Genomic DNA, 57049 nt, shown 5'->3' with positions numbered 1-57049 from the left:
CGCTGGTACGGGCGCAGCTCGGCGTGCAGCGTGGCGGGGACGGGGGGCGCCCCGACGGCCCCGAGCTCGAGCAGGGAGCGCACGCCCTTCCGCCAGGCCTCGGCCTGCTCCGTGTCCGTGGCGACGTCCTCGAGGTCCTGCCACAGCCCGGCCTGGTGCCGGTGGATCCGCAGGGGCCCTTCGGGGCTCTCCTGCAGCGAGCGCGCCTCGGCGATGAGCTCGCGCAGCCGGTCGAACTCGGGGCGGTCCAGGGAGAACCAGGACCCGTCCGGGGCCAGCATCACGTCCTGGCCGAGGTCGAGGGCGCGGAAGACGTCGGCGAAGGAGATGTAGAACTCGCCCACCTTGACGGTGACCCCGAGGTCGAACCAGTCGCGGCGCTCCGTGGCGGCGGTGCTGACGGTGATGGTGGGCGGCTCGGCGATCTGCTGGTAGGCACGGCGCCCGCCGGTGTGCTCGATCCGCAGGTCCGGGACCTTCTCGAGGGCGGGCAGCCACTCGCGCACGAGCACCAGGGCGTCCTGCGCCACGTAGCTCGAGCGGCGGAAGTCCACGCCGGGCGCCCGGTGCCGGACCGCGGCGGTGACCGCCGTCTCCCAGGAGGACTCCCGGTGCACGGGCTCGTCGGCGAGCGGGTCCTCGGGGCGGAACGGCAGCAGGATCCGCTCGCGGCCCTTCTGGTACTCCCACTCCCAGCGGGCGCGGATCGTGAGCTCCTGGTGCTCCAGGGTGAGCACCAGCTCGGGGTCCGCGACCTGCGGCAGCTCGATGGACCCGTCCCCGGTGTCCACGTCCATGCTGCGGTGCAGCCGCGGGAAGTAGCGGTCGAAGAACTCCTCGACCTCGTCCTCGGGGATCCGCAGCCCGCCCGCCGTGTCCAGGAACCGCCGCTGCTCGCGGGTGAGCCGGGTGGCGAGGGGCACGAGGCGCAGGGGCAGGACGTTGAGGTCCTCGGTGTCGGCGACGGCCTGCGGGTCGCCGTCCGGGGAGAACAGCCCGTGCCCGGGATCGCCGATGATCCGGGCGGTGTCCAGGGCGATCCGGCGGCCGCCGCTGTCCACCGTGGGCCGCAGCTCGAGGTCCTTGCCGGGGCCGCGCAGCACGTCCACGTGGAAGCGTCCCGGCTCCTCGAGCGCCACGGGCAGCCCGTGCTCCCGGCCGACCAGGGAGATCCCGGCGGCCTCCGCCCGGGCGAGAATGCCCCACAGCAGCGGGGAGGCGTAGGAGTCGAGCCGGATCCAGTGCCGGTCGTGCACCGCCCAGGGGGAGCGGGTGGCGCTGAGCGCCCGGAGCTCGTCGAACCAGTCGACCTGCTCGGCGCTCAGCGACCACCGGCCGGCGTCCGCGGTCACGGTCTCCCAGTCCAGTCCGCCCTTGATCCACCCGCCGCGCCGGCCCCGGCGCACCGGGCGGACGTACAGGTGCCACGGCGAGCCCGCGCGGCCCGTGCCGTGCACGTACCGGTACGGCTCCCGGCGCAGGTCGAACTCCAGGGCCACCCCCTCCGGCTCCTCGGGGGGCGGCTCCACGTGGTCCGTCCCGCCCAGGATCTCGGTCAGGGCGTCCTTCCAGTCGGGGGCGTCCCCGCGCCGCGCGGACGCGCGCCCCTCCCGGGGCGCGGCGCCGGCCGGGGACGACGGCGCGGCGGTGCCGCCCTGCTGGTGGGCGCGGACCGCGGTCTCGAAGTTGTGGCGCAGCACCGCGGCGACGGCGTGCTTGCAGAACCCTCCGGCCGGGCAGGTGCACCACGCGGGCCCCGGCGCGCCGCCGGCCCCGACGTGCACGGTCACCGAGTACACCGCCCCGGAGCCCTCCACCTCGGCGGCGAGGACACCGGCCCCCTCGGCGCCCGGGGACCACCGGACGGTGCGCACGCGCCCGGTGCGGAAGTACTCCTGGCCGCGGCGGAAGACGGCGGGCCCGGAGGCGGCGACGAGCCGCCGGGAGTCCACGAGGGGGCCGGGAGGGGAGTGCATCGTCCCACCGTATCGGTCCGGGGCACCGGCAGCCGCGTGTGCGGAGCCCTCCCGCGGGCTATCTATAATCGAGGCGACCCCTCGAACTATCGACAGCGGCCCCACGTGCGGCCGCGGACGGAGGACTCGTGCCCGACACTGCTGGGCTCCGCCTCGGAGACCATGCCATTGCCGACAGTGCCGAGGAGCTCGCCTACCTCCGCTGGAACGACGCCGTCTGCGCGGCCTTCTTCGGCCCGGAGCGGGCGGGGGAGCTGATCTACCTCGACCTCGACGACAAGACGCTCGCCGCGATCGGCGAGGAGCGCGGCCTCGACGGGCCCTCGACCCTGCGGGCGCTCGCGGACTCGGTGACGCCGCTGCTGGTGACCGAGGACGGGCGGCGCTCGGTGTTCGACGTGTTCAACCGGCTCAACGGCCAGTGGTACCGCGCCACCCGCCGCAGCCTGGACTCCATCGCGGAGATCCCGCCGCCGCCCGTCGTCGCCCTGCTGGCGCTGTTCGCCCTCGCCGGACGGCACATGTCGACCCTGGCGGCGCGGACGGGCAACAAGTCCGTCTCCACGTTCTTCCTGCCCCTGACCGTGCTGCTGCAGGCCGGGCCGGAGAACGCCAAGGCCCTCGAGTCGTCCTTCAAGAAGGACACCGAGGCGTACTGGGACGCGCTGCGCTACTGGCTCGAGCTGCGCAACGGCGAGATCGGCCTGCCCACGGCGTACGCGGTGAACCAGCGGCCGGTCGGGCTCGCGCTGTCCCAGACGATGTTCGGCGAGGCCGAGCGGCGCCAGCTGCACCGCATGTTCGAGGACCTGGGGATGACCACCGCCCAGGGCCTGTCCGCCGCGGAGCTGGGCGTCTACCTCGACTTCTGGCTGGACATGGCCGAGACCAAGGCGTCCAAGGCCATGAAGCAGGTCTGGGCGAACCCGCTGACCCGTGAGCCCGGCCTCGAGATCGCCCTCGCGGAGCTCGCGGTCTGGGAGCAGTCCCGGGAGCAGGCCCGCGCCGAGGTCCGCGCCAACGGCCGGGGCCCGGGCCGCAGCGCGGTCAAGTCGTGCTCCCTGTCCCTCACGGACAGCACCGACTACGTGGGCAACCCCGTGTTCGAGCTCGGCTTCGTGGTGCCCAAGCGCTTCCTCTCCGGCCGGGAGGTGGAGCTCGAGACCACGGCGGGACCGCGCACCGTGTTCCTGTCCTTCATCGGGGACGCCTTCGTCGGGGTCTCCGCCTACACCGCGCGGATGGACCCGGGATCGCTGCTGGGCGGGACCCTGCAGCTCAGCGCCGGGGACGTGCGCTTCGAGCGCAACCCGCGCCCCGTGGTGATCTTCGCCAAGGACGGCTTCTCGGACACCTTCATCTCCGTGGACCACATCCCCGCGGCCTGGCCGTGCCGGATCATGGTCCGGGACGAGCCCGAGTGGATCGCCCAGATCAAGCGCATCCTCGACGACTCCGCCTCCCCGGACTACCGCTTCGTCGAGGCCGGCACCCACGGCCTGGCCGAGGGCTGGGTGATGTTCGACGACGTGCAGGTGCTGCGCGCGGGCAACCCGGAGCTCACCGCCAACGACAACTTCTCCGGCCTGGTGCCCCGGCTGGTCCCCGCGATCACCCTCTCGGGGGGCCTGCGGATCCCCGGGAGCGTGGTGCGCTGGTCCGCGCTGCGCCCCCCGCAGGTGACCATCACCTCGGACACGGACGCGCCCCTCACCGTGGAGTGCGAGTGGCGCAACCCGCACTCGTTCAAACTGGAGAAGGCGAAGCTCGTGGAGGGGCGCGTGCCGCCGTTCCAGATCTCGCTGCACGGCACGCCGATGGCACGGGCGGACCGGACCCTCAAGCCCAACGACTACACCCTGGTCCTCAAGGCGGGCCGCACGGTCCGGCAGCGCCGCGAGTTCAAGCTCCGGGACTCCTCCTTCCACCTGACCCAGCGCTCCCTCGGCTACGAGGGCGAGATGGTGCACGTCGAGGAGGAGCCCCTGTGGCCCGTCACGGCCGGCATCGTGGCGGAGCTGCCCGAGCGGTACGTGCAGGGCGCCTTCGACAACCTGCCCGCGCGGGAGGCCGGCGGGGACCACGAGGTCCCCGGCGCCCCGGGCTGGCACTCCTCCGAGGGGCAGCTGCTGCTCGAGCGCAGCAACGCGCTGCCCGAGCCGGAGGGACGCTCCTGCCTGGCCACCGGCCGGCACCGCATCGTGCTGCCCGCGATGGAGCCCAAGGCGAAGGCGCCGTGGATCTTCGGGCAGTGCGCCCAGTGCGGGCTGCAGAAGCGCTATCCGGGCCGGCTCACGAAGCCGTCCGCGCTCACCTCCACCGGCTCCGTGGACGCGCTGCGCTTCATCGGCCCGGACGAGGGGGAGTACCCGACGTCCTGGGCGCCGTTCCGGGACGCCCTCACCTTCCTGGGCGGCGGCAAGCGCTCGAGCCTGTCGATCGTGGCCCGCCAGCTCGAGGACTCCGAACGCTTCGAGGAGTGGTTCGTGGGCCACCTGCAGGCCCTCGGCTTCCTCGAGGTGGTCCGCGACGAGCACTGGATCGTGCGGCGCTGGCAGGTCTGCGGTCCCTCCCTCACCCAGCTGGTGGACGGCTCCGTGCTGCTCACCGGCGGCTGGACCCCGGAGAAGGAGGCCCTGGTCGCGGAGGCGGCGGCGCAGGAGGCGTCCGTGGTGGTGCTCTCCCCCGAGGACCACGGGACCACCCTGCTGCAGGACGTGGACCTCGGCACGCTGCAGGAGGCGCTGCCGGTGGGGCTGTGCGACGTCGTCTTCGACGCCGGGCCCGCGATGCTGGAGACCCTGCCCCCGCTGTCGGAGGTCGAGGAGCGGCTGCGGCGCGCGGAGATGCAGTACAACGGGGTGGCCGAGCGCTTCGCCCCCGAGGACGCCACGTGGGAGCACACCGAGGACCGGAACCGGCCGGGGCTGTACCGGATCAACCACCACCACCGGACCCGGTACGCGTTCCGCACCCCGGCGGACGTCGAGTCCGGCCACGCCCGGTTCGTGGCCTCGGGCATCGGCAAGCACTTCGCGGCCCGGCAGGCCGGGGTGCCGATCGTCTCCTACGATCCCGAGCTGGAGCTGCTGTCCGTGCCCATCGGCGCGGAGCTGGCCGGGCTCTACGCCCGCGCCGCCGTCCTGTGCTCGGGGCTGCTGCCCGCCAAGGTGGACGAGGACTTCTCGCTCAACTACGGGGACGTCACGCCCGAGTTCGCCCAGGTGCTGGTGGACAAGCTCATGAGCTGAGCGGCTCCCGGCCGGGAACGGCGACGGGCCCCGGGTCGTCCGACCCGGGGCCCGCCGCCGTCCTGCTCCGCGGGACGGACGCTCAGGCGCCGGCCTCCGCGACGATCAGCTCCGCGCCGGCGTCCGCGGCGATGAGCTCCGCCGCGCGCTCCCCGATCATGTAGACGGTGATGTTGGGGTTGACCGTGGTCAGCTCCGGCATCACCGAGGCGTCGGCCACGCGCAGTCCCGTCACGCCCTTGACCCGCAGCTGCGGATCGAGCGGGGACATCGCGTCCTCGGCCGGGCCCATCCGGCAGGACCCGGCCGGGTGGTAGACGGTGTTGTGGGTGCGCCGGACGTAGTCGGCGATCTCCTCGTCGGTCTGCACGTCCTTCCCCGGGAACAGCTCCGTGCCCGCCCACTCGGACAGCGCCGACTGCGCGACGATCTCGCGGGCCCTGCGGATGCCGGCGGTCATGATCCGCATGTCGTAGCCCTCGGGGTCGGTGAAGTACCGGGGGTCGACCTTCGGCTTGTCCCGGAAGTCGCGCGAGCGCAGCCGCACGGTGCCGCGGGAGCGGGCGTGGGTGACGTTGGGGGTGAGGCAGAAGACGTTGTCGGCGGTGGGGTAGCCCTGCCGGTAGGTGTGCATGTCGAAGTTGACCGAGCCGTAGTGCATCATCAGGTCCGGCCGGTCGCCGCCGGGGTCGACCCGGGTGAAGATCCCGGCCTCCCACCACTGGGTGGACTCGGTGACCATGGGCTTCTTCGCCTCCCACTGGATCACGCCCTCGGGGTGGTCCTGCAGGTGCTCGCCGACGCCGGGGGAGTCCACGAGCACGTCCACGCCGACCTCGCGCAGGTGCCCGGCGGGGCCGATCCCGGAGAGCATCAGCAGCTTGGGGGTGTCGATCGCCCCGGCGGAGACGACGACCTCGCGGCGGGCGCGCACGGTGCGGGCCGTGCCGAAGGCGTTGTCGACGACCTCCACGCCCACGGCCCGGCCGTCCTCGACGACCACGCGCCTGGCCTGGGTCGAGTGCAGGACCGTGAGGTTGGCCCGGTCGGCGGCCGGGTGCAGGTAGGACACGGACGCGGAGGCCCGGGTGCCGTCCGGCCTGCGGTTGAGCTGGAAGAAGTTCGCGCCGTTGACCACGGTCTCGCCGGTGTTGAACGGGGTGCGCGGGATCCCCGCCTGCTCGCAGGCCTCGAGCAGGGCGACGCCGCAGGGGTCGTCGTCCGGGACCTGCATGAGGTGCACGGGTCCGTCGTGGCCGTGGTGGGCGCCGTCGGCGTCGTTGGTCTCGAGCTTCCGGTAGAGCCGGAAGGCGGTCTCGGCGTTCCAGCCCTCGGCGCCGTGGACCTGCTCCCACTCGTCGAGGTCCTCGGCCGGGGCCCAGAACGCGATGCACGAGTTGTGCGAGGAGCACCCGCCCAGGACCTTGGCGCGGGCCATGCGCATGAAGGAGTTGCCGTTCTCCTGCTCCTCGAGCGCGTAGTCCCAGTCGTAGCCGGACTCGAGCAGCTCCATCCAGCGGCTGAGGGTGAGCACCTCGTCGATGCCCGCGTCGTGCGGGCCGGCCTCGATGAGCCCGACCGTCACGGCCGGGTCCTCGGACAGCCGGGCGGCGACGACGGCTCCGGCGGAGCCGCCGCCGACCACCACGTAGTCGAACTCCTGCGGGGTCTGCGGGGCGGGGGTGGTGCTGGGAACGGTCATGGTCTCTCCTGGCGGGGAATTCGGGGAACGAGTGTCCGTGGGCCCACGCCGTCGTCGTCCCCGCGGATCCGGGGACGACGACGGCGCCGGTGGGCCCGGCTCAGTGCTGGGCGAACCAGCCGGTCACGGCCGGGGCGGTGTTCTGGTAGACGTGCTTGAGCTCCTGGTACTCGCCCAGGCCGGTGGGGCCGAGCTCGCGGCCGGTGCCCGACTGCTTCATCCCGCCCCACTCCGCCTGCGGCAGGTAGGGGTGGAAGTCGTTGATCCAGATCGTGCCGTGGCGCAGCCGCCCGGCCACGCGCTGGGCCCGCCCGGCGTCCTGGGTCCACACGGCGCCGGCGAGGCCGTAGATCGTGTCGTTGCCGATCTCCACGGCCTCGTCCTCGGTGCGGAAGGTCTCGACCGTGACGGTGGGGCCGAAGGCCTCGTCGTGCACGCAGTCCATCTCGCGGGTGCAGCGGTCGATCACGGTGGGCGGGTAGAAGAAGCCCTGCTCGAGGTCGAGCGAGCCGTCGGCGGAGGCGCCGGTGGCGAACTCGCCGCCGCAGCGGACGCGGGCGCCCTGCTCGCGGGCGTGCTGCACGTAGGCGTGCACCTTCTCCCGCTGCGCGGCGGAGATCAGGGCTCCGGTCTCGGCCTGCTCGTCGAACGGGCCGCCGAGGCGGATCTGCTCGGCCCGGCGGACGAGCTCGTCGACGAAGCGCTCGGCGATCGACTCCTCGACCACCAGCCGCGCCCCGGCGGAGCAGACCTGCCCGGAGTGCACGAACGCGCCGTTGAGAGCGTTGTCCACGGCGGCGTCGAAGTCGGCGTCGGCGAAGACCACGTTGGGGTTCTTCCCGCCCAGCTCGAGGGCGACCTTCTTCACGGTCGGCGCGGCCGCGGCGGCGATCGTCCGCCCGGTGACCACTCCGCCGGTGAAGGAGACGAGGTCCACGTCGGGGTGGCTCGCCAGCGGCGCCCCGGCCTCGGCGCCGGCGCCGGTCACGAGGTTGGCCACCCCGTCGGGAAGCCTCACCTCCTGGAGGACGTCCATCATCAGGACCGCCGTGTGCGGGGTCAGCTCGGCGGGCTTGAGCACGAACGTGCAGCCGGCCGCGATGGCCGGGGCGATCTTCCAGGCGGCCTGCAGCAGCGGGTAGTTCCAGGGGGTGATCATCCCGCACACGCCCACGGGCTCGGTGACGACCTTGGAGACCACGGCCGGGTCCCCGGCGTCGACCACGCGCCCGGCCTGCTCGGCGGCGTTCTTGCCGAACCAGTCGAAGCACGCGGCGATGTCGTCCATGTCGATCCCGGACTCGGCCAGGCGCTTGCCGGTGTCCAGGGACTCGGCGCGGGCGAACTCGTCCTTGCGCTCGCGCAGCCGGGCGGCCACCGCCAGGAGCAGGTCGCCGCGCCGCGGGGCGGGCACGGAGGACCAGCGGCCGTCGTCGAAGGCCCGGCGGGCCGCGGCGATCGCGGCCTCGGTGTCCTCGGCGCCGGCCTCGGAAACCACGCCGACCTCGGTGCCGTCGGCCGGGCAGACGATGGTGCGGGTGCCGCCGGCGGCGGCGGGATGCCAGCGGCCGTCGATGAACAGGGTGTCGGTCACGGGTGTGCCTCCTTCGTCACCGCGGGGGTCTGCCCCGTCGGCACGTCGTGGATGTCGGTGGACCAGTCGGGGTGGCCCTCGGCGCCGTCCTGGATCATGGACGGGCCGTCGTGGATGCTCAGGAAGGCCAGGTGGGCCTCCCAGTTGTCGAGGACGTCGTTGATGAGCTGCTCCCGGTTCCAGTCCATGACGTCGGTGCCCTGGGAGCCGGTCTCGTTGAAGACCTCCAGGCGGTAGTAGAGGTCCGAGTCGGGGTTGGTACGGAACCCGCCGAAGGCGGGCACCGGGGTCGCCACCGGGTAGATCTGGTAGCAGAAGCTCCGGTCGTCGCCCATGGGCACGGTCAGCGTGTACTCGGACAGCCCCTGGTAGCCGACCTCCGAGCTGGACAGTTCGGCGGCGTGGCCCTGGGCGCAGAACTCCTCGACGACCTCGGCCAGGGCCGGGGCCAGCACGTGCTCCTCGTAGCGGCGGACCGCCCGCGGGCCCGGGAAGGAGCCGATGCGGGTCAGCCGGCGCCGCCACTGGCTGTCCGGGCCGGGGGTCCGGGAGGCGGTCACGGAGCGGCGGGTGGCGGAGCGGCCCTCGCGCTGGGAGCGCTCGGCGCGCAGGGCCTTCCAGAACCCGATCATCACGAGGTACATCACGACCGAGAACGGCAGGCCGATGATCAGCGTGGCCGCCTGCAGAGTGGCCACGCCGCCGACGAGCAGCATCGCCAGGGTCAGCAGGCCGGTCGCGGCGGCCCAGAACACGCGCAGCCACTTGGGCCCGTCCTGGGTGGGGTCCTGGATGGTCGAGGTGAACGTGGACATCACGAGCGCCCCGGAGTCCGCGCTGGTGACGTAGAACAGCAGCCCGGACAGGGTCGCCAGACCGATGAGCAGCGGGGCGCCCGGGTACTGCTCGAGCAGGGAGTAGAAGGCCCGCTCGGGGGTGTTCATGGCGGCCTGCCCGAAGGCGTCGTCGCCGCCGGTGACGATCTCCAGGGCGCTGTTGCCGAAGACCGAGACGAGGATGAGGATGAACACGAACGGCACGGTGAGGGTCGCGACCACGAACTCGCGCAGGGTGCGGCCGCGGGAGATCCGCGCCAGGAACAGGCCCACGAACGGCGCCCAGGCGATCCACCAGGCCCAGAAGAACAGGGTCCACCCGGCCATCCACTCGGCCGCGCCGGTGTAGGCGAAGGTGTCGAGGGCCATCCCGGGCAGCTCCGCCACGTAGTCGCCCAGGTTCTGCACCGTGGCGTCGAGCAGGAAGGAGGTGCGCCCGGCGATCAGCACCCAGGCCACGAGGGCCACGGCCATCAGGACGTTGAGCTCGGAGAGCCGCCGGATGCCCTTGTCCACGCCCGAGACGCACGAGGCGGTGGCCATGACCACGGCCACCGCGATCAGCGCGGTCTGCGCGGCGACGCCCTCCTCGATGCCGAACAGCAGGAAGAGGCCGTAGTTGAGCTGCACCACGCCGATGCCCAGGGAGGTGGCCACGCCGAAGATCGTGCCCAGCAGCGCCGCGATGTCCACGGCGTCCCCGGCCCGGCCGTGCACCCGCTTGCCGATCAGCGGGTAGAGGGCCGAGCGGATGCTCAGTGGCATGTTCCAGCGGTAGGCGAAGTAGCCGAAGGCCATGCCCATCAGGGCGTACATCGCCCAGCCGATCACGCCGTAGTGGAACAGCGTCCACACCACGGCCATGCGGGTGGCCTCGGCCGTCCCGCCCTCGCCGGTGGGCGGGCCGTAGTACTGGGTGACCGGTTCCGCCACGGAGAAGAACAGCAGGTCGATGCCGATCCCGGCCGCGAAGAGCATCGCGGTCCACGTGAACAGGTTGTACTGCGGCTTCGAGTGGTCCGGGCCCATCTTGATGGTGCCCTCGCGGGAGACCGCGACGATCACCACGAACGCGGTCACCACGGCGGCCGTGAGCACGTAGAACCAGCCCATGTTGGTGGCGATCCAGGCGACCACGGCGCCGATCACCGTGGCGGCCTGCTCGGGGGCCAGGATCGCCCACAGGGAGAACAGGACGATGCTCACACCGGAGCCGGCGAAGACGGCACGGTTGACCTTCGGTCGCGCCGCGGCGCCGGGCGGACCCTCGCTCTCGGGGGCGGAAGTGGACAGGGCAGCGGTCATGTCGGGTCCTCCTGGGAAGGGTGGTCCGGTCTCGTGGGGTCGCCCGCACGCCGGTCCGGGCGGACCGGGCGGGGGCGGGACGTCGTCGTCCCCGCGGGGCCGGCACCGTCACGGGGAGGAGCGGCGGCCCACGTCACATGGTGTCACCAACCTTCCGGTTGGTAAAGTTCTTGGCATGAGTTCCTCCTCCCGCGACCGCATCCTGGACGGCGCTCTCGAGCTGCTGCGGGCCGGCGGCACCGTCTCCCTGGAGTCGACCGCCCGCCGCGTCGGCCTGAGCAAGCCCGGGGTGATGTACCACTTCCGCACCAAGGAGGCGCTGATGCTCGCCCTGGTGGACCGGGTGATGGACGGCTGGGACGCACAGATGGCCCGCCGCCTCTCCGCGCCGCCGGAGCTGGTGCCGGTGGAGGAGCGCCTGCGCGCCTATCTCGACTGGTGCCTGTCCGGGGAGGTCGACGAGACCGACCTCGTGATGCTCACCGACCAGCGGCTGCGCGCCACGCTCAAGAAGCGCTGGGTGGCCCGGATGACCCCGTGGGTGGACCTGCCCGAGGACCTGCCCGCCGAGCGGCGGAGCCGGCTGCTGGCCGTGCGGCTGCTCGCCGACGGCGTGTGGTTCGCCGACGCCGCGGGCGTCTTCGCCCCCGGCCCGCAGGAGCGGGTCCGGGTGCGGGCGGTCGCCGACGAGCTGCTGGCGGGCTGAGCCATGACCCGATGGCTGCTGCTCGTCGGCGCCGTGCTCAGCGAGGTGGCGGCCACGCTGGCGCTGAAGGCGGCCCTGGACGAGCCCGGCTGGTACGTGCTCGTCGGCACCGGATACGTCGCCGCGTTCGCGCTCCTGGCCGCCGTGCTGCGCCGCGGCACCCCCGTGGGGGTCGCCTACGGCGTGTGGGCCGCCCTGGGGGTGCTGCTCACCGCCCTCGCCGCGGCCGTGGTCTTCGGCGAGCGGCTGAGCCCGGCCGTGCTGGCCGGACTCGTGCTGGTGGTGGCGGGCGTGCTCTGCGTGGAGCTCGGTTCCCGCCGCCCCGCCCCGGAGCAGGAGGGGCGCGGCTGATGGCCTGGGTCTTCCTCGCCGCCGCGATCCTCACCGAGGTCGCCGGGACGCTGTCCCTGCGGACGGCCGCCCGGGGCCGCCCCCGCTGGTACGCCGCCGTGGTCGCCGGCTACGTGGTGGCCTTCACCTGTCTGAGTCTCGCCCTGGCCGAGGGCATGGCGCTGGGGGTCGCCTACGGCATCTGGTCGGCGGCCGGGGTGGCGCTGACGGCGCTGGCCGGCCGGCTGCTGTTCCGGGAGCCGTTCACCTGGGTGACGGCGGCCGGGGTGGCCCTCATCGTCGGCGGGGTGCTCCTCATCGAGCTGGGCGCCCCGCCGGGCTGAGCGGCTCCCGGCGGCAGGCCCGGCGGCAGGCCCCGGGGCGGGCCCGGCGCCGCCCCGCTGGTGCGGTGCCGGAACTCGTGTAGAGTGGTCCGCAGTTGTTGAGGTTCGTTTTTGTCTTTCAAGCAGTTCGGCCCACTCGGGTGCAGCAGTTTTTCTGAGAAGACGTTTTCCATGCATCACAACTGTCGTGTTTCTCGAACGTCGGGAAACGTTCATCTCATGAAGGATCAGGTCTCCCATGACTACCGGTATCGTCAAGTGGTTCAACGCTGACAAGGGCTTCGGCTTCATCACCCCCGAGGACGGCTCCAAGGACGTCTTCGCCCACTTCTCCGCGATCAACTCGAACGGCTTCCGCTCGCTGAACGAGAACGACCGCGTCGAGTTCGAGACCCAGGACGGCCCCAAGGGCCCCCAGGCCGCGAACATCAACGTCATCTCCTAAGGATCCTCCGTGGGCCCCGGCCCGTCGATCCTCCAGAACCGCCGTCGGGCTCCGCCCGACGGCGGTTCTGTCGTCGTGGCCGACGTGCATCGTGTCCCGCAGTACGCTGTCCCACAGCGCGGAACGCCACCGTCCCGCGTCCCACGACATCCCCTCGCCGTGCCCAGGGGCAGGGCGAGGCGCGAGAGCACCCGGAGGTCCTGCCATGACCGCACCCGATCCGTTCCCCGCGGCGGAGGAGCCAGAGGACCCCTTCGTGCTGAACCGGATCTCCGACGCCGAGCTGGAGGTCACCGTGCCCTTCGAGGTCGAGGCCTCCGAGTGGGAGTTCGACGGCTCCGCCGACGAGGCCGGAGGCGGCTGGGGCTCCGCGGGGGACTACGGTCTCGAGTGAGCGCTCCCCGGCCCGGCCCGGGGTGCGGCCCGGCCCGGGGTGCGGAGCGGCCCGGGGTGCGGAGCGGCCCGGGGTGCGGAGCGGGCTGCGGGCGGCGCGCACGACGGAGGCCGCAGCCCGATGGGCTGCGGCCTCCGTCGTGTCCTGCCCGCCGGCTACGCCGACAGCGGGAGGGTCGAGGGGTGGAGCTTGAAGAACGGGTGCCGTCCGGTCGTCGCGAGGGCTCCGGGAACGAGGAGCTGGCGGTACTTGGCGCACCATTGCGCGGTTCCCTCCGTGTGCTCCGCCGCGGCGGCGAGGTCGTCGGCCTCAGGGCTCAGGTACTCCTGCACGTCCCCGTCGGTCGACGTGAGCCGGACGAGGTGCAGATCGGGGAGGGCGGTGACGGTCACGTCGATCCACTCCTCGCGCTGGTCGGTGGTGATGGCTGATCTTTCTTCGGACATGGTCATGTTTTCTCCTGACGTTCTTGCAGGCATCCGATGGCGTTGCCCGCCGCTTCGTCATCCGATCCACCCGGGAACATCGGGTTGGCGCGCAGCGGGTCGGAGCCCCTCCGCGGGTTCGCCGGGGATCGTGTGATCTCCGGCCGAGCACGCGGACGCCGCATCTCGAGAAGCAGATCCAGGCTACCCCGGAGCTCCGACACCTCGACAAGCGCGTCGTGAGTCGTGTCACTGAAACGTAATGCTCGAGCTCGTCGCCGGCGCCGTCGCCGGTGTTCCGCGACCATTCCAGCGCAGCGATGTGTCGCCGAGATGTCGGAACGGTGACGTCCCGGGGAAGAACCGCGCACAGGGGGGGGCGACCCTGGCGCCGCCGGGCGATGTGGTTCAATGGACTCAGCTTCAAGAGACCCGGTCGGCAAGCTCCGACTTGACCGGGCACCAACCCCATGTTCACGGGTGGTTCGGATGACGAAGCGGCTCGCGTCGCCGCCACGGCGGCACCCGGTGCGAGCAAGAGCGCACGAAGGATCCCGGTCATGTCCGACCCCCGCACCCCCGTCCCCGCCGTCCGCACGGGCGCGCCGCCCGGCTCCTCCCCGGGTGTCCCGGCCGGACGGGACCCGTCCCCGGGCGAGCCCGCCGGCGTCCCGGCCATCAGCGCCTCCGCCATGAGCGTCGAGGACTACGCCCGTGCGGTGCAGGCCCGCACCGAGTTCGTGGACTTCCTGCTGGCCCCGGCCCGCGGGGAGCTCGCCGCCGCCTGAGGACGGGCGCCGTGGACCTGCTCCTGGACCGTTCCGTGCTGCTCGGGGTGCGCACCCCGGAGCGCTGCCCCGAGCTGGCCGGGGTCCTGCGCCGGCAGGGTCACCGGCGGCTGTTCGTGCCGGCCACGGTGCTCGGCGAGCTGCTCGCCGAGCGGCCCGACGAGACGCTGTGGGCGGAGCAGCTCGAGCTGCGCTTCCCGGGCCGGGTGCTGCCGGTGGACGCCGCCGTGGCCCGGGCGTGGGGCGCGCTGGCGGCACGGGCGACGGCCGACCCGCTCGCCGGCCTCACCGCGGCCACGGCCCTGGTGCACGGGCTGACCGTGCTGACCGCGGAGCCCGGGCGGTACGCCGGCACCGGGACGTCCGTCCTGGACGCGTCCCCCGCCCCGCGGCAGTCCTCGCGGTAGCCCTCAGGCGGCCCGGCGGCGGCGCGGGCCGCGCTCCGGCACCGAGAGCTCCAGGGCGCGCTCGTAGTGCTCGAGCAGCTGCCCGACCAGCACGTCCCACGTCCGGCCCTGGACCGCCGCGTGCGCGGCGGCGCCGAACGCGGCCCGCTTCGCCTCGTCGCCCAGGAGGTCGGCCACGTGCCCCCGCAGCGCTCCGAGGTCGCCCGGGGGATAGAGCCAGCCGGTGCGGGACCGGTCCACGAGGTCGAGGGGCCCGCCCCGGCCGGTCGCGACCACCGGCACCCCGGAGGCCATGGCCTCCTGGATCGTCTGGCAGAACGTCTCGAACTCGCCGGGATGGACGAACACGTCGAAGGACGCCATGATGCGGGCGAGCTCCGCGCCGCTGCGCCGCCCGGTGAAGTGGGCCTGCGGGAGCCGGCGGCGCAGGACGTCCTCCTCCGGGCCCGAGCCCACGACCACGAGACGCGTGCCGGGCAGGTCCGCGACCGCGGCGAGGTCCTCGACCTGCTTCTCCGGGGCGATCCGGCCCACGTAGCCGACGATCCGCCGGCCGCCGCCGACCTCCTCCCGCCACTGCTCGTCCCGGTGCCGGGGGCTGAAGCGGGTGGTGTCCACCCCGCGCCGCCACAGGTGCACGTCCCGGACGCCGTGCTCGGTGAGCTGACGGACGGCCGAGGTGGACGGCGCGAGCGTGAGCGTCGCGAGGTTGTGCATGGAGCGCACGTGCCCCCACAGGAGCTGCTCGAGGAACGGGGCCCCGTACTTGGCCGCGTAGCCGGGCACGTCCGTCTGGTAGACCGCCACGCACGGCACCCCGAGCTGCCGGGCCGCCAGGATCGCCCGGCGGCCCAGCACGAACGGGGAGGCCACGTGGACCACGTCCGGCCGGAAGCGCTCGAGCTGCCGGCGCACCCGCGCCACGGTCCCCCCGGCCACGCGCACCGCCGGATAGCCCGTGAGCGGCACGGCGGGCAGCCGGTGCACCGGCACCCCGTCCAGGTCCTCGACGACGTCCTCGGCGGGGCGCCCGAGCGGAGCGGGGCCGTAGGAGGGCGCCACGACGGCGACGTCGTGCCCTCCGGCGACCAGCTGCTCGACGACCCGCAGCACCGAGTGGGTGACTCCGTTCAAGTGGGGGAGGAACTGCTCGGCGACCACGGCGACTCTCATGGGCCCGAGCCTGCCCGGGCCGGGCGGCCGGACGGGAAGCGGCGCGTGGCCCGCCGGTGAAGGCCTCGTGAAGCCTCTGCCGGGGCGCCGCGCGGGCGTGGGAAGATGGTCGGTGATGAACTCCCATGGCTCCTCTTCCCCCGCCGCACGCCCCGACCGCAGGGGCGTGCCGATGCCGCTGTGGCTGCAGGGCGTGCTGGAACTCGGCTCCGTGGCCGTGGTGTCCTACCTGCTCGTCCTGCTGACCGTCCTCATGGTGTGGCTCGCCGACGGCTTCGACACCCTTGGACTGACCGGGGGGATCGTGCTCTCGGGCCACGTGTGGCTGCTCGCCCACCTCACGCCCCTCCAGGTGGCCCTGGACCCGGGCGCGGGACTGCCCGCGACCACCGGGACGCTCAACCTCGTCCCCCTGGGGCTGACCGTCGTCCCGTTCGCGCTCGCCTGGCACGCCGGGCGGCGGCTGGCGCGGGCCTGCTGGGAGGGCCAGTTCTGGCAGCCGTACCTCAGCGGCCTCGCCGCCTACTCCGCGCTCGGCGCCGCGGCGGCGCTGCTGTTCACCGGGGAGCAGGTCTCGGCGAGCCCGGCCGCGGCGGCCGTCTTCCCGCTCGTGCCCGTGGCCCTGGGCGGGTTCGTGGGCGCGTACCGGGCCTCCCGGTCCCTGCCGGGGCTGATCGGCGTCAACGCCGCCGCGTGGGTGGAGCGCACGAGCCAGTACTCCCGCTGGGCCGGGTCCTACGTCTGGGCGGTGCTGCGCGCCGGCTTCGTCGCGGCCGTCGCCGGGGTCGGCGCCGGGGCGGCCCTGCTCGCCGCCGCCCTGTTCTGGAACTGGAACGACGTGGTGGGCGTCTACCAGCGGCTCGGCACCGGCGTGCCGGGGGACACCGCGCTGACCGGGCTGCAGCTCGGCTACCTGCCCAATCTCGCGGTCTACGCCCTGGCCTGGGCCACGGGCGCGGGCTTCGACCTCGGCTCCGGCACCCACGCCTCCCCGCTGGGCACCGACCCCGGACCCGTGCCGCTGCTCCCGGCGCTCGCCGCGCTGCCACCAGAGGAGCTCCCGGCCGGCGCGCTGGGAGTGGTCGCGCTGCCGATCCTGGCCGGCGTCCTCGCCGGCTGGTGGTTCCTGCGCGAGGGCGAGAACCACCTGGACGACTGGATGGCGCTGCGGCTGCCCGCCCGCTGGATCACGTACCCGGTCTCGACGCTGCTGACCGGGGTGCTCGTGGGCGCGGTCGCGGGCGTGCTGGTGATGCTGCTGAGCTGGCTGGCGCACGGCTCGCTGGGGCTCGGCCGGCTCACGGACGTGGGGCCCGACGGTCCCGCCGTCCTGCTGCTGTTCGGCGCCGAGGTGGCCGTCGGGACGGCGGTCGGCTACGTCCTGGGACCGTGGCTCGAGCACGAGCCGCCGTTCGCCCCGCCCCGCGACGAGGAGGACGGGGAGGACCGGACGCCCGCCGGCCGGCGCGAGGCGCGGCGGCGGCACCGGGAGGAGGCCGCGGCCCGGCGCGCGATGCGCTCGGCGGGCCCGCGGGGCCCGCGGACCGCGCCGGGGGCCGACCGGGACCGGGCCGGGTCGGAGCGCGCCGGCACTGTGCCGTGGGCGGCTCAGGGGCGGGCCGGGGCGGGGTTCGGTCCCGCGGAGGCGTTCGACGTGGACGCGGTCGACGCCGTCGAGGCGCCCGCCGCGTCGTCCGACGCCGGCGCGCCCCGGTCGCCGGAGAGATAGCTCCAGATCCCGTCCTCGAGCTCCTGCTGGCACTGCGCCTCCCCGGAGAGGGTGAGGGTGCCGGCGACGCACTCCTGGTAGGCCTCGGCCACGGGCCACAGCGCCAGGCGCGCCCCGCCGGTGAGCAGGCTCAGCGAGCCCAGCACGATCGCGGCGACCGCGCTCACCACCAGCAGCCGGCGCCGGTCCGTCCCGCGGGAGCGCACGAGGGCCGCGATGCCCAGCCCGATCCCGGCGGCCGCGAGCACGACCCCCGCCACGGTCGGCCACAGCCCGGAGCCGACGAGCACCAGGGCCACCGCCGCGCACACCAGCGCACCTCCTGCCGTGCGGGTCGCGGCGGCGCGTCGTGCGTCCGCAGGGGCTGCCTCGGGACTCGGGCGGGGAGGGGTCATGCCTTTCACTCTAGGGCACCCCGGGCACCGGTCCCCGCCCGCGCCACTAGACTCGACGGCATGCGCATCGTGGTCATGGTCTCCGGCTCCGGCACCAATCTGCAGGCGGTCCTCGACGCCGTCCGGGAGGGCCGGATCGACGTCGAGATCGCCGCCGTGGGCGCGGACCGGCCCTGCACCGGCCTGGAACGGGCCCGGCAGGCCGGGGTGGAGACCTTCCTGGTCCGGCCCGGCGACCACCCGGACCGGACGCGGTGGAACCGCGCCCTGCAGGCGGCGGTGGCCGCCCGGGAGCCCGACCGGGTCCTCTTCGCGGGGTTCATGCGGATCGTGGACGCCGAGTTCGTCGAGGCGTTCGCGGGGCGGATCATCAACACCCACCCGTCCCTGCTGCCGTCCTTCCCGGGCGCGCACGCGGTGCGGGACGCCCTCGCGCACGGGGTGAAGGTCACCGGTGTCACCGTCCACGAGGTCGTCGCCGACGTCGACGCCGGTCCGATCCTGGCGCAGGCGGCGGTGCCCGTGGCGGACGGGGACACCGAGGCGCAGCTGCACGAGCGGATCAAGGCCGCCGAGCGCGAGCTGCTGGTGCGCACGCTCGGCGAGACGGCCCGGCGGGGCGCCCTGCACGACGCCCGGTGAGCGGGCCCGGCACGGGTCCGTAAAATGGTCCCGGCGGATCCCGCCGGCAACCACGACCTCGAACGCTTGGAGAACCTGTGAGCCCCACCCAGCTTGACCGTGTGCCCATCAAGAGGGCGCTGGTGTCCGTCTACGACAAGACCGGGCTGGAGGGCCTCGCCACGGGCCTGCACCGGGCCGGCGTCGCGATCGTCTCCACCGGCTCGACCGCACGGCGGATCGCCGCACTGGGCGTGCCGGTCACGGAGGTCGCGGACGTCACCGGGTTCCAGGAGTGCCTGGAGGGCCGGGTCAAGACCCTGCACCCGCGGGTGCACGCCGGCATCCTCGCGGACCGCCGCAAGCAGGACCACATGGACCAGCTCGCGGAGCTGGAGATCGAGCCGTTCGACCTCGTGGTCGTGAACCTCTACCCGTTCGCGGACACGGTGCGCTCCGGCGCGGGCCAGGACGAGGTCGTCGAGCAGATCGACATCGGCGGTCCCTCCATGGTCCGGGCCGCCGCCAAGAACCACGCGGCGGTGTCCGTGGTGGTCGACCCGTCCTCCTACGACGCGGTCGTCGAGGCCGCGGCCTCGGGCGGCTTCGACCTGCGGGCGCGGCGGCGGCTGGCCGCCGCGGCGTTCGCGCACACCGCCGCCTACGACACCGCGGTGGCGACCTGGACGGCCCAGCAGTTCGAGCAGGACGAGGACGCCAACTTCTGGCCGCCCTACGCCGGCCTGGCCCTGCAGCGCTCCGCCTCGCTGCGCTACGGCGAGAACCCCCACCAGAAGGGGGCGCTCTACGTGGACGAGGCCGCGGCGCCCGGCATCGCCCAGGCCGACCAGCTGCACGGCAAGGAGATGTCCTACAACAACTACGTGGACGCCGACGCCGCGCTGCGCGCCGCCTACGACTTCGACGAGCCGGCCGTGGCCGTCGTCAAGCACAACAACCCGTGCGGGCTCGCCGTGGCCACCCCCGGCGCCGAGGACCCGATCGCCGACGCCCACCGCAAGGCCCACGCGTGCGACCCGCTCTCCGCGTACGGCGGCGTGATCGCCGCCAACCGGACCGTGACCCGGGCCATGGCCGAGACCGTGCGCGACATCTTCACCGAGGTCGTCGTGGCCCCCGGGTTCGAGCCCGCGGCCCTCGAGATCCTGCAGGCCAAGAAGAACATCCGTCTGCTGGAGCTGCCCGAGGGGTTCGAGCGGGACGTCCTCGAGTACCGGCAGGTCTCCGGCGGCGCGCTGCTGCAGGTCGCCGACCGGCTCGACGCCGAGGGCGACGACCCGGCCGGCTGGACGCTGGCCGCGGGGACGCCGGCGGACGAGCGGACGCTCGCCGACCTCGCCTTCGCCTGGAAGGCGCTGCGGGCGGTGAAGTCCAACGCGATCCTGCTCGCCGACCACGGCGCCTCCGTGGGCATCGGCATGGGACAGGTCAACCGGGTGGACTCCTGCAGGCTCTCCGTGGAGCGCGCCAACGCCCTCGGCGAGGACGGCGCCGAGCGCGCCCGCGGGGCCGTGGCGGCCTCGGACGCGTTCTTCCCGTTCGCGGACGGTCTGCAGGTGCTCCTGGACGCCGGGGTGCGCGCCGTGGTCCAGCCCGGCGGGTCCATCCGGGACGAGGAGGTCGTGGCCGCGGCCGAGGCCGCCGGCGTGACGATGTACTTCACGGGAGCGCGGCACTTCTTCCACTGATCCGACGCCCCACCGCCGCAGCCCGGCGCCGTCCGACGGCCGCCCGGCACGGCGGTGGGACGCAGCCGCACGACGACGGCCGCACTCCCCGCGGGGAGTGCGGCCGTCGCCGTGCGTGCTGCCCGCGCCGGTGGGCGCGTTCAGCTCCTGGGGTCAGCTCATGCGCTCAGCGAGGAGAGGACCCGGTTGAAGGTCTCCGAGGGGCGCATCACCGAGAACGTCTTGGCGTCGTCCGGGCGGTAGTAGCCGCCGATGTCGGCGGGCCGGCCCTGCACGGAGAGCAGCTCCTCGTTGATGGCGTCCTCGTTCTCGGCCAGCTGCTCCGCCACGGAGGCGAAGGCCTGGGCCAGCTCGGTGTCCTCGTCCTGGCGCGCCAGCTCCTGGGCCCAGTACAGGGCGAGGTAGAAGTGGCTGCCGCGGTTGTCGATCTCGCCGGCCTTCCGGCTCGGGGACTTGTTCTCCTCCAGGAACGTGCCCGTGGCCCGGTCCAGGGTCTCGCCGAGGATGCGCGCGCGGGCGTTGTCCGCCGTCGACGCCAGGTGGTCGAGGCTCGCGGCCAGGGCGAGGAACTCGCCGAGGCTGTCCCAGCGCAGGTGGTTCTCCTCGACCAGCTGCTGGACGTGCTTCGGCGCGGACCCGCCGGCGCCCGTCTCGAACAGCCCGCCGCCGTTGATGAGGGGGACCACCGAGAGCATCTTCGCGGAGGTGCCCAGCTCCAGGATCGGGAACAGGTCGGTCAGGTAGTCGCGCAGCACGTTGCCGGTGACCGAGATGGTGTCCTCGCCGCGGCGGATCCGCTCGATCGAGAAGGCGGTGGCCTCCTCGGGGGACATGATCTCGATCTGCAGGCCCTCGGTGTCGTGCTCGGCCAGGTACTCCTCGACCTTGGCGATGAGGTTGGTGTCGTGGGCGCGGGTGCGGTCCAGCCAGAACACGGCCGGCGTCGAGGAGGCCCGGGCGCGGGTCACGGCGAGCTTGACCCAGTCCCGGATGGCGACGTCCTTCGTCTGGCACGCGCGCCAGATGTCGCCGGGGGAGACCTCGTGCTCGACGAGCACGGCGCCGGAGGAGTCGACGACCTGGACGGTGCCCTTCGCGGGGATCTCGAAGGTCTTGTCGTGGGAGCCGTACTCCTCCGCCTTCATCGCCATGAGGCCCACGTTCGGCACCGAACCCATCGTGGTGGGGTCGAACGCGCCGTTGGCGCGGCAGTCGTCGATGACCACCTGGTAGACCCCGGCGTAGGAGCTGTCCGGCAGCACCGCGAGGGTGTCGGCCTCCTCGCCCTCGGGGCCCCACATGTGCCCGGAGGTGCGGATCATGGCCGGCATCGACGCGTCGACGATGATGTCGGAGGGCACGTGCAGGTTCGTGATGCCCTTGTCGGAGTTCACCATGGCGAGCTTCGGGCCCTCGGCGAGGCCCTTGTCGATCCCGGCCCGCACGTCGTCGCGCACGTCGGCCGGCAGGGCGTCGAGGCCGTCGAGGATCGCGGCGAGACCGTTGTCGGAGCTCAGGCCGGCCTCCTCGAGGGCGGCGCCGTGGGTGGCGAAGACCTCCGGGAAGAAGGCCTCGATCACGTGGCCGAAGATGATGGGGTCGGAGACCTTCATCATGGTGGCCTTGAGGTGCACCGAGAACAGGACGTCCTCCCGCTTGGCGCGCTCGACCTGCTCCGCGAGGAACGCGTCCAGGGCCTCGGCCCGCATCACGGTGCCGTCGACGACCTCGCCGGCCAGCACGGGGACGGACTCCTTGAGCACCGTGGTGCCGCCGTCCTCGCCGACCAGCCGGATCGTCAGGGTGTCGTCGTCCTCCATGACCACGGACTTCTCGTTGTCCCGGAAGTCGTCGGCGCCCATGGTGGCGACGTTCGTCCTCGACTCCGCCGTCCACTCGCCCATCCGGTGCGGGTTCTTGCGGACGTAGTTCTTCACCGAGGAGGGGGCGCGGCGGTCCGAGTTGCCCTCGCGCAGCACCGGGTTGACGGCCGAGCCCTTGATCTTGTCGTATCGGGCCCGGACCTCCTGCTCCTCCTCGGTGCGCGGCTCGTCCGGGTAGTCCGGGAGGTCCACGCCCTGCTGCTGCAGCTCCTTGACGGCGGCCTTCAGCTGCGGGACGGAGGCGGAGATGTTGGGGAGCTTGATGATGTTGGCCTCGGGCTTCTTGGCCAGCTCGCCGAGCTCGGCGAGGGCGTCGGCCACCCGCTGGTCCTCGGGCAGGCGGTCGTTGAAGGCGGCGAGGATGCGACCGGCCAGGGAGATGTCGCGGGTCTCCACCTCGACGCCGGCGGTCGAGGCGTAGGCCTCGATGATCGGCTTGAACGAGTAGGTGGCGAGCAGGGGCGCCTCGTCGGTGCGGGTGTAGATGATCTTGGCCATGTGCGGGCTGTCTCCCAGGATGTCGTCGGATCGGGGTGGTGCTTCCTGGTGCCAAGATACCCGAGGCGGCGCCCCGCCCGCTGGCCGCCCGGGGAGTGCGGGGGCTCCGGGCACGACGGCGGGCCCGTTCCCCGCGGGGGAACGGGCCCGGGCCGTGGCGTCCCGGCCGGTGCGGGGCGGCTGCCGGCCGGGCCGGGCTCAGCCCTCGGTGGACTGCGTGGAGCGTTCGCCGTTGACGAGCTCGCCCTCGCCGATCACGCGGTCGCCGGAGCCGTCCCGGCTCTCTCCCAGGGCCTGCTGCTCGCCCTGGCCGGAGACCTGCTCGCCCTGGCCGGAGACCACCTGGATCTTGCGCGGCTTGGCCTGCGCGGAGACGGGGATCGTCACCGTGAGCACGCCGTTGTCGTAGTTCGCGGCGATGCCCTGGATGTCGATGCCCTGGCCCAGGTTGAGCTGGCGCACGAACGAGGAGCTCTGCCGCTCCCGGGTGATCCACTGGACGTCCTGGACCTCGGGCAGCTTCCGCTCCGCCCGGATGGTCAGCAGCTGGCCGTCGACGTCGACGTCGACGCTGTCGGGGTCGATCCCCGGCAGGTCAGCCCGCAGGATGTACTGGTCGCCGTCCCGGTACAGGTCCATGGGCATCTCGCGCAGGCCCTGCCGGGCGAACAGCGAGGCGGCGAGCCGGTCGAAATCGTTGAACGGGGTGAACATCGTGGCCACGTCAATCATCTCCTCAACCATGTGAGCAATGTCTTCGACATTTAGTTGAGTCGGATCAACTCAACTGTTGACCATGATAGTGCCGCCCTGGGAGCTCTTCAACAGGTCCGGGCTCGGATCGCCCACGGCGAACCGCCCGTCGGCGGGCGCCGTGCGCGGGTGCGTCGTGTCAGCGGGTGTCGGCTCAGCGGGTGTCGTGGGGGTACCGCACGCCGATCCGCTCCCGCACCCGGTCGAAGAGCTCCACGAGCTCGAGGGAGTCGGCCCACGGCATCACGGGGGACTCGAGCAGGCCCTGCTGCACGCAGCGGGTGGCCTCCCGCATCTCGAAGACGTAGCCCGCGCCCGGCACGGCCACGCGCTCCACCGCGGGGTCGGCGCCGCCGCGGGCGCCGGCGGCGGTCTGCAGCACCAGGGTGGTGGGGCAGTTGATCCGGCCGTCCACGCGCAGCCAGCCCTCCGTGCCGCTGAGCGTCACCTGGTGCGGGACCGTGCTGGACAGGGTGCCGCTCACGTGGGCCCGGCCGTGGCCGTAGTCCAGGGTCAGGGCGGTGTCCACGTCCACGTCGGTGGCGCCGAGCTCCGCGCGGGCGCTCCAGCGCTCCGGGGCGCCGAGCACGGCGGAGGTCCAGGTCAGCGGATAGACCATCATGTCCAGCAGCACGCCTCCGCCGTCGGCCCGGCGGAACAGCCGGTGGGCCGGGTCGAGGGGGCGGTGCATGCCGATGGACCCCTCGACCGAGCGCACCCGGCCGAGCCGGCCCTCCCGGACCCAGCGCATCGCGGTGCGGAAGCCGGGGGTCATGCGGGTCCAGACGGCCTCCATGAGGAAGACGCCGTGCTCGCGGGCCAGGCGGAACAGGTCCCGGACCTCCGCCGCGGTCATGGCGAGGGCCTTCTCGCACACCACGTGCTTGCCGGCCCGCAGCAGCGCCGAGACGTCCCGGTGGTGGTAGCCGTGCGGGGTGGCCACGTAGACGATCTCCACGTCCGGGTCGGCCGCCAGGCGGTCCAGGCCCGTGGCGGGGGCGGTGCTGCCGTAGGCGCGCTCCACCCCGTGCCGGCGGGCGAAGTCCTCCGCGCGGTGCTGGTCCCGCGAGCTCACGGCCACCAGCCGGGCGTCGGGCAGCGCGGCGATGTCCGCGACCACCTTCTCCGCGATGCCGCCGGTGCTGACCACGCCCCATCCGAGCGTGCGGCCCGTCGCGGTGCCGGGGTCGTCGAGGTGGGCGGCGTCGAGGGAGGCGGCGACGAACGGGCTGAGGGTCTGAGCGGGCATGGGCGCATTCTGCCACGCCGTTCCCCGGCGCCACCCGCTGAGCGCTGCCCGCCCGGCGCCGTCGCACCGGGCCGCCCGTTCGAGGCCGCCCGCTCCGGGCCGCGGCCCGCCCTCCCCGGCCGCGCCGATCGAACGACCGTTCGTCGCCTAGACTGGCCCCGTGCCCCGGGTGAGCCAGCAGTACAAGGACGAACGCCGCCGCGAGATCGTGGCCGCCGCCAGCGAGTGCTTCCTCGAGCACGGCTTCGAGGGGGCGTCGATGCACCGCATCATCGCCGCCACGGGGCTGTCCGCGGGAGCACTGTACAACCACTTCCCGAGCAAGCAGGAGCTCGTGGCGGCGGCCGCCCGCGCCGCCCTGGACCGGGTCCTCGCGGCCGCGGAGGACGAGCCCCGCACCGACCCCGCCGCGTGGGTCGTGGGGCTGCTGGAGCGGCTGGCCGCGGACCCGGCCACCACCCGCCTGCTGCTCATCACGTGGGGCGGCGCCGTGACCGACCCGGGTCTGGCCGCGCTGGCCGGGGAGCACCTGGGACGTGTGCGGGACCGCGTCGAGGAGCGCTACGGGCGGTGGGCGGCCGAGGAGCTGGGGCTCGACCCCGGCGCGGCCCGGGAGTGGGCCGGGATGTTCGCCCAGGCCATCCTCTCGGTGCTGCAGGGCTGGGTGGTGCAGTCCTGCCTGCTGCCCGGCTTTGACCACGGCGCGTACCTCGACTACGCGCGCACCCTCGCGGCGCAGTGACCGGGTGCCGTGTCCGGGAACCACGACCCGGTGCGGCGCGGAGCCGGGTCAGGCATGGAGCCGGGTCAGGCCTTGAGCTGGGTCAGGCGTTGAGCCGGCGGTGCTCGGCGGAGAGCTGCACGTAGGTCCGCGCGTTGGCCCGGACCTTCTCCTGCTCCTCCTGCGTGAGCTCGCGCCGGACCTTGGCCGGCACCCCGGCCACCAGCGAGCGCGGCGGCACCACGGTGCCCTCCAGGACGACGGCGCCCGCGGCGACCAGGGAGCCCGTGCCGATCACGGCGCCGTTGAGGACGGTCGCGTTCATCCCGACCAGGACCTCGTCCTCCACGGTGCAGCCGTGCACCACGGCGCCGTGGCCGACGCTCACGTCCGCGCCGATCGTGCAGGCGTGGCCGGGATCGGAGTGGACCACCACGTTGTCCTGCAGGTTCGAGCGCGCCCCCAGCCGGACGGGGGAGCGGTCCCCGCGCACCACGGCGCCGTAGAAGGTCCCGGACCCCGGGCCCAGTTCGACGTCGCCCACGACCGTGGCGGTCGGGGCCACGAAGGCGGACGGGTCGATCCGGGGCTCGTGCCCGCCGTGCGGGAGGACCAGGCCGGGCGTCGTGGAGTGTCCCATGCGCCCAGCCTAGCGGCGGAGCCGCGGCCCGCGGCTCAGGCGTCCTGCCGGGTGACCGCCGGGCGCGCGGAGCGCTGGTGCCCGTGCTGGAGGGCCACCCGGATCTTCTGGCCGCCCTTGAGCACGTACTCCGCGCCGTGCACGTGGATCGTGACGTCGTCCGCGCGGCGGGAGGAGCCCTCGAGCTCCAGGACGTGGTGGTCGATGCAGACCCGGATCACCTGCCCGCGGTACAGCACCGTGAACGTCACCGACTGCAGCTGGCTCGGCAGGGCCGGGTCGAACTCGAGCCACCCGCCCCGCACGCGCAGCCCCGCGTAGGCGCGGGTCACGACGTCGACCGAGCCGGCCATGGCGCCCAGGTGGATGCCCTCGCCCGTGGTCCCGCCCTGGGTGTCGTCGAGGTCCACCAGCAGGGCGTCCTGGAAGGACGACCACGAACGGTCCGGGTGCAGCCACGCGAGCACCGAGGCGTTGACCACCCGGGAGAGCGAGGAGCCGTGGGAGGAGCGCGCGATGTAGAAGTCGACGGTGCGCTCGATCGCGGCGTGGTCCACGTCGTAGCCCATCCGGCCGAGCTCCTCGACCAGGCCGTCGGGACCGAAGAGGTAGACCAGCATGATCGTGTCGGCCTGCTTGGCCAGCTTGTAGTTGTTGGTCATGTCGCCCTCGTTCTCCAGCAGGAGGTCGAGGCGGCCGATGTTGCGGTACTTGGCCCGGTAGTACTCCCAGTCCAGCTCGTCGAGGTCGTCGTAGCCGTGGAACTGGCTGATGGTGCCGTCCGCGTTGAACGGCACGAACATCCGCTCGGCCATCTGCTGCCACGTCCCGACCTCTTCCGGCGAGAGGTCGAAGCGGGCGGAGAGCTCCTCGCGCTGGTGCTCCACCATGTCGTGGAAGATGTGGGCGCTGTGCCGGAACAGCCAGGCCGCCAGCACGTTCGTGTAGGCGTTGTCCTTGAGGCCGCCGCCGTGCTGGCCGCGCGGGCCGTCGTGGTACTCGTCCGGGCCCATGACCCCGGCGATGTGGAAGCGGCCGTCCGCGGGGTCGTAGTCCGTGAGGGACGCGAAGAGCCGGGTGATCCCGATGATCAGCTCCGAGCCCTGGCCGGCCAGCCAGTCCAGGTCGCCGGTGGTCTCGTAGTAGATCCAGGCGTTGTAGGCGATCGCGAGGCCCACGTGGAACTGGCGCCACGAGTTGTCCGGCAGCCACCGGTTGGAGTGGTGGTTGAACAGCTCCGGCGGGGTCTCCTCCCGGCCGTCGGAGCCCGACTGCCACGGGAACGCGGCGCCCTCGAGCCCGAACTCGGTGGCCCGGTGCTTCGCCATGGGCAGCCGGCGCCACCGGTAGGACAGCAGGGCGCGCGTCACCTGCGGCTGGTGCAGGTTGACCACCGGGAGGATGTAGAGCTCGTCCCAGAAGATGTGCCCCCGGTAGCCCTCGCCGTGCAGACCGCGGGCCGGGACGCCGGCGTCGCGCAGGGACATGTGCGGGGCCAGCGTCTGGGCCACGTGGAACAGGTGCACCCGCAGCGCCAGCTGGGTCAGGCACAGCTCCCCGGTGCTGTTCTCCGGGTCCGGGCACACGTCCACGTCGAAGCGGTCCCACAGCAGCGACCACTCGATCTCGTGCGAGGGCAGCAGGCCCCGGACGCCGCTGGGGTTGCGGTCCAGCTCCGCGAGCGCGCCCTCGCGGGGCGAGCCGATCGCCGCGTCGCGGCTCGTGACCACCGCCGTGGTCGAGTCGATGATCACCGGGCGGCCGTCGGCGATGTTGACCTGGTGGCGGCGGAACTCGGTGCCGCCCGGGCGGATCTCGCGGCGCTCCCGGACGTTCTGGCCGCCCTCGATGGTGGTGCGCTGGGCCGTGGTGATCTCGATCTTGGACTGGGTGGTGCGCACGTGGGAGAGCAGGGTCTCGTGGTCGTCGGGCAGGGACGTCGACTCGAGGTCCACGAGGTGGTGGTCGTTGAGGTCCTGGTACTCCGCGACCCCGTTGTTGCGCACGCTGGGGTCGATGCCCGTGCGCAGGTGCAGCCGTCCGGAGAACCCCCGGGCGGTCACCGTGGTCTCCTGCGCCCCCAGGTGCCGGAAGCGCAGCGACACGAGGCGGCGCTGGACGATCTCCAGCCGGGCGCGGGCGCCGTCCTCGCCCCGGTCGCCGTTGAGGTCGGTGAGGGTCAGGGACCGGATGAGCAGGCCGCGGCGCAGGTCGAGCTCGGTCCGCTCGTCGGACGGGACCAGCCCGCCCTCCGACCACCAGTCGCCGCCGGAGACGCGCAGGTCCAGGTGGGTCCAGTTGGGGGCGTTGACCATGGACTCGTGCTCGACGTCGCGGCCGCTCAGGTGGCTCACCACCCGGTTGAAGATGCCGGCCAGGTAGTTGCCGGGGTAGTGCACCCCGTTGTCGGGGAACTCGCAGGCGGACCCGCGCACGCCCATGTAGCCGTTCGCCAGCGTCAGGAGGGTCTCCCGCCGGGCCTCGGTGGTCGGGTCGAAGCCCTCGAAGACCAGCTTCCAGGGGTCGTCGCGGCGGGCGCCGAGGTCGAGCTCCCCGACGTCGTTGAGCACGATCGTGGCCCCGGCCCGGTACAGGTCGTTGCGCTCGCCGTGGCGGCGGATGCCCACGACCATGCCGAAGCCGCCGGCGGCCGCGGCCTGCACCCCGGACACGGCGTCCTCCACCACCACGGACCGGGCCGGGTTCACGCCGAGCATCTTCGCGCAGGTGAGGAACGTGTCGGGGGCCGGCTTGCCGGGCAGGCCGTGCTCGGCGGCGAAGTGGCCGTCCACGATGATGTCGAAGGAGTCCTGCAGCCCGGCCGCCGCGAGCACCGGGACGCTGTTGCGGCTCGCGGTCACGAGGCCCACCGGCACCCCGGCCCCGCGCAGCCGCTCGATGAGCGCCACGGTCCGGTCGAAGACCCGCACGCCCTGGACCTGCAGGGCGTCCTGGAAGTAGGTGTTCTTCAGCACGGCCTGGCCCTGCACGGTCCACGCCCCCGGCGTCTCGTCGCCCTCGGGCAGGCGTGCGCCGCGGGCGGCGAGCAGGGAGCGGATCCCGTCCTCGCGCCGCCTGCCGTCCACGTAGTGGCGGTAGTCCGCGTCGGCGTCGAAGGGCCGCCGGTCCACCGTGGTGCCCTCCTCGGCCGGCTCGAGCCGGTCGTCGGCCAGGATCGCGTCGAAGAGGGTCTTCCAGGCCGCGGCGTGCACGGCGGCGGTGTCGGTGACCACCCCGTCCATGTCGAAGATCACGGCCTCGTGCGGGATGCGCAGCTGGTCGACCGCCTGGGCCGGTGCGTCCGGGCCCTGGATGCGCGGCAGGGACGCGGTGAACGGGGCGGTGGGCAGTGCGTTCACGAGAGTTCCTCCGGAAGTGGGTGTGTTTCCCGTGGCCCCCGGAACCGCACGGAGAGACTCCAGCACACGGCACGCGACGGACCCCGGACGCGGCGTTGCGGTTTGGCACGGGAGCGGTGACGGCCGTCCGTGCCGACGGTTCCTGACCAGTTCATTAAACGGCCCGGGGCCCGCAGGGGCAAGCCGCGTCCGCTCAGTGGTCCGCCCGGGGCAGGCGGACCGTGAACCGGGTGCTGCCCGGGACGCTGCTGACGTCGATCCGCCCGTGGTGCGCGTGCACGATGGCCTCCACGATCGAGAGCCCCAGACCCGTGCCGCGGGAGGTCCCGGCCCGGGCGTGGTCCTCCCGGGCGAAGCGGGCGAAGATGTGCTCGAGGAAGTCCGCGCCGACGCCGGGGCCGTCGTCGGCCACCGCGAGCACGGCCTCGCCGCGGGTCCGGGGCCCGCCGCCGGGCTCCACGGTGCCGTCGGTCTCCACGGTGAGGGACGCGGTGACGGTGGTCCCGGCGGGCGTGTGCTGGTGGGCGTTGGCGAGCAGGTTGATGAGCACCTGGCGCAGCTGGGCCGGGTCGCCCCGCACGAGCACGGGCTCGTCGGGCAGCTCGAGGCGCCAGACGTGGCCGGGCGCCGCCACCCGGAGGTCGCTGACCGTCTCGATCACCAGCTCGAGGAGGTCGACGTCCTCGGTGACCACCGCCCGGCCCTCGTCCAGGCGCGCGAGCAGCAGCAGGTCCTCGACGAGCGCGGTCATCCGCGCCGCCTCGGACTCCACCCGGGACAGGGAGCCGCGGCCCTGCGGGCTCATCGGCTCGGTGAGCCGGATCAGCTCCGCGTAGCCCCGGATGCTGGCCAGCGGGGTGCGCAGCTCGTGGCTGGCGTCGGCCACGAACCGGCGCACGCGCGTCTCGCTGCGCTGGCGGGCGACCAGGGCGTGGCCGACGTTGTCCAGCATCCGCCCGAAGGCGTGGCCGAGCCGGCCCACCTCCGTGTCGGGGTGCGCGGCCGGCGCCACGGCCCCGACGGGCAGGACCACCTCCCCGTGGTCGAGGTCGAGCTCCGAGACGCGGGTCGCCACGTCGGAGAGCCGTTCCACGGGGCGCAGGGTGCGCCGGACGACGACGAGGCCGAGCAGCCCCGTGGCGGCGATGGCGCCGGTCGAGATCGCCGCGGTGCTCACCCCGAAGCTGCGCAGGGTGTGCTCCTTGTCGGCCAGCGGCAGGCCGGTCAGCACGAGCCCCCAGTCCCACGGGTCGTCGACCACCAGCACCCGGTAGCCGCCCACGGCCAGCTGCACGTCCACGGGACCCCACTGCTCGCCCCCGTCCTCGTCCGACTCCGCGCCGAGCGCCGTCACGAGCTCCCCGAGCCGCCGCCGGTCCGAGTCGGTCAGCTCCTGCCGCGTCCCGTCGGCGGCGAAGAGCCCGGCGCGGACCACCTCGCCGTCCACGACCCGGGCATTGAGGGTCCCCGCGCCCTGCGCGGGGACGTCCATCATGGCCTCCAGCTCCTCCGAGGGCCCGGCGGCGGCCCGGACCCCGTACTCGATCGCGCGGAAGGAGGCGTCCCGGACCTGGCGGTCCAGCTGCTCGCCCAGGGACACGTTGAGCGCGGCGAGGCCCAAGGCGCCCACCGCGGCGCAGGCGACGGTCAGCAGCGCCAGGACCGTCAGCAGCAGCTTGGTGCGCAGCTGCAGCGCCCGGCCGGGTCCGCGGAGCCGCGGCCGGGCACCGGCGCCTCCGGTGCTCATCGGAGGGTGCTCACTCGGCCGGTCGGAGGACGTAGCCGGCGCCGCGCACCGTGTGGATCATGGGCGGCCGGCCGGCGTCGACCTTCTTGCGCAGGTACGAGATGTAGAGCTCCACGACGTTGGTCTGGCCGCCGAAGTCATAGCCCCAGACCAGCTCGAGGAGCTGCGGCTTGCTGAGCACCCGGCGCGCGTTCTCCATGAGGCAGCGCAGCAGGTCGAACTGGGTGGCGGTCAGCGCGATCTCGGCGCCGCCCCGGCGGACCTCCCGCGTGTCCGCGTTGAGCACGAGGTCGCCCACGACCAGTTCGGCGGAGTCCGGGTGGGCGATGCCCGCACGCTGCACCAGGCGGTGCAGCCGCAGCAGCAGCTCCTCCATGTCGAACGGCTTCGTCACGTAGTCGTCCCCGCCCGCCGCGAGGCCGGTGATGCGGTCCTCGGTGCTGTCCTTCGCGGTGAGGAACAGGGCCGGGACGGTGGGGGAGAAGGAGCGGATCCGCTCGAGCACCTCCACCCCCGAGCAGCCCGGGAGCATGACGTCCAGCACCAGCACGTCGGGCCGGAAGCGGCGGGCCTCGGCCACCGCGGCGTCGCCGTCGTGGGCGGAGCGCACCTCCCAGCCCAGCATCGACAGGCCCATGGACACCATCTGCGCCAGCAGCGGCTCGTCGTCGACGACGAGCGCGCGCACCGGGGCGCCGTCGGGGTGCCGCAGACGCGGGAGGTCCACGGCGGTGGGCCGCTGCACGGGCTCGGTCACGGCGTGCTCCCTCCTGGTCCCCGCCGGCGGCACCGGCGACCTGGGACCGACCTCAGCGTAGCGCCGCACCCGCCGCCGGGTCCTTCGCGGACGCACTTCACAGCCGTGGCACAGGAAGCCGATAAGGCCGCCACATCCCCGTCTGCTGAGGTGGAACCAGGAAACGGGCCGGGGGCCCGGACCCGGCGGGCAGGAGCCCGCCGGAGCACCACGAGAGGGGAACCGCCGTCATGCTGCACACCCACCACCCGGTCGGGGAGGCCCGGTCCGCGGCGCCGCCCGCCGCGCCGCGCGCCCGCCGGCGCCTGGCCGGGATCGACGCGGCCCGCGGCCTCGCCCTGCTCGGCATGGTCTCCGTGCACATCCTGCCGTCCTGGGACCCGGAGACCTTCGAGGCCACCGCCCAGTGGACGCTGTTCTCCGGCCGGGCCGCGGCCCTGTTCGCCCTGCTCGCCGGTGTGGGGCTGGCGCTCGGCTCGGGCGGGACCCGGGTGCACGAGGGACCCCGGACGACCGCGGACCGGGCAGGGCTGCTGGTGCGCGCGGTGCTCATCACGGTGCTGGGGCTGCTGATCAACCAGCTCTCGCCGGGCGACCCGCCCGCCTACAACATCCTCGTCTACTACGGCGTCTTCTTCCTCCTCGCCCTGCCCTTCCTGCACCTGTCCGCGCGAACCCTGCTCGCCTGGGCGGCAGGGCTCGCGGTGCTCGGCCCCGTCCTGGTGCACGCGCTGGGGCCCGCCCTGCCCGGGTTCGCCGTCCACAACCCCGGCGTCGCCGAGCTGCTCGCCGAGCCGGGCACGACCCTCGCCCAGCTGCTCGTGACCGGCTCCTACCCGGGGGTCACCTATCTCGTCTATCTCCTGGTGGGCCTGGCGCTGGGACGGCTGGACCTCTCGGCCGCGCGCACCCAGCTCGGCCTGCTGCTCGGCGGGGCCGCGCTCGCGGCGGTGGCCGCCGTCACCTCCTGGCTGCTGCTGCACCCCCTGGGCGGCATGGAGCGCCTGCTCGCCGCGAGCCCATTCCTGGGCCGGGAGGACGTCCAGGACGTCATCGTGTACGGGCCGGACCCCGTCCTGCCCTCCTCCAGCTGGTGGTGGCTGGCCGTCACCGGGCCGCACACCAACACCCCGCTCGCCCTGCTGAGCGGGGTGGGCACCGGGGCCCTCGTGCTGGGCCTGTGCCTGCTGGTGGCCCGCCGGGCGGAGCACGTGCTGCTGCCGCTGGTCGCGGCCGGCTCGATGACCCTGACCCTCTACTCGGCGCACCTGCTCGGCCTCTTCCTGGAGCTGCACTACGAGCGGCCGGTGCTGTGGTTCCTGGTGCACGTCCTGACGGGCACCGTCCTCGCCGTCCTCTGGCGCCGGTCCCGGGGGCAGGGACCCCTCGAGCGGGTCGTCGGCCGGTCCGCGCACGCCGGGCGGGACCTGGTCCTGCGGCATCGCCTAAACTCGTAGACGGTCCACCCACGGTCCCCGACTTCAGGAGCGGCATGTCCACGAGCACGTCCCCGTCCGTCACCAACCAGCCCCTCGCCGAGGTCGATCCGGAGATCGCGGCGGCCATCGCCGACGAGCTCGGCCGCCAGCGCGGCACCCTCGAGATGATCGCCTCCGAGAACTTCGCGCCCCGCGCGGTCCTCGAGGCCCAGGGCTCGGTGCTGACGAACAAGTACGCCGAGGGCTATCCCGGGCGCCGCTACTACGGCGGCTGCGAGTTCGTCGACGTCGTCGAGAACCTCGCCCGGGACCGGGCCACGGCCCTGTTCGGCGCCGAGCACGCCAACGTCCAGCCCCACTCCGGGGCCCAGGCCAACACGGCGGTCATGCAGGCGCTGATGACCCCCGGCGACAAGCTGATGGGCCTCTCCCTGGCCCACGGCGGCCACCTCACGCACGGGATGAAGCTCAACGTCTCCGGCAAGCTCTACGAGATCGCCGCCTACGAGGTCGATCCCGAGACCTACACCATCGACATGGACAAGGTGCGGGAGCAGGCCCTCGCCGAGCGCCCGCAGGTCATCGTGGCCGGCTGGTCCGCGTACTCGCGGGAGCTGGACTTCGAGGCGTTCCGCTCGGTCGCCGACGAGGTCGGGGCGAAGCTGTGGGTGGACATGGCCCACTTCGCGGGCCTCGTGGCCGCGGGCCTGCACGCGAACCCCGTGCCGCACGCCCACGTGGTGACCTCCACCGTGCACAAGACCCTCGCGGGTCCCCGCTCCGGCGTGATCCTGACCACGGGCGAGCTGAAGAAGAAGATCGACTCCGCCGTCTTCCCGGGCCAGCAGGGCGGACCGCTCATGCACGCCATCGCGGGCAAGGCCGTGGCCTTCAGGATCGCCGCCACCGAGGAGTTCCGCGCCCGCCAGGAGCGCACCGTCGAGGGCGCGCGCATCCTGGCCGAGCGCCTCGGCGCCGACGACGTGGCCGCGGCCGGGGTCTCCGTGCTGACCGGCGGCACCGACGTGCACCTGGTCCTCGTGGACCTGCGCCACTCCGAGCTGGACGGCAAGCAGGCCGAGGACCTCCTGCACCGGGCCGGGATCACCGTCAACCGCAACGCCGTGCCGTGGGACCCGCGCCCGCCGATGGTCACCTCCGGGCTGCGGATCGGCACCCCCGCCCTGGCCACCCGCGGCTTCGGCGCCCCCGAGTTCGAGGAGGTCGCCGAGATCATCGCGACCGCCCTCAAGCCCGGGGCGGACATCCCCGCCCTGCGGGCCCGCGTGGACCGGCTCGCCGCGGACTTCCCGCTCTACGACGGCCTCGAGGAGTGGTGAGCGTGGGCGCGCAGGTCCTCGACGGACGGGCGGCCTCCGCCGCGATCAAGGCCGAGCTCGCCGAGCGCGTCGCCGCGCTCGCGGAGCGGGGGGTCACCCCCGGTCTCGGCACGGTGCTGGTGGGCGACGACCCCGCCTCGCACTCCTACGTGGGCGGCAAGCACCAGGACTGCGCCGAGGTCGGCATCTCCTCGATCCGCCGCAACCTCCCCGCGGACGTCTCCCAGGAGGAGCTCGAGCGCGTCCTCGACGAGCTCAACGCGGACCCCGCGTGCACCGGCTACATCGTCCAGCTGCCGCTGCCGGAGCACATCGACACGAACGCGATCCTCGAGCGCGTGGACCCGGACAAGGACGCCGACGGGCTGCACCCGACGAACCTCGGCCGCCTGGTGCTCAACGTCTCCGAGCCGATGACCTCCCCGCTGCCGTGCACGCCGAACGGGGTGATCGAGCTGCTGCGCCGCAACGGCGTCGAGCTCGCGGGCCGGCACGTGCTCGTCGTGGGCCGCGGCGTGACGGTCGGACGGCCGATCGGGCTGCTGCTCACCCGCAAGGAGATCAACGCCACGGTCACGCTCGCCCACACCGGCACGCAGAACCTCGACGAGCTGCTGGCGCAGGCCGACGTCGTCGTGGCCGCCGCCGGCCGACCGCACATGATCACGGCCGACCGCCTCAAGGACGGCGTGGTGCTCCTCGACGTCGGGGTCTCCCGGGTGGAGGACCCCGAGACCGGGAAGAAGAAGCTCACCGGGGACATCGACCCGGCCGCCGAGCAGAAGGCCTCCTGGATCTCGCCGAACCCCGGCGGGGTCGGGCCCATGACCCGGGCCATGCTGCTGCTCAACGTCGTGGAGACCGCCGAGCGGCACGCCGGCCTCCGCTGAGCACCGCCCACCGCGCCCCGGGAGCCGCCGCTCCCGGGGCGCGGCCGTTCCCGGCACCGGGCGAGCGGGCGCCCGCGCCGGTTCGTGGCCCGGGCCGGGATTTGCGACAATGGGACCATGCGCTCCCTCGGATCACCGACCCCGTCCTCCTCCCCGGCCGCCGAGCCCGGCGGCCGTGCCGCCCGGTGGGGCACGGCGCTCGGCCTGGCCGTGCTCGTGGTCATCTTCGTGGTCGCCCTGCTGCAGGCCGCGAACGCGAACTCGTGGCTGGGCTGGACGCTGGCCGGCATCGCCCTCGGCTGGCTGATGCTCGCCACCTGGGTGGTGCTCATGGTCCGCAGGGCCGCCCGGTTCGGCCGCCGGCAGGTGGACGAGGCCCGGGAGCAGCTGCGCAGCGGCTCCGGCCGTGCCCCCGCCGCCACCCGCTCCGGTGCCGCGGACTCGATGCGGGACGAGAAGCTCTCGCACAGCTTCCAGATCGTCCTGGTGCAGTCCAAGGTGATCAAGCAGGAGCTCGCCGCGCTGCCGGTCGAGGGCCCCGAGCGCGAGGCCCTGGACCGCGCCCTCGACACGATCGACATCACGGCCGGCAACGGGATGAGCATGCTGCGCCAGGAACCCCTCAGCGGCACCGTGGTCGACTGACCGCCGCCCGCCCCGCAGCACTCCCCGCAGCACGCCCCCCGCTCGTCACCACCCGGAAGCCAGGTGCCCCCGCATGTCCCGCCCCGAGAACCTCCTGCGCGTCGCCACGGTCAACGTCAACGGCATCCGCGCCGCCTACAAGCGCGGCATGGCCGACTGGCTGAGCGGCCGTGACGTCGACATCCTCTGCCTGCAGGAGGTCCGCGCCCCCGACCGGATCGTCCGGGAGCTGCTCGACGAGCAGACCTGGGACGTCCACCACGCCGAGGCGGCCGACAAGGGCCGGGCCGGCGTGGCCGTGGCCACCCGCCGCGACGCGCACGGCGGGTCGCTGCTGCCGGTCGCCCGGCGCGGCTCCATCGGCCCCGAGCACTTCGAGACCTCGGGCCGGTGGGTCGAGACCGACCACGCCCTGGCCGACGGCAGCACCCTGACCGTGGTCTCGGCCTACGTCCACTCCGGGGAGGTCGGCACCCCCCGCCAGGACGACAAGTACCGCTTCCTCGACGCCATGACCGAGCGGCTGCCGGAGCTCGCCCGGAGCAGCGACCACGTGCTCGTCGTCGGCGACCTCAACGTGGGCCACACCGAGCTCGACATCAAGAACTGGAAGGGCAACGTCAAGAACGCCGGCTTCCTGCCCGAGGAGCGCGCCTACTTCGACCGCTTCCTCGGCGAGCACGGGTACCGGGACGTCGCCCGGGACCTGGCCGGACCGGTGCCCGGGCCGTACACCTGGTGGTCCTACCGCGGCAAGGCCTTCGACACCGACGCCGGGTGGCGCATCGACTACCACATGGCCACCCCGGGGCTCGCGGACCGGGCCGCGACCGCCGTGGTGGACCGTGCCCCCAGCTACGACACCCGCTTCTCCGACCACGCGCCCGTGGTGGTCGACTACCAGTTCTGACCCCGTTCCCGTTCCGCGCCGCCCGCGCACGCCCGATCGAAGGACCCCGCACCGTGACCCCTGAGCCCGCCCCGTTCGACGTCCCCACCGCCTCCGGCAAGCCCCGTGTCGTCTCGGGGGTGCAGCCCTCGGCGGACTCCCTGCACCTGGGCAACTACGTGGGCGCGGTGCGCAACTGGGTGGACCTGCAGGACGACAACGAGTGCGTGTTCTTCGTGGCCGACCTGCACGCCGTCACCGCCGAGCAGGACCCCGCCACCCTGGCCCAGCGCACCCGTGTCACGGCGGCCCAGTACATCGCCGCGGGCATCGACCCCGAGCGCTCCACCCTGCTGGTGCAGTCCCACGTGCCCGAGCACGCGCAGCTGGCGTGGGCGCTCAACTGCATCACGGGCTTCGGCGAGGCGTCCCGGATGACCCAGTTCAAGGACAAGTCCGCCAAGCAGGGCGCCGAGAACGCCACGGTGGGCCTGTTCGCCTACCCGGTGCTCATGGCCGCGGACATCCTGATCTACCAGGCCCACCAGGTTCCCGTGGGCGAGGACCAGCGTCAGCACCTCGAGCTGACCCGCAACCTCGCCCAGCGGTTCAACGCCCGGTTCGGGGACACGTTCGTGGTCCCGGACCCGAAGATCCTCGCCGAGTCCGCCAAGATCTACGACCTGCAGCACCCCACCGCGAAGATGTCCAAGTCCGCCGCGTCGGAGAACGGGCTGATCCGGCTGCTGGACCCGGCCAAGAAGAACGCGAAGAAGATCAAATCCGCGGTCACCGACGACGGCACCGAGATCCGCTTCGACCGGGAGGCCAAGCCCGGCATCGCGAACCTGCTCACCATCTACTCGGCGCTCACCGGCCGGGCCGTGGACGACGTCGTGGGGGAGTACGAGGGGAAGCTGTACGGCCACCTCAAGGTCGGCCTGGCCGAGGTGGTCACCGAGACCCTGGAGCCCATCCAGGCGCGCGCCCACGAGCTGCTCGACGATCCCGCGGAGCTGGACCGCCTCCTCGCCCGGGGCGCCGAGAAGGGCCGGGAGATCACCGTGCGGACGCTGGCGGGGGTCTACGACCGGATGGGCTTCCTGCCGCGCCTGGGCGGGTCCGGGGGGCTGGGCTAGGCTGGGTCCCGTCCTGTGAGGAGTTGAGTTGACCCGTACGCAGCAGTCCCCCACCATCCGCCCCGGCCAGGTGTACGCGGGCGTGGTGATCGAGCTGCCCGAGCCCGTGGGCCGGGAGCTGCAGGACTGGCGCGCGTCCTTCGGGGACCCGGCCTCCTACGCGGTGCCGGCGCACATCACCCTGATGATCGCCCCGCAGGCGGAGAGCTGGGACGAGGTTGTGGAGCGGGTGGGCTCCGTGGCCCGGGAGTGGGAGCCGTTCCGGGTGGAGATCAACGGCACCGGCACGTTCCGCCCCGTGAGCCCGGTGGTCTACCTGCGCATCCAGGAGGGCGAGGAGCAGTGCCGGGCGCTGCACGAGGCCCTGCACGAGGAGCAGCTCGTCTCGGCGTCCCCCTTCGAGTTCCACCCGCACGTCACGATCGCCCAGGCCGTGGAGGAGGAGGACCTCGACCGTGCGCAGGACATGCTGCGGACCTACCGCGCCGGGTTCCTCGTGGACCGGATCGGCCTCTACGAGCTCGACGGCCTCGGCGTCTGGCAGATCCGCGAGGAGTTCCCCTTCCGGGGCCGCGACGGCGACCGGCGCTGAGCCGCCCCGGCCATGAGCACCCGCGCCGGTCCCCGCACCGCTCCCGCCCCGGAGCTGCCGCCCCGCGCGATCGACCGGCACGGCATGCGGCGCGAGGCCCTGCGCCGGCGGGCGCTGCTGCGCGAGCAGCGGGCCGCGGGCGCCGGCGCCCGCGCCGTGGCCGGCGCGGCGCTCGGGGCGGCGCTCACCGCGGTGTACCGGCGGATGCCGGTCCGGGTGGTGCTGCACTACCTCTTCCACGGCGGCCCGCTCATGGCGGCGGGCCTGTCCTTCGTGCTGATCTTCGCCTCCACGGCCCTGCTGGTGATGGGCTTCTCCGTGATCGGCGTGTTCCTCGGCAACGACCCCCTGGTGCGGGACGCCGTGGTGGAGGCCGTGACCGAGCGCGTGCCCGGTCTGCTCGACACCGGGGACGGGGGAGTGGTCCCCCTGGAGCTGCTCGAGGACACGCGGCCCTTCACCCTCGCCACGGTGATCGGCGGTGCGGTCCTGTTCTTCGCCGGCTGGCGCTGGGTCTCGGGGGTGCGGCTCGCGTTCCGCCGGCTCTTCGAGCTGCCCCCGGCGCAGGGCCTGCCCATCGCGGCCGTGCCCAGGGACCTGCTGGGCCTGCTGGTGCTGGGCGTGCTGCTCGCGCTGTCGGTCGTGGCCAACGGCGCGGCCTCGGGCTTCCTGGGCTTCCTGCTCGACTTCACCGGGGAGCTCGGCTGGGGCCGCGGACCCGAGTGGCTGCGCACCGGGCTGACCTGGACGCTGAGCACGCTGCTCGTCGTCGTGCTCGACGCGCTGTTCGCCCTCGAGCTCGTGCGGGGCGTCGCCGGGCTGCGGATGACCCGGCGCGCCCTGGTCGTGACCGTGCTCGCCGCGGCGGCCGGCAACTTCGCGCTGCGCTACATCGGAGGGGCGATCGTGGCCGGGGCCACCACCAACCCGTACCTGCTCTCGGTGGCCCTCGTGGTCGGCGTGCTCCTGTGGTTCTACCTGTTCAACCAGATCCTGCTGTTCTCCGCGGCGATCGGGGCGATCGTGCACGCGGACCAGCACGGCGGGCGGGTGCAGCCGGACGGCGAGGCCGTGGCCGTCACCGTGGTGCCCATGGCCGCCCTGTCGGTCCGCCGCTGAGCCGGCGTCCGGGCCGGCGCCCCGCCCCCACGACGGCGGCCCGCCCCCTGCCGTGCAGGGGACGGGCCGCCGCGGCCTCGGGGCACGCTCACATGGAGCGGCTCAGGATGGCGTTCTTGACCTCGGCGATGGCCTTCGTGACCTGGATGCCGCGCGGGCACGCCTCGGTGCAGTTGAAGGTCGTGCGGCACCGCCACACGCCCTCCTTGTCGTTGAGGATCTCCAGGCGCAGGTCCCCGGCGTCGTCGCGGGAGTCGAAGATGAACCGGTGCGCGTTGACGATCGCCGCCGGCCCGAAGTACTGGCCGTCGGTCCAGAACACGGGGCACGACGACGTGCACGCGGCGCACAGGATGCACTTGGTGGTGTCGTCGAAGCGCGCCCGGTCCTCCTGGGACTGGTAGCGCTCCATGGTCGGCTCGTTGCCGCCGGCCACCAGGAACGGCATGATCTCGCGGTAGGACTGGAAGAACGGCTCCATGTCCACGATCAGGTCCTTCTCGCACGGCAGGCCCTTGATGGGCTCCACCGTGACGGGCTTGGACAGGTCGAGGTCCTTGAGCAGCACCTTGCAGGCGAGGCGGTTCTGGCCGTTGATGCGCATCGCGTCCGAGCCGCACACGCCGTGGGCGCAGGAGCGGCGGAAGGACAGCGAGCCGTCGATCTCCCACTTGACCTTGTGCAGGGCGTCCAGCACGCGGTCGGTGCCGTACATGGTGAGCTTGAACTCGTCCCAGTGCACCTCGTCGGAGAGCTCCGGGTTGTAGCGGCGGATCTGCAGGGTGAGGTCGAAGGTGGGGATCTCCTGCTCGCCCTGCTGCTCCTCGGGCAGGTCCACGCGCGCGGCGGGCGCCTCGCCCTCGGCGTTCTCGGCGGCGGGGTCCACGGCCGGGGCGTCGGCGTCGTCGCGCTCGTCGGCGGACCCGGCGTCCGCGTCGGTCTTGTAGCCGGCCCGGTCGTCCTGGTCGTGCCCCGGCTCGTGGCCGTGCTCGGGGGCGCGGTCCTGCGGGTCGTCGTCGCGGCCGTCCTCGGGGCGGTCGGGAGTGTGTGCGGTAGACATCAGTACTTACGCTCCATGGGCTCGTAGCGGGTGAAGATGACGGGCTTCGTCTCCTGCCGGATCCCCGCGGTGGGGGAGGAGGGGTCGAGGTAGACCATCGAGTGCTTCATGAAGTTGGCGTCGTCGCGCTCCGGGAAGTCCTCCCGGAAGTGCCCGCCGCGGGACTCGGTGCGGTGCAGGGCGGCCACGGTCATGACCTTCGCGAGCTGCAGGAGGAAGCCGAGCTCCACGGCCTCCAGCAGGTCCAGGTTGAAGCGCTTGCCCTTGTCCTGGATGGAGATGTTCGCGTACCGGGCCTCGAGGGCGGCGATGTCGTCCAGCGCCGCCTGCAGGGTCTCCTCGGTGCGGAACACCTGGACGTTGAGGTCCATGGTGTCCTGCAGGTCCTTGCGGATCGCGGCGACCTTCTCGGTGCCGGTGCCGTTGCGCGCGTTGTCGAGCAGCGCCACGGTGCCGTCGAGGGCGGTGTCCGGGACGGGAACGAACTCGGCCTGCTGCGCGTACTCGGCCGCGTAGATGCCGGCGCGCTTGCCGAACACGTTGATGTCCAGCAGCGAGTTGGTGCCCAGGCGGTTGGAGCCGTGCACGGACACGCAGGCGACCTCGCCCGCGGCGTACAGGCCCGGGACCACCGTCTCGTTGTCCTGGAGCACCTCGGCCTTGATGTTGGTCGGGATGCCGCCCATGGCGTAGTGGCATGTCGGGAAGACCGGGACGGGCTCGGTGTAGGGCTCCACGCCCAGGTACGTGCGGGCGAACTCCGTGATGTCGGGCAGCTTCGCGTCGATGTGTGCCGGCTCGAGGTGGGTGAGGTCGAGCAGGACGTAGTCCTTGTTCGGCCCGGCGCCGCGGCCCTCGCGCACCTCGTTGGCCATCGAGCGGGCCACGATGTCGCGGGGGGCGAGGTCCTTGATGGTGGGGGCGTAGCGCTCCATGAACCGCTCGCCGTCCGCGTTGCGCAGGATCCCGCCCTCGCCGCGGGCCGCCTCGGAGACGAGGATGCCCAGCCCGGCCAGGCCGGTCGGGTGGAACTGGATGAACTCCATGTCCTCGAGGGGCAGGCCGTTGCGGAACGCGATCGCCATGCCGTCGCCGGTGAGGGTGTGGGCGTTGGAGGTCGTCTTGAAGACCTTGCCGGCGCCGCCGGAGGCGAAGACCACGGACTTGGCCTGGAAGACGTGCAGCTCCCCGGAGGCGAGGTCGTAGGAGACGACGCCGGCGACGCGGCGCTGACCGTCCACCTCGGTCATGATCAGGTCCAGGACGTAGTACTCGTTGAAGAACTCCACGTTGTGCTTGATGCAGTTCTGGTACAGCGTCTGGAGGATCATGTGCCCGGTGCGGTCCGCGGCGTAGCAGGCGCGGCGCACGGGGGCCTTGCCGTGGTCCCGGGTGTGGCCGCCGAAGCGGCGCTGGTCGATCTTGCCCTCGGGGGTGCGGTTGAACGGCAGGCCCATCTTCTCGAGGTCGAGGACGGCGTCGATGGCCTCCTTCGCCATCACCTCGGCGGCGTCCTGGTCGACCAGGTAGTCACCGCCCTTGATGGTGTCGAACGTGTGCCACTCCCAGTTGTCCTCCTCGACGTTGGCGAGGGCCGCGCACATGCCGCCCTGCGCCGCGCCGGTGTGGGAACGCGTGGGGTACAGCTTGGTCAGTACGGCAGTGCGGGAGCGCTGACCGGCCTCGATGGCGGCGCGCATACCGGCACCACCGGCGCCGATGATGACCACGTCGTACTTGTGAACCTGCATACCGGTAGTTCTTTCTGTTGGGTGTTCCGTCGGATGTGCTGGGGTCCGGTCGCCTGTGACCGGACGGCGGAGGCGGCCCGCCGCGGGGGGCGGGCCGCCTCCGGCAGGGCGCTCAGCCCGCCGCGCAGAAGCTCGCGAGCAGCGCGGGGTCCGCGCCGGCCGGGCAGGGCTCGAAGGTGAAGATGACCAGGGTGCCGAGCAGGATCACGAAGGCGGACGTGGTGAAGAGGAAGACCTTCAGCCAGAACCGGGTCCGGTCCTTCTCCGCGTAGTCGTCGATGATCACGCGCAGGCCGTTGGTGCCGTGCAGCATGGCGAGCCACAGCAGGAGCATGTCGAAGACCTGCCAGAACGGGCTGGCCCACTTGCCGGCCACGAACGCGAAGTCCACCGCGTTCACGCCGCCCTCCGGGCCCACGAGGTTGACCCACAGGTGGACGAAGACGAGCACGAGCAGGACCACGCCGGACAGGCGCATGAACAGCCACGCGTACATCTCGAAGTTGTTGCGGCGGGAGGAGGAGCGATTGTACTTGACGCCGTTGACCTCGAGGTCCTTGCTCCGGGGGACCGAGATGCGTGCCTTGAGCGGAGTGCTCATTGTGAATTAACCCCCGAAGACGTGGGACAGGTGACGGATGAGGAACGGGACCATGACGACGACCCACAGGAGCAGGACGCCCCAGAGCATCTGCTTCTGGTACTTGGTGCCGCTGGACCAGAAGTCCACCATGATGATGCGGAGGCCGTTGAACGCGTGGTAGACGATGGCCGCCACGAGGCCGGCCTCGCCGAGGCCCATGACCGGGTTCTTGTAGGTCGCCATGACCGCGTTGTAGGCCTCGGGCGAGACCCGCACGAGCGCGGTGTCCAGGACGTGGACCAGAAGAAAGAAGAAGATGGCCACGCCGGTGATGCGATGGGCCACCCAGGACCACTGGCCATGAGCCTGGCCCCGGTACAGGGTGCCCTTGGATGTCTTCGCCACTGAAAAACCTCCCTGAGTCGCTCGCCGTCGTGCGCTCTAGAAATGTTCGGGAATTCGCACTGCGCACGACGTGAGCGGAGCCCTCCGGCTCTGTGTCGGATGATGCGCGAGTTCCCTCCCACGATACCAGCACGGACGCTGTTTACTGACAGCCTGTCCCGCGCCGGAGCGCGGTTCCCGCCGCGGGCGGACGTCGATTTCCCCGGCTTCCGGGGACGAGGTCGTATGGTGTTGTCCGTGACCTCCCCACTCGCGCACTTCCACCCCTTCATCCCTGCCGGAGGGGTCGGCTCCCGGCTGTGGCCCCTGTCCCGGGCCGACGCCCCCAAGTTCCTGCTCGACCTGACCGGCTCCGGCTCCTCCCTGCTGCGCGCCACGTACGACCGGCTCGCGGGCCTGGGCGGCGGCCGGGTCATGGTCGTGACCGGGCGCACGCACGCCGCCGCGGTCTGCCGGCAGCTCCCGGAGCTCTCCGGCGAGGACCTCGTGCTCGAGCCGTCCCCGAAGGACTCGGCCGCGGCCATCGGCCTGGCCTGCATGCTCGTCCAGCGCCGCGACCCCGAGGCGATCGTCGGGTCCTTCGCGGCCGACCACGTGATCGAGCCCGCCGAGGCCTTCCAGGACGTCGTGCGGGAGGCCGTGGCCGCGGCGGCCTCGGGACGGATCGTGACGATCGGCATCCCGCCGAGCTCCCCGGCCACCGGCTTCGGCTACATCCGGGCCGGCGCCCAGCTCGGGCTGGCGGACGCCCCGCACGCCCTGCAGGTCGAGGAGTTCGTCGAGAAGCCCGACGAGGACACCGCCCGGCACTACGTGGCCGGCGGCAACTACACGTGGAACGCCGGGATGTTCGTGGCGCCCGCGTCCCTGATGCTGCGCCACCTCGCGGCGAGCCAGCCGGAGCTGCACGCGGGGCTCACCGAGATCGCCGAGGCCTGGGGCACGCCGGCCCAGGACGAGGTGGTGGACCGGGTGTGGCCCGGGCTGCCCAAGATCGCGATCGACTACGCCGTGGCCGAGCCCGCGGCGGCCGCCGGGGACGTCGCCATGGTCCCGGCGAGCTTCACCTGGGACGACGTCGGGGACTTCGCCGCGATCCGGCGGCTCAACCACGTCGACCCCGAGACCGACCCCGACGTCACGGTCCTCGGCGACAACAGCCGCGTGCTCTCGGACAGCTCGAGCGGCATCGTGGTCTCGGACACGGGCCGGCTGATCGCGCTGATCGGGGTCGAGGACATCGTGGTGGTCGACACCCAGGACGCCCTGCTGGTGACCACGCGCGAGCACGCGCAGCGCGTCAAGGACGCGGTGGCCTCGCTCAAGCAGAGCGGCAACACGGACGTCCTGTGAGCGTCCCGGGCCGTGCGCGCCCGGGAGTAGTCTGGGCAGATGTCTGACGCGCCATCCTCCTCCGCGGCCCTGGAGGCGGGCCTCCCGCCCGCCATCGGCCCCCTGCTCAAGCGGTACCTGCCGGACCTGATCGCCTTCCGGCGGGACCTGCACCGGCACCCCGAGCTGTCCTACCAGGAGTTCCGGACCACGGACCGGATCGTGGGCGCGCTGGAGAACATGGGCCTCGCCCCGGTGCGGCTCTCGGACACCGGGTGCTACGTGGACATCGGGCACGGGCCGATCGCCGTGGGCCTGCGGGCGGACATCGACGCGCTGCCCATCCAGGAGGGCACCGGCCTGGAGTACTCCTCCGTCAACGACGGCGTGGCGCACTCGTGCGGGCACGACATCCACGCCACGGTGATGGTCGGCGTGGCCAAGGTGCTCGCGGACCTGCACCGCACCGCCCACATCGCCGGGACCGTGCGGATCGTCTTCCAGCCCGCCGAGGAGCAGCTGCCCGGCGGCGCCCTCACCGTGCTGCGCCAGGGCGTCCTCGAGGGCGTGCCCCGGATGTTCGCCCTGCACTGCGAGCCCAAGGTCGACGTCGGCCAGGTGGGCACCCGGATCGGCGCGATCACGTCCGCCTCCGACACCGTGCGCATCGAGTTCACGGGCCGCGGCGGGCACACCTCGCGCCCGCACCTCACGCAGGACCTCGTCTACGCGATGGCGCAGATCGCCGTGAACGTCCCGGCCGTGCTGTCCCGGCGGATCGACGTCCGCTCCGGCGTGGCCGTGGTGTGGGGGCAGATGCACGCCGGCGTGGCCCCCAACGCCATCCCCGCCACCGGTTTCATGTCCGGGACCATGCGCTGCCTCGACGCCGACGCGTGGCACCGGGCGGGCAAGCTGCTGGACGAGGTCGTGCACCAGGTCGCCACGCCCTACGGCGTGGACGTGGAGCTCGAGCACATCCGCGGCGTCCCTCCCGTGGTCAACGGGGAGGTCGAGACGACCCTGATCGAGAACGCCGCCCGCGCCGAGCTCGGCGAGGACGCGGTGGTGCTGGTGCACCAGTCCATGGGCGGGGAGGACTTCGCGTGGTTCCTCCAGGAGGTCCCCGGGGCCATGATGCGGCTGGGCACGCGCACGCGGGGCGGGCACACCTACGACCTGCACCAGTCGGACTACGTGGCGGACGAGGCGGCGATCGGCTGCGGCATCCAGGTCATGGCCAACACGGCCCTGCGCGCCATCCGGCTGCACTCCCGGCAGGCCCGGCCGGACGTCGCGTCGGACTGACGCCGGCCTCCGGCGCTCCGGGCCTACCCGTGGGTAGAGTGGCACCACGTCGCGCTCCCGCGTGACCGGGCTCACGTCCCGGCCGCGCCCGTCTCCTGGAGGAACCATGACCTTCTCGCCCCGGACGTCCCGAGGACGCCGCCCGCTCCCGGCCGCCGCGCTGCTGGGCCTCTCCGCCCTCGTCCTCGTCGGCTGCGGCGCCGCCCCGGAGGAGGGCGGCGAGGCGCAGGAGCAGGCCACCGACTTCACCGGCTGCATCGTCTCCGACTCCGGCGGGTTCCAGGACCGCTCCTTCAACCAGAACTCCTACGAGGGCCTGCAGGCCGTCGAGGAGTCCATGGGCATCGAGGTCAACCAGGCCGAGTCCCAGGCCGAGACCGACTTCGAGCCCAACCTGACGTCCATGGTGCAGGCCGGGTGCGACCTGACCGTGTCCGTGGGCTTCCTCCTCGCCGACGCCACCCGGACCGTGGCCGAGGCCAACCCCGAGTCGGACTTCGCGATCGTCGACGACGCCTCGATCGAGCTGCCCAACGTGAAGCCGCTCGTCTACAACACGGCCGAGGCCGCGTTCCTCGCCGGCTACGTGGCCGCGGGCAGCACCGGCACCGGGACCGTGGCGACCTACGGCGGCATGGACATCCCCACCGTGACGGTGTTCATGGACGGCTTCGCCGACGGCATCGAGCACTACAACGACACCAAGGGCGAGGACGTCCGGCTGCTGGGCTGGAACAAGGACACCCAGGACGGCACCTTCGTGAACAGCTTCACGGACACCTCCGCCGCGAAGACCACCACCCAGAACTTCGTCAACGAGGGCGCGGACATCGTCCTGCCCGTGGCCGGGCAGGCGGCCCTCGGCACGATCGACGCCGTGGTGGAGGCCAACAGCGGCGACCGCGACGAGGTGCGCTTCGTGTGGGTCGACGCCGACGGCTACGAGACCCTCGAGAAGGGCAAGCAGTACCAGCTCACCTCCGTGCTCAAGCAGATGAGCACGTCCGTGCAGGACGTCGTGCAGAACGCGGCGGAGGGCGAGTTCAGCAACGAGCCCTACGTCGGCACCCTCGACAACGACGGCGTGGGCATCGCCCCCTACCACGACCAGGAGGAGGCCGTGGGCGAGGAGCTCGCGGCCGAGGTCGAGCAGCTGAAGCAGGACATCATCGACGGCACGCTCACGGTCGAGTCCGAGAACTCGCCCCAGGCCTGAGCCCGGGCCGCACCGACCACAGCACGCCGCCGCCCGCCCGCAGCCGGGCGGCGGCGTGCCGGCCCGGGGGCCGGCGGACGGCCCACGAGGAGGACCACCCCACCATGAAGCTGGAACTGCAGTCCATCACCAAGCGGTTCGGCTCCTTCGCGGCCAACGAGGACGTCGACCTCGTCGTGGAGCCCGGGCAGATCCACTGCCTCCTCGGCGAGAACGGGGCCGGCAAGTCCACCCTGATGAACGTGCTCTACGGCCTGTACCGGCCGAGCGGGGGACGCATCCTCGTGGACGGCTCCGAGGTGTCCTTCCGGGGACCCGGGGACGCCATGGCCGCCGGGATCGGCATGGTGCACCAGCACTTCATGCTGGTGCCGGTGTTCACCGTCGCGGAGAACGTGGCCCTCGGCGCGGAGAGCACCCGCGGCGGCACCCTCGACCTGGAGACCACCCGCCGCCGGATCCGGGAGATCTCGCAGCGCTACGGCTTCCACGTGGACCCGGACGCCGTGGTCGAGGACCTGCCCGTGGGGGTGCAGCAGCGCGTCGAGATCATCAAGGCCCTCGTGCGGGACGCGCAGGTGCTCATCCTCGACGAGCCCACGGCGGTGCTCACGCCGCGGGAGACCGACGAGCTGCTCGAGATCATGCGCCAGCTGCGCGGCTCGGGGAGGTCCATCCTGTTCATCTCGCACAAGCTGCGGGAGGTCAAGGCGATCTCCGACGTCATCACGGTGATCCGCCGCGGCCGGGTGGTGGGGCAGACGTCGCCCGAGGCCTCGACCGCCGAGCTGGCGGCCCTCATGGTAGGGCGAGACGTGTCCCTGACCGTGGCCAAGGACGACGCCGACCCGGGGGAGCGGGCCCTCGAGGTCTCCGGGCTCACCGTGCTCGCGGACAGCGGCGTGCGGCTGCTCGACGACGTCAGCTTCGACGTGGCCCGCGGGGAGATCCTCGCGGTGGCCGGGGTGCAGGGCAACGGCCAGACGGAGCTGGCGGAGGCGATCCTCGGCCTGCGGCCGCGGGCCACCGGCTCGATCCGGCTGGGCGGCACGGAGCTGCTCGGGAGGTCGGTGCGCCAGGTCCTCGACGCGGGCGTGGGCTTCGTCCCGGAGGACCGCTCCACGGACGGGCTCGTCGGCTCGTTCACCGTCGCCGAGAACCTCGTGCTGGACCTCTACGGCGACGACCGCTTCTCCCGCGGCCCGTCCCTGCGGCTGGGCGAGGTCCGGGCCAACGCCCGCCGCGCCGTCGAGCAGTTCGACGTCCGCACCCCCTCCGTGGACGCACCCGTGCAGACCCTGTCCGGCGGCAACCAGCAGAAGGTCGTGCTCGCCCGGGAGCTCTCCCGGCCCCTCGAGCTGTTCCTCGCCTCCCAGCCCACCCGCGGGGTGGACGTCGGGTCGGTCGAGTTCATCCACGAGCAGATCGTCGCCGAGCGGGACAAGGGCGTGCCCGTCCTCATCGTCTCGACCGAGCTCGACGAGGTGTACGCGCTGGCCGACCGGATCGCCGTGTTCTTCCACGGCCGTCTCATGGGGATCGTGGGTCCCGACACCCCGCGCGACGTCCTGGGGCAGATGATGGCCGGGGCCACCGCCCCTGAGGCCGCCGCGCCGCGGACGGAGGAGCGGGCATGAGCGCCACCGGCACGGCCCCCGCGGCCGCCGACCAGCAGGAGGCGCCGCCGCCCACGACCGTCGCGCCCGGGGTCACCCGGCGCGCGTGGACGGGCTCCGCGCTGCAGTCCGTGCTCGCGATCGTCGCCGCCCTGGTCCTGGGCGGGCTGCTCATCGCCCTGACCGACGACCGCGTCGCCGACGCCGCGAGCTACTTCTTCGCCCGCCCCGCGGACACGCTCGCGGCCATGTGGGCCGCCGCGTCCGCCGCCTACGAGGCGATGTTCTACGGCGCCGTCTACAACCCGAACGGCACCACGCTCGCGCAGCGCGTCTATCCCCTCGCGGAGACCCTGACCGTGGCCACGCCGCTGGTCCTGGCCGGTCTCGGCGTGGCCGTGGCCTTCCAGGCCGGGCTGTTCAACATCGGCGCCCAGGGGCAGCTGCTCATCGGCGCGGCCCTCGCGGCCTGGGTCGGCTTCGCGTGGCAGCTGCCGGTGGGCGTGCACCTGCTCGCCGTGGTGCTCGCCGGGGCCGCCGGCGGAGCGCTGTGGGGCGCCGTCGTCGGCGTCCTGAAGGCCCGCACCGGCGCCCACGAGGTGATCCTGACGATCATGCTCAACTACATCGCGCTGAACCTCGTCGCCTGGTTGCTCACCCGCCCGGCGTTCCTGCGACCGGGCTCCTCCAACCCGGTGAGCCCCCAGGTCGCGGAGAGCGCGATGTTCCCCAAGCTGCTGGGCGAGCAGTTCCGGCTGCACTGGGGGTTCGTGCTCGCGATCCTCGCCACCGTGTTCGTCGCGTGGCTGCTCAAGCGCTCCACGACCGGCTTCGAGCTGCGGGCCGTGGGCGCCAACCCGCGTGCGGCCCGGACCGCCGGCATCTCCGTCACGCGCGGCTTCGTCGTCGTCATGGTCCTCGCGGGCGCGCTCGCGGGCCTCGCGGGCGTGGCCCAGATCTCGGGCACCGAGCGTGCCCTGACCACGGGCGTCGCCGCGTCCTTCGGCTTCGACGCGATCACGGTGGCCCTGCTGGGGCGGTCGCGGCCGTGGGGCACGTTCTTCGCAGGGCTGCTCTACGGCGGTTTCCGTGCCGGCGGCGTCACCATGCAGTCGATGACCGGCACGAACATCGACATCGTCCTGGTCGTGCAGTCCCTGATCGTCCTGTTCATCGCCCTGCCGCCGCTGGTGCGCACCGGACGGGCCCGCGCCCGCCGCGGCCGGGGCGGAACCGCTGCCACTGCCACCACCACGACTGCCACCAATGCCACCACCGAAGGAGGCCGGGGATGAGCCCGCAGCACCCGGAACCGCGCCCCGGACGGGCGCCCCGGTCGTCCGACGGCGCAGCCGGCGGTCCGGCCGGCAGCACCGCTTCCGGCACGGCTTCCGGCAGCGCTTCCGGTGGCACGGCCGGTGGCGCTCCCGGCCGCACGACCACGGCGACCCTGTCCCCGCCGGCCGGGACCGAGCCGTCCAGCTCCGCGGCCGGGGCGGTCGTGGGCGTCCCGAGCCGGCGCACCCCGGTGGTCCTCGGCCTGCTGAGCCTCGTGGCCCTCCTGCTGTTCGGGCTCAACGCCCCGGACAACACCGTGAGCTTCCGCGTCTCGGAGGCCGGCGACCTCTTCCGCGTGCCCGACCTCGTGGTGCACGGCGTCCTGTGGGGCTGGCTCACCGTCGCCGTGCTCACCGGGCTGACGGTCCTCGCGGTCCTGCGCGCCCGGACCGGGGCGCACCTGCCCCGGTGGGCGGTGCTGCTGTTCGGCTTCTTCTTAGTCAGCGGCTTCCTCGTGTGGGTCGTGGGCAGCGCCCGCAGCCCCGACGTGTCCCTGTCCGGGCTGCTGGCCGGGTCCGTGGCCCTGGCCATCCCGCTGATCTTCGGCTCCCTGGGCGGCCTGCTGTGCGAGCGCTCCGGCGTGATCAACATCGCGATCGAGGGCCAGCTGCTGTTCGGGGCGTTCTCCGCCGCGGTGGCCGGCTCGCTCTCCGGCAGCGCCTGGGTGGGCCTGCTCGCCGCCGTGCTGGGCGCCGGGCTCGTCTCGCTCGTGCTCGCCCTGTTCTCGATCACCTATCGGGTCAACCAGGTGATCGTCGGCGTGGTGCTCAACGTGCTCGTGTCCGGGCTGACGGGCTTCCTCTTCGCCACGGTGCTGGAGTCGGACCCGGGCGTGTTCAACTCCCCGCCGCGGCTGCCGCGCTTCGCCGTGCCCGTGCTCTCGGAGATCCCCCTGGTCGGGCCCATCGTCTTCGACCAGTCCGTGATCGGCTACCTGATGTACGCGGCCGTGGCGCTCGTGTGGTTCGCGCTCTACCGGACGCGCTGGGGGCTGCGCACCCGCTCCGTGGGGGAGCACCCCAAGGCCGCCGACACCCTCGGCGTGAAGGTCAACGCCCTGCGCTTCCGCAACGTGCTGCTGGGCGGGATGGTCGCCGGCCTCGGCGGGGCCTTCTACACGCTGGTCTCCGTCTCCGCGTTCACCCGCGACATGACCTCCGGCGCCGGCTACATCGCGCTGGCCGCCCTGATCTTCGGCCGGTGGAACCCGGTCGGGGCGCTGCTCGCGTCCCTGCTGTTCGGCTTCGCGTCCAACCTGCAGTCGATCCTGTCCTTCCTGGGCACGCCCGTGCCCAGCCAGTTCCTGGCCATGCTCCCGTACGTGGTCACCATCCTCGCCGTGGCCGGGCTCGTGGGCACCTCCCGCGGCCCGGCGGCCATCGGCAAGCCCTACACCAAGGAGTGAGCGCCCCGTGCACGAGAACCAGCCCGCCGGCGGCGGAACGGACCGGATCGACTGGGACCGGCTGCGGCAGGCCGCCGTGGCCGCCCGAGAGCACGCCTACGTCCCGTACTCGCACTATCCCGTGGGCGCGGCCGCCCTCACCGAGGACGGCCGGGTGGTCTCCGGGTGCAACGTGGAGAACGCCTCCTACGGGCTGACCCTGTGCGCCGAGTGCGCGCTGGTCTCCGCGCTGCACATGTCCGGCGGCGGCCGGCTCGTCGCGTTCGTGTGCGTCGACGGGCGCGGCGACGTCCTCATGCCGTGCGGGCGGTGCCGGCAGCTGCTCCACGAGCACCGCGCGCCGGAGCTGCGGCTGCTGACCGTCTCCGGGGTGCGCACCATGGCCGAGGTCCTGCCCGACGCCTTCGGCCCCGAGAACCTCTGATCCTCGAAAGGACCTCCCATGACCGAGCAGTTCGACGTCGTCGACGTCATCCGGACCAAGCGCGACGGCGGTGCGCTGTCGCCCGAGCAGATCGCGTGGGTGCTGGACGCCTACACCCGCGGGATCGTGGCCGAGGAGCAGATGAGCGCCCTGGCCATGGCCGTCTTCCTGCGGGGCATGGACCGGGACGAGATCGCGCACTGGACGCGGGCGATGATCGCCTCGGGCGAGCGGATGGACTTCTCGGAGCTCGTGCGCTCCGGAGCCCGCTCGGCCACCGCGGACAAGCACTCGACCGGCGGGGTGGGGGACAAGATCACCCTGCCGCTGGCCCCGCTCGTGGCGGTCTTCGGAGTGGCCGTCCCGCAGCTGTCCGGGCGCGGGCTCGGCCACACCGGCGGCACCCTGGACAAGCTCGAGTCGATCCCGGGCTGGCGCGCCGCCCTGTCCAACGAGCAGATGCTGGCCCAGCTGCGGGACGTGGGCGCGGTGATCTGCGCGGCGGGGTCCGGCCTGGCGCCCGCGGACAAGAAGCTCTACGCGCTGCGGGACGTCACCGGGACGGTCGAGTCCGTCCCGCTCATCGCGTCCTCGATCATGTCCAAGAAGATCGCCGAGGGCACCCAGTCGCTCGTGCTCGACGTCAAGGTGGGGTCCGGGGCGTTCATGAAGGACCTCGCGTCCGCCCGCGAGCTGGCCCGCACGATGGTCGACCTCGGCACGGACGCCGGGGTCACGACCACGGCGCTGCTCACCGACATGTCCACGCCGCTGGGCCTGGCGGTCGGCAACGCCGTGGAGGTCCAGGAGTCCGTCGAGGTGCTCGCCGGCGGCGGCCCGGCCGACGTCGTCGAGCTCACCGTGGCGCTCGCCGCGGAGATGCTCGCCGCCTCCGGGATGCCCGACGCCGACCCGGCCGAGGCGCTGCGGGACGGCCGGGCCATGGACGTGTGGCGGGCCATGGTCGCCGCCCAGGGCGGCGACCCCGACGCCGCCCTGCCGCGGGCCCGGGAGTCCGAGACCGTGGTGGCCGAGTCCGACGGCGTGCTCACCGAGCTCGACGCCCTCCGGATCGGGACGGCGTCCTGGCGCCTCGGGGCGGGCCGGGCCCGGCGCGAGGACCCGGTCCAGGCCGGCGCCGGCGTGCTGCTCCACGCCAAGCCCGGGGACACCGTCCGGGCCGGGCAGCCGCTGCTGACCCTGCTCACGGACACCCCCGAGCGCTTCGCGCGGGCCCGGCAGGCCCTCGAGGGCGCCGCCGTGATCGCCCCGGAGGCCCCGGCCGCGCGCCCGGACCGCGCCGTGGTCCTGGAGACCGTGCGCTGAGGGCAGCCCGCCGGGCACACCGCACCGAGGACGGGCCGGGGGCCCGCCTATACTGCGGAGAGAACCAGCGCGAAACGAGAACCGAGGGCGTGCGCACACGCTCGGAAGGGTGGGTCCAGTTGGGTCTGCGAGGCATTTTCCGGAAGAACACCGAGGACAGCACGCCGCGCCGCGAGACCGGCCGGCCGGAGCAGCCGGCCGACCCGACCGCCGGCCCCGACCGACGCGACACGGAGGCCCGGGACACCGGCGCCCGTGACGCCGGGGACCAGAGCACCGGGGGCCAGGACACCGGTCCCCGCCGCCCCGACGGGCGCGGCCCCGAGGAGCTGGGCCCGCGGGAGCACGGCACGGGAGAGCACGGCACCGGGGAGCAGGGCACCGAGGAGCCCCGGCCGCTGCCGGACCGCGGGCCGCTGCCCTTCCTCGTGGACCGGCTGACGTCCCGGGGGGCCGACCGCGCCGTGCTCACGCTCGTCCAGCGCGGCAACACCATGACGCACCAGACCGAGCAGTCCGTGGGCGGCGCCGACCCCTCCGTGGAGTCCGGCACCGTGGACCAGGACTCGCCGCTGTTCGACCCCGTGGCCGACCTCTACAGCGAGGCCATGTCCTCGCCGCGCGGCGCGTGGCAGAGCGCCCGCATCGAGGTGGGCCCGGAGCAGGACGGCGTCCGGCCCGTGGTGACGACCTACGGGTTCCCCGACGGCGGCGAGGAGGTCCGGACCTGGCGGTCCGGCCGGCCCGCGCCGGGTCACGCCGGGACCGGCGGCGGGCAGCGCGCCGCCGGCACGGAGCACGCCGCCGACGCGCGGACTGCCGGCGAGCCGCAGCCCGCCGACGCACGGGCCGCCGGCGAGCAGCACTCCGCCGACGTCGCCGACGGGCCCACGGCGCCGGGCACGGAGCGCGCGGGCGGCGGGCTCCCCGCGGCCGCAGCTGCCGCCGGGGCCGGGTCCTCCGCGGCCGGTGCCGCCGCAGTCCCTGCGTCCGAGCCGGCCGACGTGTCCGCACCCGAGCGGACCGGGGTCCCGGAGCCCGAGGCGTCCGCCGCGGCGGAGCCCGCCGCCGCGGCGGAGGGCCCGGCGGGCCGGGCGGACGACGAGCAGCGCGCCCCCGACCACGACACCCGCCCCGACGAGGCCCCTCGCGCCGGCACCGCGCACCACGACGTCCCCGAGCACGTCGACCACGAGGAGTGGCACGAGGACGTCGAGCCGCCCGCGCCCACCGGGGCGGCGGCCGCGACGGCCGCCGCGGCCGCCGCCGGCACCACCGCGGACGACCACGGCTCCTCCGCCCCGGAGACCGCGGTCTCCACCGACGTCTCGCCGTCCTACCGGGCGCCGGCGGGGACCCCGGACCGGCCGTCCCAGGACAAGCTGGCCGAGGGCAACCTCGTGCTCAAGGAGGTCGACGTCCTGCGCCGGCTGGGCGACGCCCAGCGGCGGCTGTTCGGCGAGGACGGCACGGCCATGGACGTCTCCACCGTCCTCGTGCGGGTGCGTGCCCTCGGCACGTACTACGACGCGCTCACGCACGTGCGCAAGAACGGCTTCTGGGACCAGCGCCGCACCTTCGACCTGATCCCCGAGGAGCTGCTGCACGTGCAGGAGCTCAAGGACGAGTCCTACGTGGAGGGCAACGGCGCGCCGCTCGCGATGATGTTCCGCTTCCGCCCGGGCATCCCCCCGGAGGTGAACTTCGACTACGCGGACGAGGAGGCCTTCGTGCGCTACGAGGAGCGGCTGCCCGCGCAGAACTACCTCGAGGAGCTGCGCATGTACCCCCGCACCGGGGCGCACATCCCGCAGCACATGAACGAGGCCCTGCAGGACTGGAACTACTGAGACCGACCGAGACACCGACCGAGACAGGGGCCGTCCCGACCGTGATGCTGACCGCCGCCGAACGGCACCCGGGCCGCGTGCCGGACCGGGTCCTGCGCGACCTGCCCAAGGTGTGCCTGCACGACCACCTCGACGGCGCCCTGCGCCCGGCCACCGTGGTCGAGCTGGCCGCCGCCGCCGGGCACCGCCTGCCGGTCGAGGAGCCGGCGGCGCTGGGCCGGTGGATGCGGGAGAGCGCCGGCTCCGGCTCCCTGCTGCGCTACCTGGCGACCTTCGAGCACACGGTCGCGGTGATGCAGACCCCCGAGGCGCTCGTGCGCTGCGCCCGGGAGTACGTCGAGGACCTCGTGGCGGACGGGGTGGTCCACGCCGAGGTGCGGTGGGCGCCCGAGCAGCACACGGCGGGCGGGCTGTCCATGGCAGAGGCCGTCGAGGCCGTGCGGCTGGGCCTCTCGGAGGGGGTGCTCGCCGCGGAGGACGCCGGCCACATCGTGTCCGTCACCCAGATCCTGTGCGCCATGCGCCAGGCCGAGCGCTCCCTGGAGGTCGCCCGCCTCGTGGTCGCCAACCGGGACCGCGGCGTGGTGGCGTTCGACCTCGCCGGCCCCGAGGACGGCTTCCCGCCGGCCCGGCACCGCGCGGCCCTGGAGCTGCTCGCGGACGAGCTGATGCCCGTCACCCTGCACGCCGGGGAGGCCGCGGGCATCGAGTCCATCCGGGACGCCCTGGCCACGGGGCGCGCCCTGCGCCTGGGCCACGGGGTGCGCATCGCGGAGGACATCGACATCGACTACCTGGCGGACGTCGCCGTCGTCGACCTCGGGCGCACGGCCGAGTGGGTCCGCGACCGGGGCATCGCCCTCGAGGTGTGCCCCACGTCCAACCTCCAGACCGGCGCGGTGGCGGCGTTCGGCGGCAGCCTCGACCGGCACCCGGTGGACATGCTGTACCGGACCGGCTTCACCGTGACCGTCTCCCCGGACAACCGGCTCATGAGCGGGACCACGGTCACGGACGAGCTGGCACTCCTCGTGGCGCACTTCGGCTACGGGCTCGACGACCTGGAGCGGTTGCAGCGCAACGCCGCGGCCGCCGCGTTCCTCCCGCTCGAGGACCGCACCGCCCTGGACGGGATGATCACCGACGGCTTCGAGGGGATGCACGCATGAGCCAGGGGCACGGCACGGACGACGTCGCGGCGGGACTGGGCGTCCCGGAGCAGACCGCGCAGCGCTTCGCGGAGCTCGTGGCGGTCATGGACCGGCTGCGCTCCCCGGGCGGCTGCGCCTGGGACGGGCAGCAGACCCACGAGTCCCTCGTGCGCTACCTCGTGGAGGAGGCCTACGAGGTGGTCGAGGCGGTCGAGGCCGAGGGCGGTCCGGCGGCGCACGCCGGGCTGCTCGTCGAGGAGCTCGGCGACGTCCTGCTCCAGGTCGTCTTCCACGCCCGGGTCGCGCAGGAGCGCCCGCGCGCCGAGGGCGGCTTCGACGTGGCGGACGTGCTCGAGGCGATCACGGCCAAGCTGGTCCGCCGCCACCCGCACGTCTTCGACCCCGGGGCCACCGGGGACGTGGCGGGGGAGCACTCCCTCGAGCAGCTGCACTCCCGCTGGGAGGACCTCAAACGGGCGGAGAAGCCCGAGCGG

48 protein-coding genes and 1 riboswitch (2 of these 49 only partly in view) are annotated in these 57049 nt (G+C 73.3%); of the genes, 31 read left to right on the top strand and 17 right to left on the bottom strand.

Annotated elements, in window-relative coordinates:
- Nucleotides 1-1976: the 5' portion of an SNF2-related protein gene (locus ACPYN7_RS02070; RefSeq protein ID WP_424346544.1), read on the bottom strand. It extends 1369 nt beyond the left edge of the window; only the first 1976 of its 3345 coding nucleotides appear in the window; it begins with the start codon at nucleotides 1974-1976; the stop codon falls past the left edge of the window.
- 128 nt (nucleotides 1977-2104) lie between these two features.
- On the opposite strand from ACPYN7_RS02070, the gene ACPYN7_RS02065 reads away from it, so the two are divergent.
- Nucleotides 2105-5227, top strand: a complete 3123-nt coding sequence (locus tag ACPYN7_RS02065; protein ID WP_424346543.1) for a hypothetical protein — start codon at nucleotides 2105-2107, stop codon at nucleotides 5225-5227.
- A gap of 82 nt (nucleotides 5228-5309) precedes the next feature.
- Here the strand turns inward: ACPYN7_RS02065 and ACPYN7_RS02060 are convergent, their stop codons facing one another.
- From ACPYN7_RS02060 to betT, 3 genes are all read right to left on the bottom strand, one after another.
- The gene (locus ACPYN7_RS02060; protein ID WP_424346542.1) at nucleotides 5310-6929 is read right to left on the bottom strand and encodes a GMC family oxidoreductase; all 1620 of its coding nucleotides are present in this window, start codon (nucleotides 6927-6929) and stop codon (nucleotides 5310-5312) included.
- A 100-nt stretch (nucleotides 6930-7029) separates the two neighbouring features.
- Nucleotides 7030-8523, bottom strand: coding sequence for an aldehyde dehydrogenase family protein (locus tag ACPYN7_RS02055; RefSeq protein ID WP_424346541.1), 1494 nt, complete (start codon nucleotides 8521-8523; stop codon nucleotides 7030-7032).
- Nucleotides 8520-10664 carry a choline BCCT transporter BetT gene (betT, locus tag ACPYN7_RS02050; protein WP_058874331.1) on the bottom strand — a complete coding sequence of 715 codons (2145 nt, stop codon included), beginning with the start codon at nucleotides 10662-10664 and terminating at the stop codon, nucleotides 8520-8522. Before betT ends, ACPYN7_RS02055 begins: the two co-directional genes overlap by 4 nt.
- Nucleotides 10665-10839: 175 nt before the next feature.
- On the opposite strand from betT, the gene ACPYN7_RS02045 reads away from it, so the two are divergent.
- The 5 genes from ACPYN7_RS02045 to ACPYN7_RS02025 all read left to right on the top strand — a co-directional run bounded on the left by ACPYN7_RS02045 (nucleotide 10840) and on the right by ACPYN7_RS02025 (nucleotide 12883).
- On the top strand, nucleotides 10840-11370 hold the full coding sequence (locus ACPYN7_RS02045; RefSeq protein ID WP_424346540.1) for a TetR/AcrR family transcriptional regulator: 531 nt from the start codon (nucleotides 10840-10842) through the stop codon (nucleotides 11368-11370).
- 3 nt (nucleotides 11371-11373) lie between these two features.
- On the top strand, nucleotides 11374-11721 hold the full coding sequence (locus tag ACPYN7_RS02040; protein ID WP_058874333.1) for a DMT family transporter: 348 nt from the start codon (nucleotides 11374-11376) through the stop codon (nucleotides 11719-11721).
- Nucleotides 11721-12044 carry a DMT family transporter gene (locus tag ACPYN7_RS02035; RefSeq protein ID WP_424346539.1) on the top strand — a complete coding sequence of 108 codons (324 nt, stop codon included), beginning with the start codon at nucleotides 11721-11723 and terminating at the stop codon, nucleotides 12042-12044. Before ACPYN7_RS02040 ends, ACPYN7_RS02035 begins: the two co-directional genes overlap by 1 nt.
- Nucleotides 12045-12282: 238 nt before the next feature.
- Nucleotides 12283-12489: a transcription antiterminator/RNA stability regulator CspE gene (gene cspE, locus ACPYN7_RS02030; RefSeq protein ID WP_017832155.1), complete on the top strand. Its 207-nt coding sequence runs from the start codon at nucleotides 12283-12285 to the stop codon at nucleotides 12487-12489.
- Nucleotides 12490-12694: 205 nt separating this feature from the next.
- Entirely contained in the window at nucleotides 12695-12883 is a 189-nt protein-coding gene (locus ACPYN7_RS02025; RefSeq protein ID WP_058874335.1) for a hypothetical protein, read from the top strand.
- A gap of 155 nt (nucleotides 12884-13038) precedes the next feature.
- Here the strand turns inward: ACPYN7_RS02025 and ACPYN7_RS02020 are convergent, their stop codons facing one another.
- Complete coding sequence (locus tag ACPYN7_RS02020; protein ID WP_058874336.1) at nucleotides 13039-13335, bottom strand: hypothetical protein; 297 nt, start codon at nucleotides 13333-13335, stop codon at nucleotides 13039-13041.
- Nucleotides 13336-13729: 394 nt separating this feature from the next.
- A riboswitch (SAM riboswitch) is annotated at nucleotides 13730-13855 on the top strand.
- Between the two features lie 13 nt (nucleotides 13856-13868).
- Here ACPYN7_RS02020 and ACPYN7_RS02015 point away from each other — a divergent pair.
- Complete coding sequence (locus tag ACPYN7_RS02015) at nucleotides 13869-14096, top strand: hypothetical protein (protein WP_058874337.1); 228 nt, start codon at nucleotides 13869-13871, stop codon at nucleotides 14094-14096.
- Nucleotides 14097-14107: 11 nt separating this feature from the next.
- Nucleotides 14108-14503 carry a PIN domain-containing protein gene (locus tag ACPYN7_RS02010; protein ID WP_058874338.1) on the top strand — a complete coding sequence of 132 codons (396 nt, stop codon included), beginning with the start codon at nucleotides 14108-14110 and terminating at the stop codon, nucleotides 14501-14503.
- A gap of 3 nt (nucleotides 14504-14506) precedes the next feature.
- Here ACPYN7_RS02010 and ACPYN7_RS02005 read toward each other — a convergent pair whose 3' ends face one another.
- Nucleotides 14507-15676 carry a glycosyltransferase family 4 protein gene (locus tag ACPYN7_RS02005; protein ID WP_424346538.1) on the bottom strand — a complete coding sequence of 390 codons (1170 nt, stop codon included), beginning with the start codon at nucleotides 15674-15676 and terminating at the stop codon, nucleotides 14507-14509.
- Between the two features lie 172 nt (nucleotides 15677-15848).
- On the opposite strand from ACPYN7_RS02005, the gene ACPYN7_RS02000 reads away from it, so the two are divergent.
- The 3 genes from ACPYN7_RS02000 to purH all read left to right on the top strand — a co-directional run bounded on the left by ACPYN7_RS02000 (nucleotide 15849) and on the right by purH (nucleotide 20130).
- Complete coding sequence (locus ACPYN7_RS02000) at nucleotides 15849-17405, top strand: DUF6350 family protein (protein WP_424346537.1); 1557 nt, start codon at nucleotides 15849-15851, stop codon at nucleotides 17403-17405.
- A 455-nt stretch (nucleotides 17406-17860) separates the two neighbouring features.
- A complete protein-coding gene (purN, locus tag ACPYN7_RS01995; protein ID WP_082697083.1) occupies nucleotides 17861-18442 on the top strand; it encodes a phosphoribosylglycinamide formyltransferase in 582 nt (193 codons plus the stop codon).
- A gap of 77 nt (nucleotides 18443-18519) precedes the next feature.
- A complete protein-coding gene (gene purH / locus ACPYN7_RS01990; protein ID WP_424346536.1) occupies nucleotides 18520-20130 on the top strand; it encodes a bifunctional phosphoribosylaminoimidazolecarboxamide formyltransferase/IMP cyclohydrolase in 1611 nt (536 codons plus the stop codon).
- 158 nt (nucleotides 20131-20288) lie between these two features.
- Here the strand turns inward: purH and ACPYN7_RS01985 are convergent, their stop codons facing one another.
- The 3 genes from ACPYN7_RS01985 to ACPYN7_RS01975 all read right to left on the bottom strand — a co-directional run bounded on the left by ACPYN7_RS01985 (nucleotide 20289) and on the right by ACPYN7_RS01975 (nucleotide 24513).
- Nucleotides 20289-22511, bottom strand: a complete 2223-nt coding sequence (locus ACPYN7_RS01985) for an NADP-dependent isocitrate dehydrogenase (protein ID WP_058874341.1) — start codon at nucleotides 22509-22511, stop codon at nucleotides 20289-20291.
- Nucleotides 22512-22709: 198 nt separating this feature from the next.
- Entirely contained in the window at nucleotides 22710-23255 is a 546-nt protein-coding gene (locus tag ACPYN7_RS01980; protein ID WP_408669420.1) for an Hsp20/alpha crystallin family protein, read from the bottom strand.
- A 163-nt stretch (nucleotides 23256-23418) separates the two neighbouring features.
- Entirely contained in the window at nucleotides 23419-24513 is a 1095-nt protein-coding gene (locus tag ACPYN7_RS01975) for a Gfo/Idh/MocA family protein (RefSeq protein WP_058874343.1), read from the bottom strand.
- Between the two features lie 160 nt (nucleotides 24514-24673).
- Here ACPYN7_RS01975 and ACPYN7_RS01970 point away from each other — a divergent pair, with 160 nt between their 5' ends.
- On the top strand, nucleotides 24674-25255 hold the full coding sequence (locus ACPYN7_RS01970) for a TetR/AcrR family transcriptional regulator (RefSeq protein ID WP_231738383.1): 582 nt from the start codon (nucleotides 24674-24676) through the stop codon (nucleotides 25253-25255).
- 82 nt (nucleotides 25256-25337) lie between these two features.
- Here ACPYN7_RS01970 and ACPYN7_RS01965 read toward each other — a convergent pair whose 3' ends face one another.
- From ACPYN7_RS01965 to ACPYN7_RS01950, 4 genes are all read right to left on the bottom strand, one after another.
- Nucleotides 25338-25874: a gamma carbonic anhydrase family protein gene (locus ACPYN7_RS01965; protein ID WP_424346535.1), complete on the bottom strand. Its 537-nt coding sequence runs from the start codon at nucleotides 25872-25874 to the stop codon at nucleotides 25338-25340.
- Nucleotides 25875-25909: 35 nt separating this feature from the next.
- Entirely contained in the window at nucleotides 25910-29233 is a 3324-nt protein-coding gene (locus ACPYN7_RS01960; RefSeq protein ID WP_058874346.1) for a beta-phosphoglucomutase family hydrolase, read from the bottom strand.
- 193 nt (nucleotides 29234-29426) lie between these two features.
- Nucleotides 29427-30980, bottom strand: coding sequence for an ATP-binding protein (locus tag ACPYN7_RS01955; RefSeq protein ID WP_424346534.1), 1554 nt, complete (start codon nucleotides 30978-30980; stop codon nucleotides 29427-29429).
- 10 nt (nucleotides 30981-30990) lie between these two features.
- On the bottom strand, nucleotides 30991-31737 hold the full coding sequence (locus tag ACPYN7_RS01950) for a response regulator transcription factor (RefSeq protein WP_269433313.1): 747 nt from the start codon (nucleotides 31735-31737) through the stop codon (nucleotides 30991-30993).
- Between the two features lie 230 nt (nucleotides 31738-31967).
- Here ACPYN7_RS01950 and ACPYN7_RS01945 point away from each other — a divergent pair, with 230 nt between their 5' ends.
- From ACPYN7_RS01945 to ACPYN7_RS01910, 8 genes are all read left to right on the top strand, one after another.
- Nucleotides 31968-33194 (top strand): heparan-alpha-glucosaminide N-acetyltransferase domain-containing protein, encoded by a 1227-nt coding sequence (locus ACPYN7_RS01945; protein WP_424346533.1) that lies wholly within the window; start codon nucleotides 31968-31970, stop codon nucleotides 33192-33194.
- Between the two features lie 35 nt (nucleotides 33195-33229).
- Nucleotides 33230-34516 (top strand): serine hydroxymethyltransferase, encoded by a 1287-nt coding sequence (gene glyA / locus ACPYN7_RS01940; protein WP_424346532.1) that lies wholly within the window; start codon nucleotides 33230-33232, stop codon nucleotides 34514-34516.
- 2 nt (nucleotides 34517-34518) lie between these two features.
- Nucleotides 34519-35406, top strand: coding sequence for a bifunctional methylenetetrahydrofolate dehydrogenase/methenyltetrahydrofolate cyclohydrolase (locus ACPYN7_RS01935; RefSeq protein ID WP_058874350.1), 888 nt, complete (start codon nucleotides 34519-34521; stop codon nucleotides 35404-35406).
- 117 nt (nucleotides 35407-35523) lie between these two features.
- Nucleotides 35524-36051 carry a hypothetical protein gene (locus tag ACPYN7_RS01930; RefSeq protein WP_058874351.1) on the top strand — a complete coding sequence of 176 codons (528 nt, stop codon included), beginning with the start codon at nucleotides 35524-35526 and terminating at the stop codon, nucleotides 36049-36051.
- A 73-nt stretch (nucleotides 36052-36124) separates the two neighbouring features.
- Nucleotides 36125-36961 (top strand): exodeoxyribonuclease III, encoded by an 837-nt coding sequence (locus ACPYN7_RS01925; RefSeq protein ID WP_424346531.1) that lies wholly within the window; start codon nucleotides 36125-36127, stop codon nucleotides 36959-36961.
- Between the two features lie 53 nt (nucleotides 36962-37014).
- Nucleotides 37015-38079 (top strand): tryptophan--tRNA ligase, encoded by a 1065-nt coding sequence (gene trpS / locus ACPYN7_RS01920; protein WP_424346530.1) that lies wholly within the window; start codon nucleotides 37015-37017, stop codon nucleotides 38077-38079.
- A gap of 28 nt (nucleotides 38080-38107) precedes the next feature.
- Complete coding sequence (locus tag ACPYN7_RS01915; protein WP_424346529.1) at nucleotides 38108-38671, top strand: 2'-5' RNA ligase family protein; 564 nt, start codon at nucleotides 38108-38110, stop codon at nucleotides 38669-38671.
- Between the two features lie 12 nt (nucleotides 38672-38683).
- Nucleotides 38684-39790: a YihY/virulence factor BrkB family protein gene (locus tag ACPYN7_RS01910; protein ID WP_424346528.1), complete on the top strand. Its 1107-nt coding sequence runs from the start codon at nucleotides 38684-38686 to the stop codon at nucleotides 39788-39790.
- A gap of 88 nt (nucleotides 39791-39878) precedes the next feature.
- Here the strand turns inward: ACPYN7_RS01910 and ACPYN7_RS01905 are convergent, their stop codons facing one another.
- The 4 genes from ACPYN7_RS01905 to sdhC all read right to left on the bottom strand — a co-directional run bounded on the left by ACPYN7_RS01905 (nucleotide 39879) and on the right by sdhC (nucleotide 43589).
- The gene (locus tag ACPYN7_RS01905; protein ID WP_231738384.1) at nucleotides 39879-40850 is read right to left on the bottom strand and encodes a succinate dehydrogenase iron-sulfur subunit; all 972 of its coding nucleotides are present in this window, start codon (nucleotides 40848-40850) and stop codon (nucleotides 39879-39881) included.
- Complete coding sequence (gene sdhA / locus ACPYN7_RS01900) at nucleotides 40850-42601, bottom strand: succinate dehydrogenase flavoprotein subunit (protein WP_058874356.1); 1752 nt, start codon at nucleotides 42599-42601, stop codon at nucleotides 40850-40852. Before sdhA ends, ACPYN7_RS01905 begins: the two co-directional genes overlap by 1 nt.
- A 112-nt stretch (nucleotides 42602-42713) precedes the next feature.
- Nucleotides 42714-43202: a succinate dehydrogenase hydrophobic membrane anchor subunit gene (locus tag ACPYN7_RS01895; RefSeq protein ID WP_058874357.1), complete on the bottom strand. Its 489-nt coding sequence runs from the start codon at nucleotides 43200-43202 to the stop codon at nucleotides 42714-42716.
- A 6-nt stretch (nucleotides 43203-43208) separates the two neighbouring features.
- Nucleotides 43209-43589, bottom strand: a complete 381-nt coding sequence (gene sdhC, locus ACPYN7_RS01890; RefSeq protein WP_058874358.1) for a succinate dehydrogenase, cytochrome b556 subunit — start codon at nucleotides 43587-43589, stop codon at nucleotides 43209-43211.
- Between the two features lie 225 nt (nucleotides 43590-43814).
- Here sdhC and ACPYN7_RS01885 point away from each other — a divergent pair, with 225 nt between their 5' ends.
- The 11 genes from ACPYN7_RS01885 to ACPYN7_RS01835 form a co-directional block, all read left to right on the top strand.
- The gene (locus tag ACPYN7_RS01885; RefSeq protein WP_058874359.1) at nucleotides 43815-44942 is read left to right on the top strand and encodes a mannose-1-phosphate guanylyltransferase; all 1128 of its coding nucleotides are present in this window, start codon (nucleotides 43815-43817) and stop codon (nucleotides 44940-44942) included.
- 39 nt (nucleotides 44943-44981) lie between these two features.
- Nucleotides 44982-46229, top strand: a complete 1248-nt coding sequence (locus tag ACPYN7_RS01880; protein ID WP_058874360.1) for an amidohydrolase — start codon at nucleotides 44982-44984, stop codon at nucleotides 46227-46229.
- A gap of 106 nt (nucleotides 46230-46335) precedes the next feature.
- Nucleotides 46336-47445, top strand: coding sequence for a BMP family lipoprotein (locus ACPYN7_RS01875; protein WP_424346527.1), 1110 nt, complete (start codon nucleotides 46336-46338; stop codon nucleotides 47443-47445).
- Between the two features lie 104 nt (nucleotides 47446-47549).
- The gene (locus ACPYN7_RS01870) at nucleotides 47550-49082 is read left to right on the top strand and encodes an ABC transporter ATP-binding protein (protein ID WP_058874362.1); all 1533 of its coding nucleotides are present in this window, start codon (nucleotides 47550-47552) and stop codon (nucleotides 49080-49082) included.
- A complete protein-coding gene (locus tag ACPYN7_RS01865) occupies nucleotides 49079-50356 on the top strand; it encodes an ABC transporter permease (protein WP_424346526.1) in 1278 nt (425 codons plus the stop codon). Before ACPYN7_RS01870 ends, ACPYN7_RS01865 begins: the two co-directional genes overlap by 4 nt.
- Nucleotides 50353-51804 carry an ABC transporter permease gene (locus ACPYN7_RS01860; RefSeq protein ID WP_424346525.1) on the top strand — a complete coding sequence of 484 codons (1452 nt, stop codon included), beginning with the start codon at nucleotides 50353-50355 and terminating at the stop codon, nucleotides 51802-51804. The genes ACPYN7_RS01865 and ACPYN7_RS01860 overlap by 4 nt, the downstream gene beginning before the upstream one ends.
- A 7-nt stretch (nucleotides 51805-51811) precedes the next feature.
- Complete coding sequence (locus tag ACPYN7_RS01855) at nucleotides 51812-52228, top strand: cytidine deaminase (RefSeq protein WP_424346524.1); 417 nt, start codon at nucleotides 51812-51814, stop codon at nucleotides 52226-52228.
- A gap of 18 nt (nucleotides 52229-52246) precedes the next feature.
- The gene (locus ACPYN7_RS01850; RefSeq protein WP_424346523.1) at nucleotides 52247-53554 is read left to right on the top strand and encodes a thymidine phosphorylase; all 1308 of its coding nucleotides are present in this window, start codon (nucleotides 52247-52249) and stop codon (nucleotides 53552-53554) included.
- An 89-nt stretch (nucleotides 53555-53643) separates the two neighbouring features.
- Nucleotides 53644-55404, top strand: coding sequence for a hypothetical protein (locus tag ACPYN7_RS01845; RefSeq protein WP_424346522.1), 1761 nt, complete (start codon nucleotides 53644-53646; stop codon nucleotides 55402-55404).
- Nucleotides 55405-55448: 44 nt separating this feature from the next.
- Nucleotides 55449-56573: an adenosine deaminase gene (locus tag ACPYN7_RS01840; protein WP_424346596.1), complete on the top strand. Its 1125-nt coding sequence runs from the start codon at nucleotides 55449-55451 to the stop codon at nucleotides 56571-56573.
- Nucleotides 56570-57049, top strand: partial view of a MazG nucleotide pyrophosphohydrolase domain-containing protein gene (locus ACPYN7_RS01835; RefSeq protein WP_424346521.1) — the 5' portion only. Its footprint extends 255 nt past the window's final position; the window shows 480 of its 735 coding nt (coding positions 1-480); the start codon lies at nucleotides 56570-56572; its stop codon lies beyond the right edge, outside the window. The genes ACPYN7_RS01840 and ACPYN7_RS01835 overlap by 4 nt, the downstream gene beginning before the upstream one ends.

This window comes from Kocuria sp. CH-021 (assembly GCF_049716185.1).
Taxonomy (GTDB): Bacteria; Actinomycetota; Actinomycetes; order Actinomycetales; family Micrococcaceae; genus Kocuria; species Kocuria cellulosilytica.
This window is presented reverse-complemented; position numbering and strand designations above follow the sequence as displayed.

Bases quoted from the DNA above. Each gene is read 5' to 3' on its own strand.
- sdhA (WP_058874356.1), bottom strand. From the start codon at position 42,601: ATGCAGGTTCACAAGTACGACGTGGTCATCATCGGCGCCGGTGGTGCC.
- ACPYN7_RS01955 (WP_424346534.1), bottom strand. From the start codon at position 30,980: ATGAGCACCGGAGGCGCCGGTGCCCGGCCGCGGCTCCGCGGACCCGGC.
- ACPYN7_RS02060 (WP_424346542.1), bottom strand. From the start codon at position 6,929: ATGACCGTTCCCAGCACCACCCCCGCCCCGCAGACCCCGCAGGAGTTC.
- ACPYN7_RS01925 (WP_424346531.1), top strand. From the start codon at position 36,125: ATGTCCCGCCCCGAGAACCTCCTGCGCGTCGCCACGGTCAACGTCAAC.
- ACPYN7_RS02045 (WP_424346540.1), top strand. From the start codon at position 10,840: ATGAGTTCCTCCTCCCGCGACCGCATCCTGGACGGCGCTCTCGAGCTG.
- ACPYN7_RS02005 (WP_424346538.1), bottom strand. From the start codon at position 15,676: ATGAGAGTCGCCGTGGTCGCCGAGCAGTTCCTCCCCCACTTGAACGGA.
- ACPYN7_RS01885 (WP_058874359.1), top strand. From the start codon at position 43,815: ATGGTGTTGTCCGTGACCTCCCCACTCGCGCACTTCCACCCCTTCATC.
- ACPYN7_RS01975 (WP_058874343.1), bottom strand. From the start codon at position 24,513: ATGCCCGCTCAGACCCTCAGCCCGTTCGTCGCCGCCTCCCTCGACGCC.
- ACPYN7_RS01980 (WP_408669420.1), bottom strand. From the start codon at position 23,255: ATGGTTGAGGAGATGATTGACGTGGCCACGATGTTCACCCCGTTCAAC.
- cspE (WP_017832155.1), top strand. From the start codon at position 12,283: ATGACTACCGGTATCGTCAAGTGGTTCAACGCTGACAAGGGCTTCGGC.
- ACPYN7_RS01930 (WP_058874351.1), top strand. From the start codon at position 35,524: ATGCGCTCCCTCGGATCACCGACCCCGTCCTCCTCCCCGGCCGCCGAG.
- ACPYN7_RS01875 (WP_424346527.1), top strand. From the start codon at position 46,336: ATGACCTTCTCGCCCCGGACGTCCCGAGGACGCCGCCCGCTCCCGGCC.
- ACPYN7_RS01840 (WP_424346596.1), top strand. From the start codon at position 55,449: ATGCTGACCGCCGCCGAACGGCACCCGGGCCGCGTGCCGGACCGGGTC.
- ACPYN7_RS01860 (WP_424346525.1), top strand. From the start codon at position 50,353: ATGAGCCCGCAGCACCCGGAACCGCGCCCCGGACGGGCGCCCCGGTCG.
- betT (WP_058874331.1), bottom strand. From the start codon at position 10,664: ATGACCGCTGCCCTGTCCACTTCCGCCCCCGAGAGCGAGGGTCCGCCC.
- ACPYN7_RS02025 (WP_058874335.1), top strand. From the start codon at position 12,695: ATGACCGCACCCGATCCGTTCCCCGCGGCGGAGGAGCCAGAGGACCCC.
- ACPYN7_RS01910 (WP_424346528.1), top strand. From the start codon at position 38,684: ATGAGCACCCGCGCCGGTCCCCGCACCGCTCCCGCCCCGGAGCTGCCG.
- ACPYN7_RS02035 (WP_424346539.1), top strand. From the start codon at position 11,721: ATGGCCTGGGTCTTCCTCGCCGCCGCGATCCTCACCGAGGTCGCCGGG.
- ACPYN7_RS02020 (WP_058874336.1), bottom strand. From the start codon at position 13,335: ATGACCATGTCCGAAGAAAGATCAGCCATCACCACCGACCAGCGCGAG.
- ACPYN7_RS01880 (WP_058874360.1), top strand. From the start codon at position 44,982: ATGTCTGACGCGCCATCCTCCTCCGCGGCCCTGGAGGCGGGCCTCCCG.
- glyA (WP_424346532.1), top strand. From the start codon at position 33,230: ATGTCCACGAGCACGTCCCCGTCCGTCACCAACCAGCCCCTCGCCGAG.
- ACPYN7_RS02015 (WP_058874337.1), top strand. From the start codon at position 13,869: ATGTCCGACCCCCGCACCCCCGTCCCCGCCGTCCGCACGGGCGCGCCG.
- ACPYN7_RS01905 (WP_231738384.1), bottom strand. From the start codon at position 40,850: ATGTCTACCGCACACACTCCCGACCGCCCCGAGGACGGCCGCGACGAC.
- ACPYN7_RS01895 (WP_058874357.1), bottom strand. From the start codon at position 43,202: ATGAGCACTCCGCTCAAGGCACGCATCTCGGTCCCCCGGAGCAAGGAC.
- ACPYN7_RS01870 (WP_058874362.1), top strand. From the start codon at position 47,550: ATGAAGCTGGAACTGCAGTCCATCACCAAGCGGTTCGGCTCCTTCGCG.
- ACPYN7_RS01965 (WP_424346535.1), bottom strand. From the start codon at position 25,874: ATGGGACACTCCACGACGCCCGGCCTGGTCCTCCCGCACGGCGGGCAC.
- ACPYN7_RS01850 (WP_424346523.1), top strand. From the start codon at position 52,247: ATGACCGAGCAGTTCGACGTCGTCGACGTCATCCGGACCAAGCGCGAC.
- ACPYN7_RS01945 (WP_424346533.1), top strand. From the start codon at position 31,968: ATGCTGCACACCCACCACCCGGTCGGGGAGGCCCGGTCCGCGGCGCCG.
- ACPYN7_RS01985 (WP_058874341.1), bottom strand. From the start codon at position 22,511: ATGGCCAAGATCATCTACACCCGCACCGACGAGGCGCCCCTGCTCGCC.
- purN (WP_082697083.1), top strand. From the start codon at position 17,861: ATGCGCATCGTGGTCATGGTCTCCGGCTCCGGCACCAATCTGCAGGCG.
- ACPYN7_RS02040 (WP_058874333.1), top strand. From the start codon at position 11,374: ATGACCCGATGGCTGCTGCTCGTCGGCGCCGTGCTCAGCGAGGTGGCG.
- ACPYN7_RS01865 (WP_424346526.1), top strand. From the start codon at position 49,079: ATGAGCGCCACCGGCACGGCCCCCGCGGCCGCCGACCAGCAGGAGGCG.
- ACPYN7_RS02000 (WP_424346537.1), top strand. From the start codon at position 15,849: ATGCCGCTGTGGCTGCAGGGCGTGCTGGAACTCGGCTCCGTGGCCGTG.